The sequence below is a fragment of the Pseudomonas sp. FeS53a genome, assembly GCF_000931385.1.
In the GTDB taxonomy this organism is placed as follows: Bacteria; Pseudomonadota; Gammaproteobacteria; order Pseudomonadales; family Pseudomonadaceae; genus Metapseudomonas; species Metapseudomonas otitidis.
In genome coordinates this window covers 56,109-111,558 of record NZ_JYFT01000078.1, presented here as the reverse complement: position 1 = coordinate 111,558, position 55,450 = coordinate 56,109, and the positions used below count along the sequence as shown (strand labels likewise).

Below are 55,450 nucleotides of genomic sequence, written 5' to 3'. Positions count from 1 at the left end.
GGCGCGCATCCTCCCACCTGCGCCTGTACAATCGCGGCCCCCACTCGGGGACGTGCCCATGCACGGCCACTAAAGGTCAACCGCCTTGCCCACGCCGCCGCGCCACAAGCGCAGCGGGTTCGATTTCCGTCACGACAACAAGAAAAGGTGACGCCATGCACGACGCGCAACACACCGGTTCGCTCAAGCGCGGCCTGAAGAACCGCCACATCCAGCTCATCGCCCTCGGTGGCGCCATCGGCACCGGCCTGTTCCTCGGCTCCGCCGGGGTGCTCAAGTCCGCCGGGCCGTCGATGATCCTCGGCTACGCCATCTGCGGTTTCATCGCCTTCCTGATCATGCGCCAGCTCGGCGAGATGATCGTCGACGAGCCGGTCGCCGGCTCCTTCAGCCACTTCGCGCACAAGTACTGGGGCGGCTTCGCCGGCTTCCTCTCGGGCTGGAACTGCTGGGTGCTGTACATCCTGGTGGGCATGTCCGAACTCACGGCGGTGGGCAAGTACATCCACTTCTGGTGGCCCGACGTGCCCACCTGGGCCACGGCCGCAGCCTTCTTCGTGCTGGTCAACGCCATCAACCTGGCCAACGTGAAGCTGTTCGGCGAGGCCGAGTTCTGGTTCGCCATGATCAAGGTGGTGGCCATCGTCGGCATGATCGTCCTCGGCTGCTGGCTGCTGTTCAGCGGCAACGGCGGCGAGCAGGCCAGCGTCACCAACCTCTGGGCCCACGGCGGCTTCTTCCCCAACGGCATCAGCGGGCTGGTGATGGCCATGGCCTTCATCATGTTCTCGTTCGGCGGGCTGGAGATGCTCGGCTTCACCGCCGCCGAGGCGGAGAAACCCAGCCAGGTGATCCCCAAGGCGATCAACCAGGTGATCTGGCGCATCCTGATCTTCTACGTCGGCGCCCTGGTGGTGCTGCTCGCCCTCAGTCCCTGGGATGCCCTGCTGGCCAGCATCAGCAGCGCCGGCGACCCGTACAGCGGCAGCCCCTTCGTGAAGATCTTCGCGCTGATCGGCAGCGACACCGCCGCCCACCTGCTGAACTTCGTGGTGCTGACCGCCGCCCTGTCGGTCTACAACAGCGGCACCTACTGCAACGGCCGCATGCTGGTGGGCCTGGCCGAACAGGGCGACGCCCCCCGCGCCCTGGCCCGTGTGGACAAGCGCGGCGTGCCGGTGCCGGCACTGGTGGTGTCGGCCCTGGTGACCGGGCTGGCGGTGCTGGTGAACTACGTGCTGCCGCACAACGCCCTGGAACTGCTGATGTCCCTGGTGGTGGCCACCCTGGTGATCAACTGGGCGATGATCAGCTACGCCCACCTCAAGTTCCGCCAGCACAAGGACCGCGAGGGCGTGCGCACCGCCTTCCGCGCCTTCTGGTCACCCTTCGGCAACTGGCTGTGCCTGGCCTTCGTGGCGTTCATCCTCGGGGTGATGCTGCTGACCCCCGGCATCAACGTCTCGGTCTATGCCATCCCCGTGTGGCTGCTGGTGATGGGCGGCTGCTACCGCCTCAAGCTCAGCCGCGCCGCCCAGGCCCGCAACGCGCTGGCCGCCGGCTGACGCCACGCCCCCTGCCCGGCCGGGCAGGGGGCACCTCCCTCAGGACAGGACGCTGCGGTCGAAGGTGAACAGCCCACCCGCGCCGGGTCGGTGCTCCAGCACCTTCTGCGGGCGGCCCATCTTCGGGTGATTCTGCTCGCCGGTGTCGACGATCCAGCCCTGCCCCTTCATTTTCTCCAGCCGCCCGCGCAGGGTGGTGTGCTGCACCGGCTGGCCGAGGCAGGCCTGGAAGGCGCCGAGGGCTTCGGTGACGGTGAAGCGCGGCGCCAGCAGGTGCAGCGGCAGCGAGGTGTAGACCGACTTGCTCGACAGCCGCTCGCGGGCCTGGACCACCAGTTGGTCGTGGTCGAAGGGCAGGCCCGCCAGCCCCTCCAGGGGGGCGAAGCGCAGGTCGTCGGCGGTCACTTCGGTGTCCGGCGCCAGGAGCGCCAGGTAGAAGGTGGACAGCGACCAGCCCCGGGGGTCGCGCCGGGCGTTGCCCACCGTGGCCACCTGTTCCAGGTGCTGCGGCTCGACCCGCGCCTTGCCGCCCAGGGCGCGCTTGGCGGCGGCGTCGAGGTCGTCGTCGGCACAACGGCCGTTGACCAGCACACCGGGCAGCGCCCATTCCCCTTCGAAGGGCCCCTGGGCCCGGCGGATCAGCAGCACGTCAAGGCCTTGGGCCGGATCGAGGCGCAGCGCGACGATGTCGACGCTGGCCAGTACCTGTGCGGAACTCATTGCATCTCCCTGTAGGACACCCCTAGAAACTACCTGCGTTGTCATCGCGGCGTTAAAAACACGCTCAAAATGCTCATTTACAGCACGTAAACTGCGCTTTTTCGCCTGTTTTTGCCTTGCGCTGACGGCCTCGCCTACGTTTCCAGGGGTGTCCTGTAGACAACCAGATCACCGGCCACTTCCGGCAGGCACCAGGTGGCCGGCAGTGGTCGTCCTTCCCGCAGGTGCAGGCGAATGGCGGAACTGTGCAGCACCCGCGTCTCCTTCGCCACCAGCAGGCCGAAATCCCGGCGCAACTCGGCGCCCCGGTGGAAGCCCGGCAGGTGTTCGAGGTTGTCCTCGCCGATCACCAGCGCCATGGCCTCCGGGGCCACGCCATGGGCCTCGGCCAGGGCGTGCATGAGGTCGTAGCTGTACACCGCCCCCTGCCCCGGCGACAGGCGCGCCTCGATGGGCTCGCACAGCACCCGCTGCGGGTCGATGCGCTGGGCCAGGCGCTCCAGCCAGGCGCAGCGCAGGGCGAAGTCCACCATGCGCTTGCCGTGGGCGTGGCGGTGGCTGGGCACCAGCAGCACCCGGTCGGCCACCGCCAAGGCACGGCGGACCACCGTCTCGTGCCCCGGGTGCGGCGGGTCGAAGGCGCCGCCGTAGACCGCCAGGCGAAAACGCAGGGTGCCGGCCCGTTGGCTGCCGGCGGCGTAGGCGGCCAGGCTTGCCGAGGGATTCGAATGCGGATGGCTGCTCACTTTTCCACTCCTTCCTGAAAAACGCTTGACGACATATTACACGAGATGGAATATGTAGCCAGCCGTCACCGAAAAAGGAACGCAGCCATGAAGATCGCCAGCTTCGATGTCGACGCCCAGAAGGGCTTCACCCCGCTCTGCCCGGACGAACTGCCGGTGCCCGGCGGCGACGAGATCGCGGCGCACCTGAACCTGCTGGCCCGCCGCGCCACCCTGCGCATCGGCAGCAAGGACGCCCACAGCCCCAGCGCCCCCTGGGTGGTGGGCAGCCACGCGGAGATGCTCGCACCGCTGCCCCTGGCCAATGCCGACATCACCTGGGTCAGCCACTGCGTGCCCGGCACCGCCGGCTTCGAGCTGCTGGACGAACTGCCTCGCCCGCTGGAGTACGACTACTTCGTGTGGAAGGGCGTGGAGCCCGACCTGCACCCCTACGGCGCCTGCTACCACGACCTGGCGGAACGCCGCAGCACCGGGGTGATCGAATTCCTCCGGCAGAACGCGGTCAGCCATGTGCTGGTCGGCGGCCTGGCGCTGGACTACTGCGTGAAAACCACCGCCCTGCAACTGCGCCGCGCCGGCTTTGAGGTTATCGTCTACCTCCCCGCCTGCCGTGCCATTGCCGAGGCCACCGCCGAGACTGCTCGGCTCGAGATGAACGCAGCGGGCATCGTCCTGTGCGCCGGCGAAGCCGAGCTGGATGCCCTGCTCAACCGCACCACCTGGGAGTGCTGAAGATGGCCGAGAGCGTGTTTTCCGACCGCATCGTGCAGAACCTGCTGGACACCGACTTCTACAAGCTGACGATGATGCAGGCGGTCCTGCACAACTACCCCAACGCCGAGGTGGAATGGGAGTTCCGCTGCCGCAACGCCGAGGACCTGACGCCCTACCTGGCGGAGATCCGCTACCAGATCGAGCGCCTGGCCGAGATCAGCGTCACCGCTGACCAACTGGCCTTCCTCGAACGCATCCCCTTCATCAAGCCGGACTTCATCCGCTTCCTCAGCCTGTTCCGCTTCAACATGCGCTACGTCCAGGCCGGGGTCGAAGACGGCCAGCTGTGCATCCGCCTGCGCGGCCCCTGGCTGCACGTGATCCTCTTCGAGATCCCGCTGCTGGCCATCGTCAGCGAGGTGCGCAACCGCTACCGCTACCGCGAGGTGGTGATCGAGCAGGCCAGCGAGCGCCTCTACGAGAAGCTCGACTGGCTCAAGCGCGAGGCCAGCCCGAGCGAACTGGAGGGCTTCCAGGTGGCCGACTTCGGCACCCGCCGGCGCTTCTCCTACCGGGTGCAGGAGGAGATGGTGCACATCCTCAAGCGCGACTTCCCCGGGCGCTTCGTCGGCACCAGCAACGTGCACCTGGCCCGCGAGTTCGGCATCAAGCCCATCGGCACCATGGCCCACGAATGGCTGATGGCCCACCAGCAACTGGGCCCGCGCCTGATCGACAGCCAGATCGCCGCGCTGGACTGCTGGGTCCGCGAGTACCGGGGCCTGCTCGGCATCGCGCTGACCGACTGCATCACCACCGATGCCTTCCTGCGGGACTTCGACCTGTACTTCGCCAAGCTCTTCGACGGCCTGCGGCACGACTCCGGGGACCCGATGGAGTGGGCCGAAAAATGCATCCGCCACTACGAGAAGCTCGGTATAGACCCGCTCTCCAAGACCCTCGTATTCTCCGACGGTCTCGACCTGCCCAAGGCGCTGGAGCTGTACCGCGCCCTGCATGAGCGCATCCATGTCAGCTTCGGCATCGGCACGCGGCTGACCTGCGACATCCCCGGGGTCGAACCGATGAACATCGTCATCAAGATGACCGCCTGCAACGGCCAGCCGGTGGCGAAGCTCTCCGACACGCCGGGCAAGACCCAGTGCCGCGACGAGAACTTCGTGACCTACCTGAAACATGTATTCCGCGTGGACGCACGCTGAGGAGACACCCCATGAGCAACCGCCAGCAAGAAATCGCCCAAGCCCTCGCCGTGGTCCCGCCCTTCGCCGACCAGGCCGCCCTGGTGGCGGAAGTCGAGCGGCGCAAGGCCTTCATCAAGGACTGCCTGCGCACCTCCGGTCTCAAGGTACTGGTGCTGGGCATCAGCGGCGGCGTCGACTCCACCACCGCGGGCCGCCTGGCGCAGCTCTCGGTGGAGGAGCTGCGCACCGAGACCGGCGATGACGGTTACCGCTTCATCGCGGTGCGCCTGCCCTACAACGTGCAGCACGACGAAGCCGACGCCCAGGTGGCGATGAACTTCATCCGTGCCGACGAGGAAGAGACGGTCAACATCGCCGACAGCGTGGTCGGCCTGGCCGAGCAGGTCACCCACCTCAACCACCTGACCGATGCCCGCCGCGACTTCGTCACCGGCAACATCAAGGCGCGCATCCGCATGGTGGCGCAGTTCGCCATCGCCAACGCCAACAACGGCCTGGTGATCGGCACCGACCACGCCGCCGAAGCGGTGATGGGCTTCTTCACCAAGTTCGGCGACGGCGCCTGCGACCTGGCCCCGCTCTCCGGCCTGGTGAAAGGCCAGGTGCGTGCCATCGCCGCCTACCTGGGAGCACCGAACAGCGCCGTGAACAAGGTGCCGACCGCCGACCTGGAAGAGCTGCGCCCCGGCAAGCCGGACGAGGAAGCCCACGGCGTGAGCTACACCGAGATCGACGCCTTCCTGCACGGCCAGCCGGTCAGCCAGGCGGCCTATGACGCCATCGTCCGCACCTACGACAACACCCGTCACAAGCGCGAGCTGCCGCTGGCGCCCTGAAGCCCTGAAGCACCAGCGCTTGATGCAAAACGCCCGGCAATGCCGGGCGTTCTGCTGTCTGGGTTTCAGGCGACTGAGTTCAGGCGACTGGGTCGGGCGGCGGTTCGTCCGGCAGGGTCGGCTCGCCCGGCTCGCGGGACGGGGTGGGTTCACCCGGCTCGCCGGGGTCGCCAGGCACGTGCTGGGCGAAGAAGGGCCAGGGCCGGGTGGCCGGGAGTTCGTGTACGGCGATGGGCATGGCGAGGTTCTCCACGGAGGGGCTGTCCTTGTGGGACGCCACGCAGCCCGTGGGATTCCGGGTCATTCGTCGCCGGGGGCGTCGTAGGTCACGGTGAGGGACGTGACCACCTGGCGATCCGGCCCTTCCAGGCCGTAGTTCCCGGACTGCCCATAGCCCAGCCAGAGGGTGCTGCTGCCACGCTGGCGCACGTCCGAATACTCGTCGCCATCGCCCTCCAGCCCCTGCATCAGGGTGAGGGCCCGCTCCCGGTCCATGCCGAGGGCCAGTTGCTTGTCCACCACGAAGTCCCAGGTCGCCGCGCCGGGCGCCACCCGCTGCAGCCAGCCCAGGCCGAGCTCGTCGGTGAAGCGGTCGAGGCGCCAGCAGCGCACCTCGGCCAGGCGCCCGTCCTGGAACACCAGCAGCAGGCTGTTGCCGTAGAGCAGACCCTGGCTGTTGCCGCTCATGGGCAGCCGGACAGTGGGCTCGCCCAGGGCCTGGACGAAGCGCTCCGGCGAGGCATCCGCGGGCAGGCCGAACACCTCACGATCACCGATTACCGAGAGGGTCCGGGCGTGGGCCAGGGGCAGGGACAGGCACAAGGCGAGGCCAAGGGCGAAGAGGCGTTTCATCGGTGAAGCTCCCGGGTCCGTGGGTTCAGGGGGTGGCCAGGCTGGCCTCGTCCTCGGCGGCCAGGCGGTAGCCCTTGCCGTAGACGGTCTGGATCAGTTGTGGGCGGTTGGCGTTGACCTCCAGCTTGCGGCGCAGGCGCACGATCAGGGCGTCCACGGTACGGGCGTCGACTTCCTCGTCGTCGTCCTGGCCCCGGCGCAGGCACTGCATGAGGTCGTGGCGGTTGACCGCGCTGCCCCGGCGCTCGATGAGGCCGATCAGCAGGGCGAACTCGCCTGGGGTGAGCACCACGTCCTGACCGGCGGTATCGCTGATGCGGCGGCGCAGCAGGTCGACGCGGAAGCGCCCGAGGCGTACGGAGAAGTCGGCCTCGCGCTCACCCTGGCCACAGCGGCGCAGCAGGCTGCGCACCTGGGCGAGGAGGATGCGCAGGTTCAGCGGCTTGGTCAGGTAGCCGTCGGCACCGGCCTCCAGGCCCACCACGCGGTCGTAGTCCTCGTCCCGCACGGTGACCAGGATGATGCCGAGCTGCGGCTGGCTGCGGCGCAGCTGGGCGGTGATGGTCAGGCCGTCCAGGTCGGGCAGGCCGATGTCCAGCAGCACCAGGGCCGGGCGCAGTTGCTGGACCAGCTCCAGGCAGGCCCGCCCGGAGTCGGTGGCATGCACCTCGAACCCGGCTTCGCGCAGGTACAGCACCAGCATCTCGCGGATTTCCGGCGCGTCTTCGACCACCAGCAGCTTGTCGACCATCCACAGCCCCTCTTCGTCAGGCGGCGGATTCTGGCGCAAACCGCAGGCGCGTTGCCACCACCTGGGTCAAGGGATTGCGCGACCCGCTTCACGCTGCAGGCGTTCCCTGAGCAGCAGCAGGTGGCGCTCCAGGATCGCCAGCAGCTCGGGCACCTGCTCCGGCCGTTCGGTGCGCTCGGCGGCCTGGGCCAGGCTGTCGAGCCCGAAGTTCAGGGTGCTGCCGCGCAGGCGGTGGCACAGGGCGCTCAGCTCCAGGCGGGCTGCCTCGGGGGCCTCGGGCAGGTGCGCCAGGGCGTCACGCACCTCCTCCAGGGACGCCACCAGGGTGGGCAGCAGGCGGTCGAACAGGGCGTGACCGAGCCAACCGCGCAGCGCCTCCAGGCGCGCCTCGGAGAACTCCTCGGGCTGGGTGGGCGAGGCTTCGCCGGGGATGTCCCAGTCCTCCAGCACGGCCAGCAGGGCCTCGCGCCGCAGGGGCTTGCCGAGCACCGCGCGCAAGCCGGCCTCGCGCCACTGGCGCGGGTCCAGGTCCCGCGCGTTGGCAGTCAGGGCCACCAGCAGGGGCGGTGTCGAGCGGGCCTGCTGGAGGATCAGCCGGCTGGCGGTGAGGCCGTCGATGTCCGGCAGGCGCAGGTCCATCAGCACCAAGTCGAAGGTGGCCGTGGCGCAGGCCTCGACGCCCTCGCGGCCATCCCGGGCGGTGCTCACCTGGCAGCCCCAGCGCTCCAGCAGTTCGGCGGTCACCAGGCGGTTCACCTCCACGTCTTCCACCAGCAGCACCCGCAGGCCCTGCAACAGCGCGGCGGCTTCGTCTTCCTCCTCCGCTGCCGGGGCTTCGGCCGGCTGCCAGGGCAGCCAGAGGTCGATGCGCGTGCCCTGGCCGGGGGCGCTGTCCAGCGCCAGGCGGGCGCCCATCAGCGCGGCCAGGCGGGCGCTGATGTAGAGCCCCAGGCCGATGCCGGGCTGGCCTGCTTCGGGGTCGCGGACGAAGGCCTCGAACAGGGTCGGTTGCAGCTCGTGGCGGATGCCGGGGCCGGTATCGGCCACCCGCAGGGCCAGGCCCTGGCTGCTGCGTTCGAGGATCACCAGCACCTGGCCCTGGTCGGTGAACTTGAGGGCGTTGCCCAGCAGGTTGTAGAGCACCTGGCGCAACGGCTGGGGGTGCCCCAGCACGTAGGCGGGCAGGTCGTCGGCACAGCGGGTGAGCAGGCGCAGGCCGCGAGCCTCGGCCTGGGGCCGGAAGATGGCAGCGCACTCCTCCACCAGGCGCTCCGGGGAGAACACCTGGGCCGGCGGCAGTTCGAGCTTCTCGGCGCGGGACAGCAGCATCAGCCCGTCGAGCACGTCGGTGAGGCTCTGGGCGGCGACGCGCACGGTGTCCAGGCGATGGCGCTGCTGCTCGTCCAGGCCGTCGCCCTGCAGCAGGTGCAGGTGCCCCTGGATGGCCACCAGCGGGGTACGCAGCTCGTGGCTGAGCATGGCCTGGCGCTCCAGGGACTGCTGGGCCTCGTGCAGGGCCTGGTCGCGGGCCACCGCCAAGGCCTGGGTGCGTTCCTCCACGCGGGCTTCCAGGGAGGCGTTGAGGCGCTGCAGGTCCCGGCTCAGCTGCTTGCTGCGCTGCAGGGCGTCGATCACCCGGCTGCCCACCACCACGCCGTGGGAGAGCATGAAGAAGAGGATGCCCAGCGGGATCAGGTTCAGGGTCGGCACGCTGAGGGAATAGAGCAGCAGGTCGTTGACGATGGTGACGTCCATCACCAGCATCCCGCCCAGCGCCACCAGGGCCCCGGGGCGCCGACGCCGCACGGCCAGCACCAGGGCGCCGAGGAAGTACAGCTCGCAGAGCAGCAGCCAGATGGCGCAGGGGTCCCGCGTCAGGGTGAAGAAGGCCGGCGGTGTCCCCAGGGTGACCAGCGCACCCAGCACGCCCACCGCGACCAGCACGCGCTGCACCCGCCGCGACAGCTCGTCGGGGAACAGGCGCAGCAGCAACACGCCGTAGACCGGGGAGAACAGGTGCCCGGTGAGGTATTCGATGCGGTAGATCCACACCGACGGCCATTGCAGGTAGTGGTCCAGCAGTTCGCCGCTGGACGCCGCGCGCAACCCGGCCAGCACCAGCAGCACGGCAAACGGCAGGCCACCGAGCGCCCGCGCCGCGCTGCGGTCCATCAGGGCCATGAACAGCGCCATCATCAGCGCACCGCCCAGGGTCAGCAGGTACAGGGCGCGCTGGCGGCTGGCATCCAGCGCCAGGCCGGCCAGGGTGCCGGCACGCACCTCCATGTCGATGCCGCCTTCATGGTGGAAGTGGTTGGACAGCTCGATCCGCACCGTCACTCGTTTGGCACCGACGGGCAGCGGCACGATGGCCGACTGCAGCCGCTGCACTTCGTGCTCGGCATCCCCCGGCTGGCCGCGCTCGAAGGCCAGGCTGCCGTCGATCCAGACCCGCGCTGCGGACTTGAAGTCGTCGAAGTACAGCGCCAGGGGTTCCGGGTACTCGGGCAGCAGCAGCTCGCTGGTCAGCTCGATGCGCCCAAAGCCCACCTCGCCCCAGGGCTTCCGGGTGCCGTCCTTCCAGGTGAAGGGCAGCGGCACCTCCTGCTCTGCCCGTGCCGGCTCCAGCCAGGTCAGCCGCCAGGTGCCGTCGAGCACGTGCAGGGCGCCCTGGGCCGGGTCCCAGGCCCGCAGGTCGTTCAGCGGCTCGGCCTGGGCGGCCCAGGCCGGCAGCCACAGCGACAGGCAGAGGAACAGGTACAGGCGCAATCGGGACACGGGAAACCCTCGGCGGGCGGCTGGCTTCAAGGAAAGGCGCTGGCGGAGCGCCACTCACGAAAAAGCCGGGCAATGCCCGGCTTTTCCGACAGAAGGTGTGGGTCAGGCTTTCGGCAATGTCACGCCGACCTGGCCCTGGTACTTGCCGCCCCGGTCCTTGTAGGATACCTCGCAGGCCTCGTCCGATTGCAGGAAGAGCATCTGCGCCACACCTTCGTTGGCGTAGATCTTCGCCGGCAGGTTGGTGGTGTTGGAGAACTCCAGGGTCACGTGGCCCTCCCACTCCGGCTCCAGCGGGGTGACGTTGACGATGATGCCGCAGCGGGCATAGGTGCTCTTGCCCAGGCAGATGGTCAGCACGTCGCGGGGGATGCGGAAGTACTCGACGGTACGAGCCAGGGCGAAGGAGTTCGGCGGGATGATGCAGACGTCGCTGTTGATGTCGACGAAGCTCTTCTCGTCGAAGTTCTTCGGGTCCACCACGGCCGAGTGGATGTTGGTGAAGACCTTGAACTCGGCAGCGCAACGCACGTCGTAGCCGTAGCTGGACACCCCGTAGGAGATCACCCGGCTGTCGTCCGCGCCGCGCACCTGGCGCTCGACGAAGGGCTCGATCATGCCGTGTTCCAGTGCCATGCGGCGAATCCACTTGTCCGATTTGATGCTCATGGCGGGTGTTCCTGTGAGGCGAAATTTGACCGCGAATCTTACCGGTCGCGCACGTTCCGGGCAAAGGGCAGCGCCGGGTTCCGTGGCCTGCCGCCCAGCGGCAGCGCGAGGGGCTTGAAGCGTCCGGGCCGCCTGGGACACTGTGGGCCGCCCTCGTGGAGAAAGGACCCACCATGACCTTCTGGATCGTCATCCCCGGCCTGTGCGCGGCCGCCTTCGGCTTCACCCTGTGGAAGCGTCGCCGTATCGCCGCCCGGGAACGCCTGATCCGAGCGTTCCGCCCGCCGCCGCGTCTGCTCGACGAGCTGCGCAAACGCCACCCGCAGCTGAGCCTGGAGGACTGCATGCTGGTCTGCGCCGGGCTGCGGCAGTTCTTCCTCTGCTACCTGAAGAGCGGCTTCGGCTACGTGTCCATGCCCTCCCAGGTGGTGGACGACCTGTGGCATGCGCTGATCCTCGACACCCGCGAATACCGGCGCTTCTGCCAGCGCGCCTTCGGCCGCTTCCTCCACCACCGCCCGGCCTGGGCGCTGTCCGGCAAGGCCCGGCAAGCCGACGCCGGCCTGCGGCGCTGCTGGTGGTACGCCTGCGAGCAGGAGCGCATCGACCCGCACACGCCGGGCCGTGTGCCGCTGCTGTTCGACCTGGACCGGCGCCTGGGCATCGCCGGCGGCTTCCTCTATGTGGCTGATTGCCGGGGCGTGCGCCGCGACGACCGGGGCGACTCGGGCAGCACCGTCATCTACTGCGGTGGCGACTTCGTCGGCAGCGACAGCAGCTACGACTCCAGCGACTTCGGCGATGGCCGTGGCGTAAGCGACAGCTCTTCGAGCATCAGCTACAGCTGGGACGGGGACTCCGGCGGTGGGGACTCCGGCGGCGACAGTGGCGGATGTGGCGGTGGCGGGGACTGAGCGCCCTGTGAGGCGGTCGACCGACGGCGGGTCGCACACCCGCTAGGCTGGCGCCCTCCCCGCCTGGAACGCCGCCATGATCGACGCCTTCTCCCCACTGCTCTACATCACGCTCCGTGCGCAGCAGCTCCGCGGCCTGAATGCGAAATCGGGCCAGGTGCTCGACGAGCCACCTGTGCTGGCGATCCAGACCCGCAACGGCAAACGCACGGTGTTGGCGGCCGGGCACGCAGCCCGGCAACTGCTCGGCCAGCCCGAGGTGGAGCTGGTGAACGGCTTCGAGCACCCACGCGCCCTGCTGGCGGATTTCACCCTCGCGGAGAACACCCTGCGCCTGTTCATCCGACAACTGGCGCCCCGGACCTTCACCAGCGCGGCGCCGGTGCTGGTCCTGCACCCACTGGAGCACCTGGAGGGCGGGCTGACCCAGGTGGAAATCCGTGGGCTGTACGAACTGGGCCGCAGCGCCGGTGCCCGCAAGGTGCACCTGTGGGTCGGCCGGGAACTGACCCGCGAGGAACTGCTGGCCCGGCAGTTCCCCACGGAGGGCGGCACGCTGCTGGCGATCTAGCGGGCCCGGAGGCCCTCAAGCGCGCAGCGGGGCCCTTGATCAATCGTCGCTGATGGTGATGCTCGGCATCGCCGTGGCACCCAGGCCGGCCTGGGCGATGCGCGCGCCGACGGTGCGGGCCATCTGCTGGTAGATCATGGCGATCTGGCTTTCGGGGTCGGCCACGGTGGTGGGCTTGCCACCGTCGGACTGCATGCGGATGGCCATGGACAGCGGCAGCGAGGCCAGCAGGTCGACGCCGTACTGGGCCGCCAGCTTCTCGCCACCGCCTTCGCCGAACAGGTGCTCGGCGTGGCCGCAGTTGGAGCAGATGTGCACGGCCATGTTCTCCACCACGCCCAGCACCGGGATGTTGACCTTGCGGAACATCTCCACGCCTTTCTTGGCGTCCAGCAGGGCCAGGTCCTGCGGGGTGGTGACGATCACGCTGCCGGCCACCGGCACCTTCTGCGCCAGGGTCAGCTGGATGTCGCCGGTGCCCGGGGGCATGTCCACCACCAGGTAGTCGAGGTCGTCCCAGGCGGTCTGGGTGATCAGCTGGATCAGCGCGCCGGAGACCATCGGCCCGCGCCACACCACCGGGGTGTTGTCGTCGGTGAGGAAGGCCATGGACATGACCTGCACGCCGTGGGCTTCCAGCGGCACGAAGAACTTCTGGTCGCGTACCTGCGGGCGGGTGCCCTCGGGGATGCCGAACATGATGCCCTGGCTGGGGCCGTAGATGTCCGCATCGAGGATGCCGACGCGGGCGCCTTCGCGGGCCAGGGCCAGGGCCAGGTTGGCGGCGGTGGTGGACTTGCCGACGCCGCCCTTGCCGGAGGCGACGGCGATGATGTTCTTCACGTTGGCCAGGGCCGGCACCTGCTCCTGGGCCTTGTGCGGCTGGATCACGCAGTCCACGCGGACCTCGGCGCGGTCGACGCCGTCGAGGTTCTCCAGGGCCATCTGCAGGGTCTGCGCCCAGCCACTCCTGAACAGCCCGGCCGCGTAGCCCAGCTCCAGGCGCACGCTGACCTTGCCGCCCTGGATGTCGACATCACGCAGGCAACCCGCGCTGACCGGGTCCTGGTTGAGGTGGGGATCGGTGAACTGGCGCAGGGTCGCTTCGACCTGGGCGCGGGAAACGGTGCTCATGGCGGGACTCCAGATAAAGACCGAGCAAAACTGGCGGGTATCCTACCCGAGCCCTCCCGCCACCGGGCCCTCCGGGCGTGAAAAAAAGCCGGCGACTCTTTATAGTTGCCGACTTCCCTTCGTTCCGTATCCGGTAGCCCAGCACCATGACCGAGCCCCGCAAGATCCTTGTGACAAGCGCCCTCCCCTATGCCAACGGTTCCATCCACCTGGGGCATATGGTCGAGTACATCCAGACCGACATCTGGGTGCGCTTCCAGAAGATGCGCGGCAACCAGGCCATCTACGTCTGCGCCGACGACGCCCACGGTTCGGCCATCATGCTGCGCGCCGAGAAGGAGGGCATCACCTCCGAGCAGCTGATCGACAACGTGCGCGCCGAGCACACCACCGACTTCGCCGACTTCCTGGTGGACTTCGACAACTATCACTCCACCCACTCGCCGGAGAACCAGGCGCTGTCGAGCCTGATCTACACCCGCCTGCGCGACGCCGGCCACATCGCCACCCGCCCGGTGACCCAGTACTTCGACCCGGACAAGCAGATGTTCCTGGCCGACCGCTTCATCAAGGGCACCTGCCCGAAATGCGCGGCCGAGGACCAGTACGGCGACAACTGCGAAGTGTGCGGCGCCACCTACGCCCCCACCGAGCTGAAGAACCCCAAGTCGGCCATCTCCGGCGCCACCCCGGTGCTCAAGGAGTCGCTGCACTACTTCTTCAAGCTGCCGGACTTCGACGCCATGCTGAAGCAGTGGACCCGCAGCGGCGCCCTGCAGGAGTCGGTGGCCAACAAGATCGCCGAATGGCTGGACGCCGGCCTGCAGCAGTGGGACATCAGCCGTGATGCGCCCTACTTCGGCTTCGAGATCCCCGACGCGCCGGGCAAGTACTTCTACGTCTGGCTGGATGCCCCCATCGGCTACATGGCCAGCTTCCAGAACCTCTGTGCGCGCCGCCCGGAGCTGGACTTCGACGCCTACTGGGCCAAGGACTCCAGCGCCGAGCTGTACCACTTCATCGGCAAGGACATCGTCAACTTCCACGCCCTGTTCTGGCCCGCCATGCTCGAAGGCGCCGGCTTCCGCAAGCCCACCGCGCTGAACGTGCACGGCTACCTGACCGTCAACGGCCAGAAGATGTCCAAGTCCCGCGGCACCTTCATCAAGGCCCGCACCTACCTGGACCACCTGGACCCGGAATACCTGCGCTACTACTACGCCTCCAAGCTCAGCCGCAGCGTCGACGACCTCGACCTGAACCTGGAGGACTTCGTGCAGAAGGTGAACTCCGACCTGGTGGGCAAGGTGGTCAACATCGCCAGCCGCTGCGCCGGTTTCATCCACAAGGGCAACAGCGGCCGCCTGGTGGCCGAGAATGCCGCGCCGGAGCTGTTCGCCGAGTTCGCCAGCGCCGCGCCGAGCATCGCCGAGGCCTATGAGAACCGCGACTTCGCCCGGGCCATGCGCGAGATCATGGCGCTGGCCGACCGCGCCAACGCCTGGATCGCCGACAAGGCGCCCTGGGCCCTGAACAAGCAGGACGGCAAGCAGGCCGAGGTGCAGGCCATCTGCGCCGCCGGCGTGAACCTGTTCCGCCAGCTGGTGATCTTCCTCAAGCCGGTGCTGCCGAACCTGGCCGCCGCCGCCGAGCAGTTCCTCAACGTCGCCCCGCTGAGCTGGAACGACCACCAGGTGCTGCTGGCCGACCACGACCTGAACCCCTTCAACCCGCTGATGACCCGGATCGACCCCGTGAAGATCGACGCCATGATCGCTGCCTCCAAGGAAGACCTCGCTGCCCAGAACGCCGCCCCGGCCCCCGCCGGCAACGGCGAGCTGACCAAGGAGCCGCTGGCTCCGGAAATCGCCTTCGACGCCTTCGCCGCCGTGGACCTGCGCATCGCCCTGATCGAGAAGGCCGAGTTCGTCGAGGGTGCCGACAAGCTGCTGCGCCTGACCCTGGACATCGGCGACGCCAAGCGCAACGTGTTCTCCGGCATCAAGAGCGCCTACCCGGACCCGAGCAAGCTGGAAGGCCGCCTGACCCTGTACGTGGCCAACCTGGCTGCGCGCAAGATGAAGTTCGGCGTCTCCGAAGGCATGGTCCTGGCGGCCGGCCCCGGCGGCGAGGAGATCTACCTGCTCAGCCCCGACAGCGGCGCCAAGCCGGGCCAGCGCGTCAAGTAAGCCGCGCCGCCCTCGCGAAGCGCCTGCCCGGTCACCGGCCAGGCGCTTCGTCGTTTCAGCCCCACGAACACCCTGCAAGGAACGCCCATGATCAAGCACTGGACCCTCCCCTTCCTGCTGGCCCTCACCGCCCTGGCCGGCTGCTCCCCGTCGGACCGCGAGGCGAGCGGCGGTGCCGCCCTCCAGGGCGAAACTTCCAAGCCCGGCGCCTTCCTCGCCTACGAGCACCAAGTCTCCATCCACCTCGCCGCCGAGGCCGTTGCCCCGCGTCTGGCCGCCACCCGCGAAGCCTGCAACGACGGCCGCTTCGGCAGCTGCGAGCTGCTGGCCATCGAGCAGAACCAGGGCGGCTACCGCGCCGGCCAGCTGGTGCTGCGCATCGTGCCCGAAGGCGTGGAGAAGATCGTGGCCCTGGCCGCCGAGGGTGGCGAGCTGCAAAGCCGCACCACCCGCGCCGAAGACCTGGCCCAGGCGGTGGGCGACAACGCCCGCACCCACGAGCGCCTGGAGCGCCAGTACAAGACCCTGCAAGCCTTCCAGGAGCGCAAGGACCTGGCCGTCGCCGACCTGCTGGCCCTGGCCCGGGAAATGGCCGAGCTGGAGGTGCAGCTGGCCGCCAATGCCCAGGAGTCCGCCCAGCAGCAACGGCGCATCGCCACCAACCTGCTGACTCTGGACTTCACCACCGACCAGCAGCGCCCGAGCCGCCTGTCGCGCATCGGCGAGGCTGCCGCCGGCCTGCTGGACAACGCCACCGAAGGCACCGCCCAGGCCCTGGAGATGCTCGGCTACGGCATTCCCTTCGTGGTCATCCTCTTCCCCCTGGCGCTGCTGGTGCGCGGGCTGTGGCGCCGCGCCACGGGCCGCAACAAGGCCGCTGCCCAAGGCTGAACAGGGCTGGGACCAGGGTCGCCCCGGGGCGGCCCTGTACCCGCCCGGCGCCATCCCGGATAATACGCGGCCCTTTGTGAACGATCCGGCCCGTCCCGAATCCATGACCGATCTCCTCATCGCGCTGTTGGGCGCAGCCCTGGTCAACAACCTGCTGCTGGCACAGGCAGCGGGTGGCGACGCCCAGCCCCGTCTGCAGGCCCTGGCCCGTGCCGGCGGCCTGATGCTGGCCCTGGGGCTTCCCCTGGCCTGGCTGCTCGACCGCCTTCTGCTGGCCCCCCTGGCCCTGGACCACCTGCGCCCGCTGGTGCTGCTGCCCCTGCTGGCGCCCCTGGCCTGGGCCGCGCTGGCGCTGCTCAAGCGCCTGCCCGGCACCGCCGACGTACCGAACGGCCTGTTCCCGCTGCTGCTGGGCAATGGCGCGGTACTCGGTGGCCTGTACCTGGCCGCCAGCAGTGGTTTCGTCCACGCGCTGGGCCTCGGCCTGGCAGGTGGCCTCGGCTTCTGGCTGGCACTGGGGCTGTTCGCCGACCTGATGCAACGGGTCGACGCCGCCGATGTACCCGCGCCCCTGCGCGGCACGCCGATCACCCTGCTCTGCGCCGGCCTCATGGGCGTCGCGCTGATGGGCTTCAACGGCCTGGTGGCGCCATGAGCCAGCCCCTTGTCCAGCGCATCGACGCCCTGCTGCCGCAGACCCAGTGCGGCAAGTGCGGCCACCCCGGCTGCCGCCCCTATGCCGAAGGCATCGCCCGGGGCGAAGCCATCAACAAGTGCCCGCCCGGCGGCCAGGTGACCATCATCGCCCTGGCCGACCTGCTGCAGGTGCCGGTCCTGCCACTGGACGCGCCCAATGGCCCGGTCCCGCCGCAGGTCGCCTTCATCCGCGAGGCCGAGTGCATCGGCTGCACCAAGTGCATCCAGGCCTGCCCGACCGACGCCATCGTCGGGGCCGCGCGGCAGATGCACACGGTCATCCGCGACGAGTGCACCGGCTGCGAACTCTGCGTCGCGCCCTGCCCGGTGGACTGCATCGACATCCTGCCCCTGGCCGAGCCGGACGCCAGCGCCCAGCGCGAGCGGGCCGACCAGTTCCGCCAGCGCTTCGAGCAGCGCAACGCCCGCCTGGCCCGTGACGAAGCCCGCCGCCAGGCCGAGCGCGAAGCTCGCGCACAGCGCCAGGCCCACGCCCAGGAAAAGGCCCGCAACGAAGCCGCCGCCAGCATCGACCCGGTGCAGGCCGCCATCGAACGGGTCAAGGCCCAGAAGGCCGCCGCCGGCACCCTCAGCGACGAACAGAAGCGCCTCAAGGTGGAAGCGGCCATGGCCCGCGTGGCGCTGTCCCGTGCGGAGAAGCAGTACGCCACCTACGGCACCTCCGACCTCGCCGCCCAGGTGGCCGAACTCAAGGCCGCCAGCGAGCGGGCGGACGCCGCCCTGGCCCATGCCAGCGCCGCCCCCGCGCCGGTCACGGACGAAGCAGCGCTGAAGAAGGCAAAGATCGAAGCCGCCATGAGCCGCGCCCAGTTGGCCAAGGCGCAGAAGGCCTATGGCGCCGAACCGGATGCCGGGCAGCAGACCCAGCTGGCCGCCCTGCAACAGGCGGTGGATGCCGCCGAGGCCGCCCTGGCGCGCCTGCAGGCAGCACAGCCGGCCACGCCGCCCAGCGCGGGCGAGGCCGCGCTCAAGCAGGCCAAGGTCGCCCTGGTGACCCGTCGGGGCGCGTTGCGCAGCGCCGAGGCCCGTGGCGCGGACGAAGCCGAGCTGGCGCCGCTGCGCCAGGCCCTGACCGACGCCGAGGCCGCCCTGCATGCCGCCGAGGATGCCTGCGGCAAGGCGCCGCCCGAGCTGCAGCGCATCGACAAGCGCCCGGTGGACCCGGCCCTGCGCGCGCTGAAGACCGAGCTGGCCATGGCCCGTGCCGAGGTCAGCCGCCTGGAGCGCCGCCAACCCCGCGACGAGGCTGCCATCGGCCGCGCCCAGGCCCGCCTGGCCGAAGCCGAACGCCGCCTCGGCGAACACCCCGAGGCCTGAGCCGGCCATGGCCAGCGCTCCCGGTTTCGACCCGCGCCCGGCCATGAGCCTGGTGCTGCTGGCGTGCCTGCCGGGCCTGCTGGTCCAGCTCTGGCACTACGGGTTCGGCACCTTGCTGCAACTGGCCCTGGCGATCCCCTGCGCCCTGGCTTGCGAGGCGCTGGTGCGGCGCCTGCGCGGGCAGCGCGTCGCCCCGGACGAGGCCCTGTTCGGCCGCCCCTGGCTGGCCGAGGGCAGCGCCCTGGTGACGGCCACCCTGCTGGCCCTGGCCCTGCCGCCCTATAGCCCCGCCTGGCTGACCCTGCTGGCCTGCGCGGCGGCCATCCTGCTGGGCAAGTCGGTCTTCGGCGGTTTCGGCCGCAACCCCTTCAACCCCGCCATGCTCGGCTTCGCCCTGGCCCTGCTGGCCTTCCCGGCGCAGATGGCCCAATGGCCCGTTGCCGGCCAACCCCACGGCCTGCTGGCTGCGCTGCAGCAGGTGCTGGGCCTGGGCAGCGGCCTGGTGGACGGCTGGAGCCAGGCCACGGTGCTGGACAGCCTGCGCCACAACGACCGCCTGACCATCGACGAACTGTTCGCCCGCAACGCCGCCTTCGGCCACCTCGGCGGGCGCGGTGCGGAATGGGTCAACCTCGCCTTCCTCGTAGGCGGCCTGTGGCTGCTGCAACGCCGGGTGATCCGCTGGCACGCCCCGGTGGGGCTGATCGCCGGGCTGTTCGTCGCCAGCCTGCTGGGCTGGAACGGCAGCGGCTCGGACTCCAACGGCTCGCCGCTGCTGCACCTGCTCTCCGGCGCCACCATGCTCGGCGCCTTCTTCATCGTCACCGAGCCGGTCTCCGGCCCCAGTGCCGACCGGGCGCGGCTGGCATTCGGCCTGGGCGTTGGCGTGCTGGTCTACGTGATCCGCACCTGGGGCGGCTATGCCGACGGCATGGCCTTCGCCGTGCTGCTGATGAACCTGGCGGTGCCGGCGCTGGAGCGCTGGGCCCAGCGCGCGAGGCCCTCTCCGTGAACGGGCGCAGCCTCGCGTGCCTGCTGGTGGCCGCCGCCCTGGCGATGGGCCTGCTCACGGCGCTGCACGGCGTACTCGCCCCTCGCCAGCAGGCGGCCGCCGAGGCCTCTGCCGAGCGTGCCCTGCTCGACCTGCTGCCCGCCGGCAGCTATGACAACCACCCCCTGCAGGACGCCCTGCCCCTGACCGGGGCTGACGACCTGGGCAGCCCCTCACCGGCCACCGCCTGGCGCGCGCGCCAGGGCGAGCGCCTGGTGGCCGTGCTGCTGCCGGTACGGGCGCGGGGCTATGAAGGGCCCATCGACCTGTTGCTGGCCATCGCGCCGGATGGCCGGCTGCTGCACAGCAAGGTCCTGGCGCACCGGGAAACACCGGGAATCGGCGATCGCATCGAAGCCTCCCGCAGCCCCTGGCTGGGCAACCTGGCAGGCCGGAACCTGGCGGAGCAGCCGGGGGAATGGCGGGTCCGCGCGGATGGTGGCGATGTCGACCAGATCGCCGGCGCCACCATCACCTCCCGCGCCGTGGTGGCGGGCGTCCAGGCGGGTCTGCGCTACTTCGATGCCCACCGCGACGCCTTGCTGGGAGCCACGCCATGAGCACGCCTGCACGCACCGCTGCATTGCTCGGCCTGGCACCGCTGCTGGGGGCCAGCGACCTGCTGGTGAAAGCCCTGGGCCTGGCCCTGGTTGCCCTGCCCTTGCTGGCCGGAGTCGGGGCCCTGCTGCCTTGGCTGCATCGCCATCTGGCGGGCCGGGCCTTCTGGATCGGGACGCTGATGCTGGCTGGCTGCGGCGTGGCGCTGGCCGACCAGCTCCTGCGGGCCTTCGCCTACGACCTGCACCAGGCCCTAGACCCCTGGCTGTGGCTGCTGGCCCTGCCGTGCCTGCACCTGGCGCTGGAGGCACCGGGCCGGGCCAGCGATGGCCTCAGGGCAGGCCTGGCGTTCAGCCTGCTGGCCCTGCTGCTCGGCACGCTGCGCGAGGGCATCGGCCATGCCAGCCTGCTGGCCCACGGCGACTGGCTGGGCCTGGGCACACTGGGCCTCACGTTCGCCGGCCATGGTGTCCCGCTCTTCGCCTCGGCGCCGGGAGGGCTTATCCTGCTCGCCCTGCTGTGGGTGCCGCTGCGTCGCGCCTTGCCCTGAGCGCGGTTCGCGCCCCACCCTGAATCCACCGTGAAAAGCCGAATGCCATGAACGCTGCCAAACGCCTGGAAATCTTCCGTCGCCTGCACGAAGACAACCCCGATCCCAAGACCGAGCTGGCCTACACCACGCCCTTCGAACTGCTGATCGCGGTGATCCTCTCCGCCCAGGCCACCGACGTCAGCGTCAACAAGGCCACTGCCCGGCTGTACCCCGTGGCCAATACCCCCGAAGCCATCCACGCGCTGGGGGTGGAGGGCCTGTCGGAGTACATCAAGACCATCGGCCTGTACAACAGCAAGGCGAAGAACGTCATCGAGACCTGCCGCATCCTCATGGAGAAGCACGGCAGCCAGGTGCCGGACAACCGCGAGGACCTGGAGGCCCTGCCCGGCGTGGGCCGCAAGACGGCGAACGTGGTGCTCAACACCGCCTTCCGCCAGCCGGTGATGGCGGTGGACACCCACATCTTCCGCGTCAGCAACCGCACCGGCATCGCCCCGGGCAAGACCGTGCTGGAGGTGGAGAAGAAGCTGGTGAAGTTCGTGCCGAAGGACTACCTGCTCGACGCCCACCATTGGCTGATCCTCCATGGGCGCTATGTGTGCGTCGCCCGGAAGCCGCGCTGCGGAGCCTGCCGGATCGAGGACTTGTGCGAGTACAAGGCGAAGACTTCGGACGATTGAGCGGACCCTGCAAAGTCCTGGTTTTCAATTGAAAAAATCTTTTTTACCGGCCGATTCTTTGTCGCTATAAGGTGCGCCATCACCGCCCCGCATCGTGGAGTGACCTGAATGAGCACTGTCAAAGAAGAGATCGAGATCGAGGAAGACTTCATCGCCGAGGAAGCGGAAGAAGCCGAGGCGCCTGCCGAAGTGGCCAAGACCAACCTGACCAAGCGGCGCATCATCGACAACTACCTCGAAGAGCGTCGCCTGCAGAAGCAGCTGAACGACTACGACTTCGACCTGTGATCGACAGCGCCTGAAAGAGCCCCGCACCTGCGGGGCTTTTTGTTGGCCGTGCACCGCCAGCCGCGCGTTGCAGAGCAGGACGGTTGCAAGGCGCTGAAGAGCAGCAAAAAAGTGCGCAGAGCATTCATGCGGTGCAGTCGGGCGCTGGAGCGGCAGCCCGCAAACGCCTTCGCCAGCGGTCAGCGAGCGGGCGAGAACGGCAGGTCACGAAGGGGCGCCGCTGGACAGCGGCAAGAAGGGGACAAACAAAAGGCCCGTCGCTTGGACGGGCCTTTCGCTTGGAGACTCAGACGCGGGCGACGTCTTCCGCCTGCAGGCCTTTCTGGCCCTGGATCACCGAGAACTCGACCTTCTGGCCTTCGACCAGGGAACGGTGACCTTCGCCGCGGATAGCGCGGTAGTGAACGAATACATCCGGACCGCTTTCACGCTGGATGAATCCATAGCCTTTAGCGTCATTGAACCACTTGACGGTTCCGACCTCACGATCAGCCATTACTACTCTCTCCAAACTCGCAATTTTGTTGTTGGCCCCAATCCTGGGACTTAGACGGGTTGGTAAAGACGTATTTTTCTCGATATCCGACCGCGGTCTGACGAGGCGTGGGCGGGTACTCCGAAAGGCGTTCTTTTAACCACCGCGCCCGGAGTATACGACAGGAAATGCTACAGAAAAGCACTTTTTTCCGGCATGCGGAAAACGCCGTGAGACTAGGTGTTCACGCCCTTTTCCGGGGCTTTCGCGTCACAAAATGGGGCATTTCGGCGAAGGCGCTCCGGGCCCCTGGGCAGGGCCCGGAAACGCCCTGAGGCTCACTTCGCCGAGAGCAGGTCCTCCAGCTTTCGGGCCAGTGCCTGGTACTGGAAAGGCTCGATCAGGTAGGCCCAATCGGTACGCCCCGGTACCTGGTCGTCGAGCTTCTCCTGGCCGGTCAGGCGCAGCCAGTACTGCTCACCCTGCCCCAGCAGTTCGCCGGTGAGGCGGCCGCCGGCGAAGGTCTGCAGTTCGAAGCTGAGCAGCGGCTTGTCCTTGAACTGGACCTGGTCCAGCGGCGCGGCGTCGGCGAACTGCAGGCCGGCGAACACCGCCGCCATGCCGTTGGCCGCTGCCTCGTAGGCCAGCTTGCGACCGGCCGGCAGCTGGCGGACCTTCATGTTCGGCTCGTTCTCGGCGTCGCGGTACACCGTCAGTTCCTTGCCCTGGGGGTAGCGGACTTCGACCTGGCGCACGCTGGAGAAGGGAATGGCGGCGATGCGCCGGTCGAGCCAGGCCAGCTCGGTCTCGGGCAGCTCGATGCGCCGGTCGATCAGCCAGCTCTGGTCGTCGCCGGGCAGGCGCACCAGTTGCCCCTTGCCCTGCTGGCCGGGCTTGCCGATCAGCAGGTCCTGCTGCGGCAGGCCGTTCTGCCCGCGCACCACCAGGCGCAGGGCCTGGCCTTCCCCGGGTTTCTCGGCCAGGCCCAGCTGGGCGTGCAGCTCAGGCTTGGCAGTACGCGCCTCGACCCGGCGCGCCTCGCCCAGGGCCCGCAGCAGGTCGGCCACGGCGCGGGCATCGGCCGGGTAGCCGGCCTTGTCCGCCACCACCCAGGTGGAGTCGCGACGCGCCAGGTGCACCGGCGGTTGACCGGGCCGCTGCACCTCGATGGCATCGATGTCGGCCAGCCGGCCCTGCAGGGCCGGCAGCCAGGCCTGGGCCTGCGCCCCCGGCGTCGGCCCCGCCTGGCGCTGCAGCGCCAGGTAGGTGCCGCCCAGTGCGGCGGCCAGGATGAACAGGAAGATGAAAGCCTTGCGTCCCATGTCCTCTCCTCAGGCGCGGCGACGGCGCCAGGCCCACAGCAGCAGCACGCCCAGGGTCAGCACCAGCGGCACCAGGGCGATGTTGATGAACTTGAGCGTGCGGCCGAGCTTCTCGATGTCGGCGTTGAGCTGGTAGTTGACCTCGCGCAGTTCCTTGCGGATGCGCAGCTTCTCCTGCATGAACTGCTGCAGGGTGGCCTGCTGCTCGGGGGTCAGTTCCAGGGCTTTGGCCGGGTCCTGGTTCTGCAGGCTGGCCAGCTTCTCCTCGGTCTCGGACAGGCGCTGCTTGAGGGCCTGCTCCTGCTCGCGGAAACGCGCTTCGGCCTGGCGCTGGAGGTCTTCCACCACGGTGAAGGGGCGGGTGAAGCGACCGCGGGAGCGCACGCTGATCAGTGCCTCGGAGCCGGAGAGGTTGTCCAGGGCGTTGATGGCGAAGGCGGAGTTGTCCGCCCAGGGCTGCGGCACGCGCTGGCCGAAGAAGTCCTGAACCTGCACCCACATGCGGTCGCTGAGCATGTCGGTGTCGGCGACCACGATGACGTTGATGTTGTCGGCCGACTTCAGCCCGTCCTTGCGCCCTTCGATGCCGTCGGGGAAGGCGCTCTGTGCCGGCCCGCTGATACGGGCCGCGACGGTGTAGCGGTCACCGCTGGGGTTCAGCTCGCCCATCAGCTCCTGCGGGTTGCGCAGCATGGCGAAGCGCTGGGCGTCGAACGGCATGGCGTACTCGGAGCTGTGGATCAGCGGCACGAAGTGGGTCTTGGCACCCTCCAGCGGGCGCAGGATGCCGGCGGTGGCGACCGTCAGGGTCTCCAGGTTGGCGGTGGCCACGTCGCTCGGGTCCAGCGCCTGGCGCGGCAGGGTCAGCCAGGCCGGATGACGGGCCGGGCGCTCGCCCTGGCCCATGCTCACCGACATGGCGTAGGCACCGTCGCCCAGTACCTTGCCGGGCAGCATCTCGAAGCCCCAGGCCTTGAACAGCGCCGGCAGGTCGGAGCTCTTGCCCTCGCCGCCCATCTCGCCGGGCATCGGCATGGCGTGGTCGGCTTCGCTCCAGGGGTCGACGAAGGCCAGCAGCTTTCCGCCCCGCAGGACGAACTGGTCGATGGCGTACTGGGTCTGCTCGGACAGGTTCTTCGGGTGCACCAGCAGCAGCACCGAGACCTTGTCGGGGATCTGGTCGACGTCGGGCTTGAGGCTCTCGATCTGGAACAGCTGGCGGATTTCCTCCATCACCATCCACGGCGAGCTGGGCTGCTGGGTCTGCATGTCGAAGCCGCCGTTGAGCGGCAGCCCGGAGAGCACGCCGACCACCGGGCGCTGGGGATGCGCCAGGCTCTGCACCAGGCGGCTGACCTCGTATTCGAGGAACTCTTCCTGGTCCAGCGGGAAGAACGGGATCACCTGGTGGTCGTCGACGCTGTTGGTGCCGGCCAGGCCGAAGTAGATGGCGTCGCCACCCTGCTGGGCGGGCACCGCCTGGAGGCCGAACTCGGCGGCCTTGTCCTCGTCCTCGGAGAAGGGCTCGGGGTCGACGATGTGCAGCTTGATCTTGCCGTCCGCCGCCTGGGCGTAGGCCTTGAGCATCTCCTCCACGCGGCGGGCGTAGTTGCGCAGCACCACCAGGTCCTTGGCGGACTTGTCGGAGTAGAAGAAGTACAGGTTGATGGGCTCGTCCAGCTCCCCGAGGATCTGCCGGGTGCCGTCGGAAATGGTGTAGAGCTTCTGCTCGGTGAGGTCGAGGCGGGCGTTGGTCAGCGCCAGGCCCGAGACCATGTTGAACGCCAGGAAGGCCAGGGCGATGAGCAGCAGGCCGGCGCTGGAATACATCAGTTTCTTCATGTCAGTCGGCCTTCTTCAGATCGACCACCACGGCGGTGGCGGCGAGCCACGCGGCGATCAGGGAGAGGAAGTAGAGCAGGTCGCGGAGGTCGATCACGCCCTTGCTGATGGCATCGAAGCGGGTCAGGAAGCTCAGCGAGGCGACGGCGTCCAGCAGCCATTGCGGGGCCCAGGCGCTGAAGGCGTCGAGCACCAGCGGGAAGCCGCTGACGATGAACAGGAAGCACACCACCACGGCGAGGATGAAGGCGATCACCTGGTTCTTGGCCAGCGCCGACATGCACGAGCCCACCGCCAGGTAGGAGCCGGCCAGCAGCCAGCTGCCGATGTAGCCGGTGACGATGGCGCCGTTGTCCGGCTCGCCCAGGTAGTTGACGGTGATGACCATGGGGAAGGTCAGCAGCAGTGCCAGGCCGGCGAAGGCCCAGGCGGCGAGGAACTTGCCGGTGACCGCCTCGAAACGGGTGACCGGCAGGGTCATCAGCAGTTCAATGGAGCCGGACTTGCGCTCCTCCGCCCACAGGCGCATGGCGATGGCCGGCACCAGGAACAGGTAGAGCCAGGGGTGGAAGTTGAAGAAGGGCGCCAGGCTGGCCTGGCCGCTTTCGAAGAAACCGCCCAGGTAAAAGGTGAAGACCCCGGACAGCACCAGGAAGATCACGATGAACACATAGGCCAGCGGGGTGGCGAAATAGCTCGCCAGCTCGCGCTTGAAGATGACCGGCAACTGCTTCATGCCGCTTCCCCCCGGGTCAGGCTGCGGAAGACTTCGTCGAGGCGGCCGCGCTCCACGTCCAGCTCCTTGACCCGCCAGCCGCGCTGGTGGATGAGCTGGTTGACCTGCGGGAAGATCACCTCGCCCGGCTTGGCCAGCACCGTCAGGCCACTGCCAGCAGCGTTTTCCTCGACACCGGCAACGCCCGGCAACACGGCCAGCGCCAGCGGATCGAGGGGCTCGTCGGCCACCAGGGTCACCGCCTGGTGGTAGCGGGAGCGGCGCTCCAGCTCGTAGGGGGTGTCGTCGGCCACCAGCTTGCCGGCGGCGATCACCACCGCGCGGGTGCACACCGCCGTCACCTCTTCGAGGATGTGGGTGGAGATGATCACGATCTTGTCCCGGGCCAGGCTCTGGATGAGCTGGCGTACCTGGTGCTTCTGGTTCGGGTCGAGGCCATCGGTGGGCTCGTCGAGGATCAGCACGCGGGGGTCATGGAGGATGGCCTGGGCCAGCCCGACGCGGCGCTTGAAGCCCTTGGACAGGGTCTCGATGCTCTGCCCGAGCACCTTGTCCAGCTCCACCTGGCCGGCGGCCTGGGCGACGCGGGCCTTCTTCTCGGCGCCACGGAAGCCACGGATCTCGGCAATGAATTCGAGGAAGCCGCGCACCGTCATGTCGCCATAGCAGGGCGCGCCCTCGGGCAGGTAGCCGAGGCTGCGCTGGGCCTGCAGGGTCTGGGTCTGGATGTCGTGGCCGAAGATGCTGGCGGTGCCGGAGGTCGGCGCCAGGAAGCCGGTGAGCATCTTCATGGTGGTGGACTTGCCGGCGCCATTCGGGCCGAGAAAGCCGAGCACTTCCCCCGGCTCGACCGCGAAGGACAGGTCGTCCACGGCGGTGTGCTGCGCGAATCGTCTGGTCAGTTTTCTTATGTCGATCATGGCCTCTACCCCAACGGGAAAAGCCCCCGGCCATGCTGGCCTCAGGGGCCCTGCAAAACGCCGGCGGACTATAAGGAGTCTCCCGGCGGCATAGCAAGACAGCGAAGCGTGCCGAAAGTTTCCTGCTGTAACGTGGGATTCAGCCCTGCAAAAGCCGGCTTCGGCTTTTTGCGGCGGGTCAGCGAATACGGCACACTAGCCGCCCCGAGCACACGCTCGTTCCACACCACGACGCCCGTATGACCCGTTCCCCGTTCCGCCGCCTGGCCTTCGGCACCCTGCGCCGCCTCCTCTACCTGTGGGTGCGCTCGGAAACCATCAACCAGTCCGCCTTCACCCTCAAGCTCGACCGCAGCAAGCCCGTGCTCTACGTGCTGCAGCAACCCTCGGCCAGCGACCTGGCGGTGGTGGACCGGGAATGCACCAAGGCCGGGCTGCCGCGCCCGGTGCTGCCGGTGGCAGTGGGCGACAGCCTGGAGCCGGCCGCCTTCTTCTACCTGACCCCGGAGCCGGGCTGGTTCGGCGGGCAGGACAAGCGCGGCACCTCGCCGACCCTGGTGCGGGTGCTGGACGCCATCCAGCAGCACGCGGTGGATGACGCGCAGATCATTCCGGTGACGGTGTTCTGGGGCCAGTCCCCGGACCGCGAGACCAGCCCCTGGAAGCTGCTGTTCGCCGACAGCTGGGCCGTGACCGGGCGCCTGCGCAAGCTGGTCAGCATCCTCATCCTCGGGCGCAAGACCCGGGTGCAGTTCTCCGCCCCCATCCACCTGCGCGAGCTGATCGCCCAGGGCAAGGGCCCGGAGCGCACCCAGCGCATGGTCCAGCGCATCCTGCGGGTGCACTTCCGCAACCAGAAGACCGCCGTGATCGGCCCCGACCTCTCCCACCGCCGCAACCTGGTGAAAGGGCTAGTGCATGCGCCGCTGGTGCGCCAGGCCATCGCCGAGGAAGCCGAGCGCGAGAAGATCAGCCCGGCCAAGGCCGAGGCCCAGGCGCTGAAGTACGGCAACGAGATCGCCTCCGACTTCGCCTACACGGCGATCCGCTTCCTCGAAGTGGTGCTGAGCTGGTTCTGGAACAAGCTCTACGAGGGCATCAAGGTCAACCACATCGAGGGCGTGCAGGACATCGCCCAGGGTCACGAGGTGATCTACGTGCCCTGCCACCGCAGCCACATCGACTACCTGCTGCTGTCCTACCTGCTGTTCCGCAACGGCCTGACGCCGCCGCACATCGCCGCCGGCATCAACCTCAACATGCCGGTGATCGGCGGCCTGCTGCGCCGTGGCGGCGCCTTCTTCATGCGCCGTACCTTCAAGGGCAACCCGCTGTACACCTCGGTGTTCAACGAGTACCTGCACACCCTGTTCAGCCGTGGCTTCCCGGTGGAGTACTTCGTCGAGGGCGGGCGCTCGCGCACCGGGCGCATGCTGCACCCGAAGACCGGCATGCTCGCCATCACCCTGCGCAGCTTCCTGCGCTCCTCGCGCCTGCCCATCGTCTTCGTCCCGGTGTACATCGGCTACGAGCGCGTGCTGGAAGGCCGCACCTACCTGGGCGAGCTGCGCGGCGCGAGCAAGAAGAAGGAGTCGATCTTCGACATCTTCAAGGTCATCGGCGCCCTGAAGCTGCGTTTCGGCAGCGTCGCGGTGAACTTCGGCGAGCCGATCAAGCTGGCGGAGTTCCTCGACCAGCAGCAACCGGACTGGCGCGCCCAGGAGCTGGGACCGCAGTTCCGCCCGGCCTGGCTCAACGACACCACCAACCGCCTGGCCGTGCGCATCGCCCGCCACCTCAACGACGCGGCGGCGATCAACCCGGTCAACCTGGTGGCCCTGGCGCTGCTGTCCACCAGCCGCCTGGCACTGGACGAACGCGCGCTGACCCGCGTCCTGGACCTGTACCTGGCCCTGCTGCGCGCGGTGCCCTACTCGCCCCACGCCACCCTGCCGGAAGGCGACGGCCAGGCGCTGATCCAGTACGTGCAGAGCATGGACCTGCTGGCCGAGCAGAAGGACGCCCTGGGCAAGATCCTCTACCTGGACGAGCAGAACGCCGTCCTGATGACCTACTACCGCAACAACGTGCTGCATATCTTCGCCCTGCCGGGGCTGCTGGCCAGCTTCTTCCAGAGCAGCGGACGCAGCAGCCGCGAGCAGATCCTGCGCTACACCCGCGCCCTGTACCCGTACCTGCAGGCCGAGCTGTTCATCCGCTGGAACCTGGACGAGCTGGACGCGGTGGTGGACCAGTGGCTGGCCGCCTTCGTCGAGCAGGGGCTGCTGAAGGTGGAGAACGACGTGTACGTGCGCCCGGCGCCCAGCTCGCGGCAGTTCGTGCTGCTGACGCTGATGTCCCGCGCCATCGCCCAGACGCTGCAGCGCTTCTACATGGCCATCGCCCTGCTGCTCAACGCCGGGCAGAACCAGCTCACCGCCGAGGAGCTGGAGAACCTGTGCACCGTCATGGCCCAGCGCCTGTCGATCCTCCATGGCCTCAACGCCCCGGAGTTCTTCGACAAGACGCTGTTCCGCCACTTCATCCAGACCCTGCTGGACCAGCGCGTGCTGCGCCAGGACGAAGCCGGCAAGCTCAGCTACCACCCCGAGCTGGGCGACCTGGCCGAGGGCGCGGCCAAGCGCGTGCTCACCGCCGAGATCCGTCTCTCCATCCGCCAGGTGGCACTGGAGCGCCAGACGGACGAAGCGCCCCAGGACGAGCCGCAGGCCGACGCTTCCTGATGCAAGCGGGCGGCTTCAGCCGCCCGCTTTCTGCTTCGCCCACTAGAAGAAATGCCCTACAAGCCGGACAGAATCCCCCGAGGGGCTGCCCGTCCGGCCCTCAGTACCATGGCGGCTGCGCATTCGCGCGTCCTTCTGCCCTCTTCACCCAGGGAACCCCCATGCTGCTGAGAACCATCACCGTCGAGAACGGCCAGCGGGAGGCGTTCAACGCCGCCGTGCTGTGCAGCCTCGCCATCCCCGAGATCGAAGCCAACGTCCTCGTCTACACCCTCAATGAAGCCGGGCCCCAGGGCACGTCCTGGGTCTACCTCGCAGCCCTGGCGCCCCTGGCCGAGGGGGGATACCAGTTGAGCAGCCTGGACGAGCGCGCCTGCCAGGTCGCCCGCCGGGCGTTGCGCCAGATCATCGAGGGCGCGCGCGGGAATCGCGATGCGGCCACCGCCTTCCACTTCATCCGCATCGAACGCCTGGGCCCACCCCTCACCCCGCACCCCACCTGCATGGAACAGCACCACCCGCTGACCCTCGGTCCCGGCGCCATCCAGACACTGCTGGCCTGCCGCAGCAGCGACAACATCGGCGCGCCCTTCTACTCGACCCATCCGCTGCCCTACCAGCCCTACGAATCCCCCCTGCACGACTCGCCAGTGGCGACGGTGGACCCCCGGCAGGCAGCAGACGCGCCCGAGCCCCCAGCCCCGGTGCCCCACAACGCCAGCCGCAGCGAACAGATGCTCAGGGAGGTGCAGGCCACCCTCAACACCCTGGTGGAGATGGCCGGCGTGTTCACCCGCCGCCAGCCGGACAGCAGCCCCCTGCAGCCAGACCCGGGACTGGCCGAGCGCGAGCGCGAGCTGCAGGCGCAGGAAGCCCGCCTGCAGGCATTGGAGGCCCAGCTCCAGGCGCGCCAGGACGAACAGGAGCAGCGCCGCACGCGTCTGGCCGAGCACGAAGCCGCCCTTGATCGTCGCGCTGCGGAGCTGGATGTGCAGATCGAGAAGCTGGTGGCCGCCAAGGAGCGCCTCCGCCGGCTGATGCGCACCGTCAACGAGAACGTCCACGTGAACAACACGCTGGGCGCCATCGGCAAGGCCCTGCCGGTGGTCGATGATTGAACCGGCGATGCCCGCCAGCCCGGTCTGCCCCGACGCTCTATAGTGTGTGGGGTCCAATCACGGAATGTACTCATGAAAAGAACCCTGCCCCTGCTCTTCGCCAGCCTGCTGCTCGGCGCCTGCACCACCCCGCAAACGGCCTCGATGGCCCAGCTCGAAGGCGAGGTGTACTACCTGCAGCGCATGGCCCTGCCGCCGGATGCAACCCTGCGGGTCACCCTGGTGGACGTCTCGCTGGCGGATGCCCCCGCCCGCGAACTGGCTCACCAGCAGGGCCGCATCGAGGGCCAGGTGCCCCTGGCCTTCCAGCTCAGCTACGACCCGGCCAACCTGCAGAGCGGCCACCAGTACGCCGTGGCGGCGCGCATCGAGCTCGACGGCAAGCTGATGTTCATCAGCAGCGAACGCCACTCGGTTAAACTCGACGGCACCGATCCACAGCCCCTGCGCATCCGGGTCGACCCGGTTCGCTGATCCGAACTCCACCAGCCCAAGGAAGCCCTCATGTTCCGACTCACTGCCCTGGTCGCCGGCCTGGCCCTCTCCGTCAACGCCTTCGCCCTCTCCCTCAGCGACCTCAGCCAGCAGGACGCCGCCGGTGGCCTGAAGGATGCCCTCACCCAAGGCGCCAAGGTCGCCGTGCAGCAGCTCGGCAAGCCGGGCGGCTTCAGCAACAACCCCGAGGTGCGCATCGAACTGCCCGGCAAGCTGGGCAAGGCCGCCAAGACCATGAAGATGATGGGCATGGGCGACCAGGTGGAGCAGCTGGAAACCAGCATGAACAAGGCCGCCGAGGCCGCCGTGCCGCAGGCCCAGGCCCTGCTGGTGGACGCGGTGAAGAAGATGACCGTGCAGGACGCCAAGGGCATCCTCACCGGCCCGCAGGACTCCGCCACCCAGTACCTGAACAAGACCAGCCGCGAGCAGCTGCGTGCCAAGTTCCTGCCCATCGTGAAGAAGGCCACCGACCAGGTCGGCCTGGCGCAGCAGTACAACAGCTTCGCCGGCCAGGCCGCGAGCTTCGGCGTGGTGGACGCCAAGAGCGCCAACATCGAGAGCTACGTGACCGAAGAAGCGCTGGATGGCCTGTTCAAGATGATCGCCGAGCAGGAAGCGAGCATCCGCCAGAACCCGGCCGGTGCCGCCACCAGCCTGGCGAAGAAAGTGTTCGGCGTGCTCTGAGCCCGCCCGCGCCAAGAAGAAGCCCGGCATCTGCCGGGCTTTTTTGTCAGTCGTTGCGCGAAGGCGACAGCAACTCGATCTTGTAGCCGTCCGGGTCCTCGACGAAGGCCAGGATGCTGGTGCCGTGCTTCATCGGCCCCGGCTCGCGGGTGACCTTGCCGCCACGGGCGCGGATGTCCTCGCAGGCCTTGTAGACGTCCGCCACTTCCAGGGCGATGTGGCCGTAGCCGGTGCCCAGCTCGTACTTGTCCACGCCCCAGTTGTGGGTCAGCTCGATCACGCTGTTGTGGGCCTCGTCGCCGTAGCCGACGAACGCCAGGGTGAACTGGCCGTCCGGGTAGTCCTTGCGACGCAGCAGGGTCATGCCCAGGACTTCGGTGTAGAAGGCGATGGATTTGTCCAGATCGCCGACGCGCAGCATGGTATGCAGCAGTCTCATCAGGGATTCCTCTTGGTTGCCCGATCAGGGCTCATAAAAGCAGAACCCCGGCTCGTGGCCGGGGTTCCTTTTGGCACGGGGCGCTCAGCTTATCAGAACAGCTTGCGGCCCTTGCCGGCGGCGATGCGCATGCGCAGGGCGTTGAGCTTGATGAAGCCCGCCGCGTCCGCCTGGTTGTACGCGCCGCCATCTTCTTCGAAGGTGGCGATATTGGCGTCGAACAGCGAGTCGTCGGACTTGCGGCCCACGACGATGACGTTGCCCTTGTACAGCTTCAAGCGTACCACGCCGTTCACGTTGGCCTGGGAGGCGTCGATCATCTGCTGCAGCATCAGGCGCTCGGGGCTCCACCAGTAGCCGGTGTAGATGAGGCTGGCGTACTTGGGCATCAGCTCGTCTTTCAGGTGGGCCACTTCGCGGTCCAGCGTGATGGACTCGATGGCGCGGTGAGCCTTGAGCATGATGGTGCCGCCGGGGGTCTCGTAGCAGCCGCGGGACTTCATGCCGACGTAGCGGTTCTCGACGATGTCGAGGCGGCCGATGCCGTTCTCGCCACCGATGCGGTTCAGCTCGGTCAGCACCTGGGCCGGGGTCATGTCCTTGCCGTCGATGGCGACGATGTCACCGGCGCGGTAGGTCAGCTCGATGTAGGTCGGGGTGTTCGGCGCGGCTTCCGGGGACTTGGTCCAGCGCCACATGTCCTCTTCGTGCTCGGTCCAGGTGTCTTCCAGCACGCCGCCCTCATAGGAGATGTGCAGCAGGTTGGCGTCCATGGAGTACGGGGACTTCTTCTTGCCGTGGCGCTCGATCGGGATGCCGTGCTTCTCGGCGTAATCCATCAGCTTCTCGCGGGACAGCAGGTCCCACTCGCGCCAGGGGGCGATGACCTTGACGCCCGGCTTCAGCGCGTAGGCGCCCAGCTCGAAGCGGACCTGGTCGTTGCCCTTGCCGGTGGCACCGTGGGAGATGGCGTCGGCGCCGGTCTCGTTGGCGATCTCGATCAGGCGCTTGGCGATCAGCGGGCGGGCGATGGACGTGCCCAGCAGGTACTCGCCTTCGTAGATGGTGTTGGCGCGGAACATCGGGAACACGAAGTCGCGGACGAACTCTTCGCGCAGGTCATCGATGTAGATTTCCTTGACGCCCATGGCCTGGGCCTTGGCACGGGCCGGCTCGACCTCCTCGCCCTGGCCGAGGTCGGCGGTGAAGGTCACCACTTCGCAGTTATAGGTATCTTGCAGCCACTTCAGGATCACCGAGGTGTCCAGGCCACCGGAATAAGCCAGGACAACCTTCTTCACGTCCGCCATGCCATCAACTCCACGGGGTTGTACGAAAACCGGGGATTCTACTGACCCTGGCGGCCAAATTACAGTGGCGCGACAGGCAATGACGACCAGGCGACAGATTCTTTCGATCCGGCGCCGCTCAGGAGGCGGACGCCGGCTTGGCAGGCGCCGGGCTGGCGGTCGGGGGCACGGCAGGCGCCGTGGCAGGTGCGGCAGGGGCAGTCGCCGGTGCCGGCTCGGTGGCCGGTGCGGCGGCAGGGGTTTCCGCCGGGGGTGCCTCCGGCTCCTTGGACAGGGCCACGGCGACCCGGCGGTTCTTCGCCCGGTTGGCCTCGTTGGTGTTGGGCACCAGCGGATAGCGCTCGCCGTGGAAGCGCATCACCATCTGCGACTCCGGCACGCCGTTGGCCTTGAAGTAGTCGAACACCGCCAGCGCCCGGCGCCGCGACAGGTCGCGGTTGGTCAGGCGGTTGCCGGCGTTATCGGAGTGGCCGTCGATCTCGATGTGGTTCACCGCCGGGTCGGCCTTCATGTAGTCGAGGACGATCTCCAGCTTGGCGCGGGCCATCGGGTCCAGCGCCACGCCGCCGCCGGGAAAGCCCAGCTCCAGCTTCTTCACCTGGTCGAAGTTCACCGGCAGCAGCTTGGCGGTGCAGGCCAGGTAGTCGTTGTAGGCCTTGTTGAAATGCACCGGCAGCAGGCGCACCTCCAGGGCGTCCCCGCCCTGCTGGGTGCGATGGCGCACCAGCGGGCTGCGCCCCTCCAGCAGGCCGGTGAGCAGGCGCCCGCCCTGCAGCTGGTTGCTGTTGAACGGCACTTCGCCGTTGCCCACCGCCACGGCGCCGAGGTTGATGTCGCCGCGCCCGGGCTGCCAGGGCGCCGCGGCCGCCAGCAAAGTCGCCTGGCCGCCGCCCATCCAGCGCTCGTTGGGCTTGAGGCGGAAGGTGACCTGCTCGCCGGCACGGCGGACGAACTCGCCGCTGCCGAAGTCGGTGATCGGCTGCGACAGGCGGCACTCGAACTTGTCCCCTTCCACCTTCCACTCCACCTTCTCCAGGCGGGTCTGGAAGGTGATGGCCATGGCCGGCAGGGCAATGAGGCTGAGCAGGGCGATGGGAAAAGCGCGCACGGCTGGCTCCGGGGAAAGACGTCAGGTTCACAAGGGCTATCGGTGCGAAGGCGGAAAACTTAAGCGCCGTTCGGCGCCCTCGGGCCTGATGCGCCGCCCGTGCCCCGGCCGGGCTTTTCCGGTAGCATGCACGCCGAGTTTCACCCGCCTGGAATCCCCCCATGTCCGACCGCCTGACCCTGCTGCGTCCCGACGACTGGCACATCCACCTGCGTGATGGCGCCGTGCTGGCCCACACCGTGGCCGATGCCGCGCGCACCTTCGGCCGCGCCATCATCATGCCCAACCTGGTGCCCCCGGTGCGCAACGCCGAGGAAGCCGACGCCTACCGCCAGCGCATCCTCGCCGCCCGTCCGGCCGGCAGCGGGTTCGAACCGCTGATGGTGCTGTACCTCACCGACCGCACCCGCCCCGAGGACATCCGCGCCGCCAAGGCCAGCGGCTTCGTCCACGCCGCCAAGCTCTACCCGGCAGGCGCCACCACCAACTCCGATTCCGGGGTGACGCGCATCGACGCCATCTTCCCGGTGCTGGAAGCCATGGCCGAAGTCGGCATGCTGCTGCTGGTGCACGGCGAAGTGACCCGCAGCGAGATCGACGTGTTCGACCGCGAGAAGGCCTTCATCGACGAGCACCTGGTGCGCGTCGTCGAGCGCTTCCCCACCCTGAAGGTGGTGTTCGAGCACATCACCACCGGTGACGCCGTGCAGTTCGTGCGCTCGGCCTCCAGCAACGTGGGCGCCACCATCACCGCCCACCACCTGCTGTACAACCGCAACCACATGCTGGTGGGCGGCATCCGCCCGCACTTCTATTGCCTGCCGATCCTCAAGCGCAACGTGCACCAGGAAGCCCTGCTGGACGCCGCCACCAGCGGCAGCCCCCAGTTCTTCCTCGGCACCGACTCCGCGCCCCACGCCCAGCACGCCAAGGAAGCCGCCTGCGGCTGCGCCGGCTGCTACACCGCGTATGCGGCCATCGAGCTGTACGCCGAGGCCTTCGAGCAGCGCAACGCCCTGGACAAGCTGGAAGCCTTCGCCAGCCACCACGGCCCCGACTTCTACGGCCTGCCGCGCAACACCGACACCATCACCCTGGTACGCGAGGACTGGACCGCTCCGGCCACCCTGCCCCTGGGCGAGAACAGCGTGGTGCCCCTGCGCGCGGGCGAAACCCTGCGTTGGCGACTGCTGGAGGGCCAGGCGTGAGCGAGGAATTCTTCGACGACGAACTCGACGGCAGCCTGCCGTCCGGCCCGCGCCACCCGATGGCGGCACGCTTCCGTGGCTACCTGCCGGTGGTGGTGGACGTGGAGACCGGTGGTTTCAACTGCGCCACCGACGCCCTGCTGGAGATCGCTGCCACCACCATCTCGATGGATGAAGGCGGCTTCCTCTACCCGGACCACACGCAATTCTTCCGGGTCGAGCCCTTCGAGGGCGCCAACATCGAACAGGCCGCCCTGGAGTTCACCGGGATCAAGCTGGACCACCCGCTGCGCATGGCCGTGACCGAGGAACATGCCCTGGGCGAGATCTTCCGGGGCCTGCGCAAGTCCATCAAGGCACACGGCTGCAAGCGCGCCATCCTCGTGGGGCACAACAGCAGCTTCGACCTGGGCTTCCTGAATGCCGCGGTGAACCGCACCGGCATCAAGCGCAACCCCTTCCACCCCTTCTCCAGCTTCGACACCGCCACCCTGGCGGGCCTGGCCTACGGCCAGACGGTGCTGGCCAAGGCCTGCCAGGCCGCCGGCATCGAATTCGATGGCCGCGAGGCACACTCGGCACGCTACGACACCGAGAAGACCGCCGAGCTGTTCTGCGGCATCGTCAACCGCTGGAAGGAAATGGGTGGCTGGATCGACGACTGATCCCACCGCCACGAAAGAGGCCGCCCGTACCTGGTACGCGCGGCCTTTTTTGTCTTCCTGCACTGCAGCAAAACGGGGGCCGAAGCCCTCGTTCACGCTTCCTGGTAAGGCCCACTCGGTCAGCTTGCCCCTGAACCAGGCCGCGTAGAGCGCCGGCAGGAACAGCAGCGCCAGCGCCGGGGCGACGATCAGGCCGCCCATGATAGCCACCGCCATGGGGCCGGTGCCTGACCTAGGAGAACCAGCAATACGATGATCAGGGCCTCGGTGAGCCCCCAGGCGAACCCTCCCCGCCCAGCACCTCGACGCGGGAATCCCCCAGCACCTCGTCCAGGCCCTGGTGGAACCAGCGCAATGCCTGTTCATAGCGCCCATGCCAGAGGCGGTCGCTGGCGCCGGCGCGGATGCCTTCCTGTACCCGCGCGGCCAGGGCGAAGTCTTCCTCCAGGGCGGAATAGAGGATCTCGTTGTTCTTCTCGAAATAGCGCCGGGCCTTGTCCGTCGCCGGCTCCTCCAGCAGCAGGTTGTAGCCCAGCACACGGGTGGCCAGCGGGCCATCGGGGAATACGCTGGAGAAGTCGATGTGGTCCGGCTCAACCAGCACCAGGGTGTTGGGCCAGAGGAAGTACAGCAGGTTGCCGTGGCGGCGCAGGTCCCACTCGGACTCGGGCTGCGCCAGCACCTCGCGCAGGTTGCGCTTCACGTAGTAGTTGCGGATATGCCGGCCGAAGCGCTCGAACAGCCCGAGGTTGGGCCAGAACAGGTGGTCGATGGTGGCCTGGTGTGCCTTGGCGACGTGGTAGTTCTCCAGGAAGGTGTCGATGGTCAGCTTCCAGTTCACCGGCCGGCGGATGTCGCGCGGGTCGAAGATCACGTGGTCATCCAGGGCGAAACTGTCGAAATCAGCGAGTATCTCCGGGCCGAAGAAGGCATCCATGTCCAGCGCAGGGCCCGGCGAGTGCCGCGCCCAAATGGCGCCGAAGCGTTCGGCCACCGGCACCTCGGTGAGGTTCAGGCAGCCCCGGTCGATCCCCTCGAAACCATAGCCGTGGGGAATGCCACGCAGTTGCCCATCGGGGTTGTAGGCCCAGGCGTGATAGGGGCAGACGAACACCCGGTTGGCCCCTTCCGGCTCGGCCACCAGTTGCGTGCCACGGTGCTTGCAGACGTTGAGGAAGCCGCGCAACGCCCCCGCTTCGTCACGCACCAGCAGCAATGGCGCCAGCAGGTCGCGGGTGATGAAGCGCCCCGCCGTCACCTCGCTGGAGCGCGCCACCAGCAGTGGCTCGCGGCGCAAGACCTCGTCCCGCTCACGCCGATGGCGCGCCTCGTCGAGGTAGCTGTCCACCGTCAGGGACGAGGGCATCTCCAGGCAATCGGAAACGCCCTGTTCGGCCAGCGCCAATGCCTTCCTCAGCAATTCAACCTGGGTCGCGTGCTGCATGCCTGCCTCTTCTTGTTGTCATGTCGGCTGGAGTGGCGCCAGGGCACCACGGATGAAATGCCAGAGCTGCCGCGACAGCTGGTCGGCCGGCGGACGCGGCGAGCGGCCAAGCGCCTCCAGCAGGGCCTGGTGCATGCCGCCGAGGATCATCGCCGAGACCAGCTCCGGGTCGAGGCTGGCGTTCAACTGCCCGGCGGCCTGGCCACGACGGATGTTGTCGGCGCCCTGGCGTACGTTCTCGGTGATGCGCCGGGCCTCCAGCGCCGCCACTTCGGGCTCACGCGCCAGGCTCACCAGCAGCAGCGGTGCCAGGGGCTCGGCGTAGACGAACTCCACCGCACGGCGCACCCGCTGTTCCTCACGGCTGCACCAGTCCTCGGCGCCGGGCAGCGGGTCGGCGGCCATCACCTCGGCCTGGTAGCGGTCATGGAAGTCCTCGGCGACCGCCGCCAGCAGCCCGGCGCGGGAGGCGAAATAGCGGTAGATCAGCCCCACCGAGACGCCGGCCCGCTCCGCCACGCGTCCCACTTCCAGGCCGCCGCCGAGTTCCAGCAATTCGTCGCGGGCGGCGTCCAGCAGGCTGGCACGGGTTCTCTGGGCCTTGGGGGAAAGATCGGTCATGGGGCTCTCGATAAAGCAGTGGACATAAAAAGTGAATTCAGTTTACTTATTTGTCCCGACACGCCAAGCCCCGATCCAACAAAAAACAACGGAGCGCTTCCATGACCGATTCCACCGTCCACTACGCGGTCGACGGCCGCATCGCCACCCTCACCCTGAACCGCCCCGAACGGCTCAACGCCATCGACGACCGCCTGCCCGCCGACCTGGAAGCCGCCGTGCTGCGCGCCAATGCCGACGACGCGGTGCACGTCATCGTCCTCACCGGAGCCGGGCGCGGCTTCTGCAGCGGCTACGACCTGAAGTTCTTCGCCGAGAACCCGCGCGGCATCTACGGCAGCCAGGAAATGCCCTGGGACCCGATGGTCGACTACGCGCTGATGAAGAAGAACACCGAGCACTTCATGAGCCTGTTCCGCAGCTACAAGCCAGTGATCGCCAAGGTGCACGGCCCGGCGGTGGCCGGCGGCAGCGACATCGCCCTGTGCTGCGACCTGATCCTGATGGCCGACGAAGCGGTGATCGGCTACCCGCCGGCGCGGGTCTGGGGCTGCCCGACCACCGCCATGTGGGTCTACCGCCTGGGCCCGGAGAAGGCCAAGCGCATGCTGCTGACAGGCGATCTCATCGACGGCCGCGAGGCCCAGCGCCTGGGCCTGGTCTACCAGAGCGTGCCCCTGGCCGAGCTGGACGCGGCGGTGGAAGCGCTGACCGCACGCATGCAGGGCATCCCCAGGAACCAGTTGATGATGCAGAAGCTGATGATCAACCAGGCCTTTCACAACATGGGCCTGGAGACCACGCAGATGTTCGCCACACTCTTCGACGGCATCACCCGCCACAGCCCCGAAGGTGTGCGTTTCAAGGCGCGCTGCGAGGAGGTGGGCTTCGCCCAGGCGGTGAAGGAGCGCGACTCGGGCCAACCGATTCCCTGAGCCGTTCCCGCCCGTCCAGCCCGAGTACAGGAGGTGTTCGATGACGACGCAGCAACCGCCGACCGATCTCCCCAGCATCCCCGCCCTGCTCGATTGGCGGGCCAGCCACACGCCCGACAGGCCCGCCGCCCAGGTGCGTGCAGGCGGCACCTGGCGCAGCCTCGACTGGGGCGAAGTGGCCCGCCGCAGCGAGACCCTGGCCAGAGCCCTGGTCGCCGCCGGTGTCGAACCCGGCGACCGCGTGGCGATCTGGTGCCGCACCCGCCTGGAATGGAGCCTGCTGGACTTCGCCGTACTGATGGCCGGCGCCGTCAGCGTCGGCCTCTACCCGAGCCTCACCCCGGCGCAGGCGGCCCAGCAGCTGCAGCGTGCTGATTGCCGGCTGCTGTTCGTCGAGCGCCTGGAGCAGGCCCATGGCGTCTCGCTGCCAGGCTTGCGCGTGGTGGCCATCGACACCGAGGAGGACGGCACCGCGACAGGCCTGGACGCCTTCGCCGCCGAGGGTGACGGGGTGAGCGCCGAGCAGGTCAGCCCGCGCTGGCAGGCACTCGACCGCCAGGCCCTGGCCAATCTGGTGTTCACCTCCGGCACCACCGGCGAGCCCAAGGCGGCCATGCTCAGCCACGGCAACCTGCTGGCCGCCATCGCCGCCTACCAGCTGCCGCCCCCTTGCTACACCGGTCTCGCCTTCCTGCCCATGGCCCATGTCGGCGAGCGGGTGATCGGTCACTACCAGCGCCTCTGGTGTGGCGCCCAGGCCGCCTACGTGCCGGACATCAACGATGTGCCCCGGGCCATCGCCGAGGTGCAACCGGACTTCTTCGGCAGCGTGCCGAGACTCTTCGAGAAGCTGCATGCCGCCGTCATGGCCCAACGTGAAGCCCTGCCAGCCAACAAGCGCCGCCTGCTCGACTGGGCCCTGCGCACCGGCATACGCCAGCGCGGCGGGCTGCGCCTGCACCTGGCCCGGCGCCTGGTGCTCGACGGCCTGCGTCAGCGCCTGTTCGGCTCGCGCGTCCGCGCGCTGGTCAGCGGTGGCGCGCCGCTGGACGCCGAGCTGGTGAACTTCTTCGCCGCCCTCGGCCTGCCTCTGTACGAGGGCTGGGGGATGTCCGAATCCACCGCCTTTCTCACCAGCAACGAAGGCGGCCCGAGCAAAGCCGGCTCGGTGGGCCGGCCACTGCCCGGCGTGGAGGTGCGCATCGCCAACGACGGCGAGGTGCTGGTGCGCGGCCCCCAGGTGTTCCAGGGCTACTTCCAGCAACCGGAGAAGACCGCCGAAACCTTCACCCTCGATGGCTGGCTGCGCAGCGGCGACCTGGGGCGGATGGACACCACCGGCTACCTCTGGCTGACCGGTCGCAAGAAGGAACTGATCATCACCGCCGGCGGCAAGAACATCGCGCCGACGCCCATCGAGACGCGCCTCAAGCAACACCCGCTGGTGGAGCAGGCGCTGGTGCATGGCGACCGCCGCAAGCACCTCAGCGCCCTGCTCGCCCTGGAGCCGCAAAGCCTGGCCAACTGGGCGAAACGCCAGGGGCTGGCGGGCGATGCCGAGGCCTGGCGGCAAGCACCGGCGCTGCTGGCGGAACTGCAAGGCCATATCGACACGATCAACGCCGAGCTGTCGCAAGTAGAGCGGATCAAGGCCTGGGCACTGCTGCCGCGCCTGCTCAGCCAGGAGCAGGGCGAACTGACGCCGACGCAGAAGCTCAAGCGCCCAGTGGTGGAGCGCAATTTCGCGTCGCTGCTGGATGGGATGTATCAGTAAGCAGGCTGGCGCCGAGCGCCACGAGGCCCAACGCGCAGTGCCGGGGCGGGCATTGCAACGTTGGGCTTCGTACCTCAGCCCATGCGGATGGCGTTGCCGTCAGGCCCGGGGCACTTCCTTGACCCTGAACCAGGCAGCGTAGAGCGCCGGCAGGAACAGCAGGGTCAGCGCGGTGGCGACGATCAGGCCGCCCATGATGGCCACCGCCATGGGGCCGAAGAACACGCTGCGCGACAGCGGGATCATCGCCAGCACCGCTGCCAGGGCAGTGAGCACGATGGGCCGGAAGCGCCGCACCGTGGCCTCGATGATGGCGTGCCACTTGTCCAGGCCGGCGCTGATGTCCTGCTCGATCTGGTCCACCAGGATCACCGAGTTGCGCATGATCATCCCCGACAGGGCGATGGTGCCGAGCATCGCCACGAAGCCGAACGGCTGGCGGAACACCAGGAGGAACAGGGTCACGCCGATCAGCCCCAGGGGCGCGGTGAGGAACACCATGGCCGAGCGCGAGAAGCTCTTGAGCTGCAGCATCAGCAGCGTCAGCACCACCACGATGAACAGCGGCACACCGGCGTTGACCGACTTCTGCCCGCGCGCGGAGTCTTCCACCGTACCGCCCACCTCCAGCAGGTAGCCGCTGGGCAGCTCGGCGCGGATCGGGTCGAGGGTCGGCTGGATCTGCGTCACCAGGCTGGCCGGCAGCGACTTGTCGTAGATGTCGGCGCGCACGGTGACCGTCGGCAGGCGGTTGCGGTGCCAGATGATGCCTTCCTCGAAGCCGTATTCCAGGGTCGCCACCTGGGACAGCGGCACGCTGCGGCCGCTATCGGTGGGCACTGCCAGGCTCGGCAGCAGGGCCAGCTCCTCGCGCTCGCGCGGGGTGCCGCGCAGGAGGATGTCGATCAGCTCGTTGTCCTCGCGGTACTGGCTGACGGTGCTGCCGCTGAGTGAACTCTGCAGGAAGCGCGACAGGTCGGCGGTGCTCACGCCCAGGGCGCGGGCGCGGTCCTGGTCGATGTTCAGCCGCACCACCTTGCTCGGCTCCTCCCAGTCCAGGTGCACGTTCACCACGTGGGGGTTCTCGCGCACCTTGTCGGCCACCTTGCGGGCCAGGGCGCGGACTTCGTCGATGTGCTCGCCGGACACGCGGAACTGCACCGGGTAACCCACCGGCGGGCCGTTCTCCAGGCGGGACACGCGGGTGCGCACCGCCGGGAACTCGTCGTTGAGCACCTGGATCAGCCAGCCGCGCACCGCCTCGCGGTCCTCGATGGTCTTGGCCAGCACCACGAACTGGGCAAAGCTCGCCGCCGGCAACTGCTGGTCGAGGGGCAGGTAGAAACGCGGCGACCCGGTGCCGACGTAGGCCACGTAGTTGTCGATGCCGGGATGGTCCTTGAGCAGCGCCTCCAGGCGCGCGGCCTCGGCTTCGGTGTTGAGCAGGGACGCGCCCTCACCCAGCTTGAGGTCCACCATCAGCTCCAGGCGCCCGGAGGCGGGGAAGAACTGCTGGGGCACGAAACGGAACAAGGCGATGGAGGCGACGAACGCCACCAGGGTCAGCACGATGACCGTCTTGCGCCGGCGTACGCACCACTCCACCACCCGCCGCACGCGCTGGTAGAAGGGCGTCGCGTAGGGGTCGTGGGCGCCGTCGCCACCGTGCTTCTCGGCGTGGCGCTTGGCAAGATCGGGCAGCAGCCGATCCCCCAGGTAGGGCACGAACATCACAGCGGCGATCCAGGACACCAGCAGGGCGATGGCCACCACCTGGAAGATCGAGCGGGTGTACTCGCCGGTGCCGGACTGGGCGGTGGCGATGGGCAGGAAGCCGGCGGCGGTGATCAGGGTGCCGGTGAGCATGGGGAAGGCGGTGCTGGTCCAGGCGAAGCTGGCCGCCTTGAGGCGGTCGTAGCCCTGCTCCATCTTGATGGCCATCATCTCCACCGCGATGATCGCGTCGTCCACCAGCAGGCCCAGGGCCAGCACCAGCGCGCCGAGGGAAATCTTGTGCAGGCCGATGCCGAAGTAGTGCATCGCGGCGAAGGTCATCGCCAGCACCAGGGGGATGGACAGCGCCACCACCAGGCCGGTGCGCAGGCCGAGGGAGAAGAAGCTCACCAGCAGCACGATGATCAGCGCCTCGGTGAGCACCCGGACGAACTCGCCCACGCCGGTCTTCACCGCAGCCGGCTGGTCGGACACCTTGCGCAGCTGCATGCCGGCCGGGAGGGTTTCCTGCAGGCGGGCGAACTCGCCCTCCAGGGCCTGGCCGAGGACCAGGATGTCGCCCCCCGCCTTCATCGAGACCGCGAGGCCAATGGCGTTCTCGCCCATGAAGCGCATGCGCGGCGCCGGCGGGTCGTTGAAGCCCCGGCGCACTTCGGCCACGTCGCCAATGCGGAAGGTGCGATCCCCCACGCGGATGGGGAAGTCGCGGATCTCCTTCACCGAATCGAAGCGCCCGCTCACCCGCAGTTGCACGCGGTCGGTGGGCGTCTCGAAGAAGCCGGCGGCCGCCACGGCGTTCTGCTCTTCCAGCGCCTGCTGCACGGCGGCCAGTGGCAGGCCCAGGGTGGCGGCCTTGGTGTTGGAGAGTTCGATCCAGATCTTCTCGTCCTGCAGGCCGATCAGCTCGACCTTGCCCACGTCCTTCACCCGCTGCAGTTGCAGCTGGATGCGGTCGGCGTAGTCCTTGAGCACGGCGTAGTCGAAACCCTCACCGGTGAGGGCATAGATGTTGCCGAAGGTGGTGCCGAACTCGTCGTTGAAGAACGGCCCCTGGATGCCCTGGGGCAGGGTGTAGCGGATGTCGCTGATCTTCTTGCGAACCTGGTACCAGAGCTCGGGAATCTCGTTGGAGTGCATCGAGTCCCGCGCCAGGAAGGTGACCTGGGATTCACCCGGCCGGGAGAACGACACGATGCGGTCGTACTCGCCGGTTTCCATGAGCTTCTTCTCGATGCGCTCGGTGACCTGGCGGGAGACCTCTTCGGCGCTGGCGCCGGGCCAGTTGGTGCGGATCACCATGGCCTTGAAGGTGAAGGGCGGGTCTTCGCTCTGCCCCAGCTTGGCGTACGACAGGGCACCGACGATACCCAGGAGCAACATGACGTAGAGGACGATCTGACGGTTCTTCAGCGCCCAGGCGGAAAGGTTGAAGTTCACCGTGCCTTACTCCTTGGCCACCAGCTTCACCGCGCGGTTGGCGCGGTCCACGGGGCGGACTTCCTGCCCCTCGCGCAGCACCTGGACGCCGGCTGCGACGACCCAGTCCTGGGCCTTCAGCCCGTCCAGCACCGGCACCCGATCCTCGCCATAGGGACCGACGTGCACGGTACGCCGCACCAGGGTGGAGGTGGCAGGGTCGACCACCCAGACGAACGGGGTGCCGGCCTCGGCCGTCAGTGCCGACAGCGGCACCGAGAGGGTCTCCGCTCCCACGCCCTTCACGTAGACGCGCGCGCTCTGGCCCAGCTCCGCCGGCACCTGGCCGGCGGTGAAGGCAACCCGCGCGGCGAAGGTCCGCGACTGCTGGTCCGCCGCCGGTGCCAGCTCCCGGATGCGTGCCGGCAGTTGCCGACCCGGCTGGGACCACAGCTCCACGGCCACCGGCTGGTCCACCTTGAAGCGGTCGATGGCGTGCTCGGGCAGGCTGATCAGCACTTCGCGCTCGCCGTCGGCGGCCAGGCTGAAGACCGTCTGCCCGGCGGCCACCACCTGGCCCACCTCGGCACGGCGGGAGGCGATCACGCCATCCTGGGAGGCACGCAGCACGGCGTAGTCCGCCTGGTTGCTGGCGACGTTGTACTCGGCCTTGATCTGCTTGAGGCGCGCCTCGCCGGCGCGGTACTGGTTCTCGACGTTGTCGAACTGCGACTGGCTGATGAGCTTGCGCTCCAGCAGCGTGCGGTAGCGGTCACGCTCGGCACGCACCAGTTGCAGATTGGCTTCGGCGGCCGCGACCTGGGCACGGGTCGCCTCCAGTTGCAGGCGTACGTCCTGGGGGTCCAGCTCGGCCAGGGGCTGGTCCTTCTTCACCCGGTCCCCCACTTCCACCAGACGGCGGGTGATCTTGCCGCCGATGCGGAAGGCCAGGTCCGGCTCGTAGCGGGCGCGCACCTCGCCGGCGTAGGTGTCCACGGCGTCCGCCGCGGGTTGAGGTTGCACCACCATGGCCGGGCGGATGGTAGGCTGCGCGCTTTCACCATTGCCACAGGCACCAAGGAGAAGGGACAGCGACACGGGCAGAGCGAGGGACAGAGCATGGCGGTGCATGGTGAATGACCTTTCGCGACGTACGGTTTTTTGAATATTTATACTGCCCGGTATAGTAAAAATAGCGAACTCACCAGTCCAGTATTAACGAGAAAATGTCAGACAATTCTTTGCAGAGCAGCGGCCCGGGGCGCCCGAAGGATCCGGCGAAACGCGCAGCGATCCTTGAGGCGGCGAAATCACTGTTCCTCAGCAAGGGCTACGACGGCAGCAGTATGGACGCTATCGCCGCGGAAGCCGGGGTCTCCAAGCTCACGGTCTACAGCCACTTCACCGACAAGGAGACGCTGTTCTCCGCCGCCGTGAAGGCCAAGTGCGAGGAGCAATTGCCGGAGCTGCTGTTCCAGCTGCCCCACGACGGCACCATCGAGAGCGTGCTGCTGAACATCGGCCGGGGCTTCCATGCGCTGATCAACAGCCGCGAATCCATCGAGCTGCACCGCCTGATGGTGGCGCTGGGCGCGCAGGACCCGAAGCTCTCGCGGCTGTTCTTCGACGCCGGCCCACAGCGCATCCTCAACGAGATGGAGCGCCTGCTGGCCCGCGCCAACGACGCCGGCAAGCTGCGCATCGACAAGCCATTGAACGCCGCCGAGCACTTCTTCTGCCTGATCAAGGGCGGGCACAACTTCCGCCTGCTGATCGGCTGCTGCACCGCGCTGGAAGGGCCGGGTGCCGAGCAGCACGTGCAGGAAGTGGTGGAGCTGTTCCTCAAGGCCTACCGGGCCGAAGCCTGAGGAGCGCGCCCGGCGCTCAGCGCCGGTGCAGGCGCACCCGTGCGCGACGGGGCCTCAGGGAGAACCAGCCCTGGGGCTCGATCGCCCCGAGCGGCTCCACGTCCCAGTAGGTGACCCACCAGGCCAGGGACACCGCCACATCGAGCATCGCCATGGCCGTGCCGGGGCAGGCCCGATCGCCCAGGCCGAAGGGGAAGTACGCGCCTTTCGGCCAGGTGGCCGGTTCCAGGAAACGTTGCGGCCGGAAGGCCAGCGGCTCGTCGAACCAGCGCGGATCGCGGTGAGTGATCCAGCTGGACAGCATGAGGATGTCGCCCTTCCGCAGCGCCTGCCCGAACACCTCGGTGTCGGCCGTCAATTGCCGCGGCACCAGGCCGTATGCCGGCGGGTACAGGCGCAGGCTTTCCTGGATCACCGCCCGCAGCAGCGGGCAACCCCGCAGGTCCGCCACGCCCTCGATGCGTGACCAATCGACGCCGGCCAGCTCCTGCCGCAATGCCGCCAGCACCTCGGGGTGCCGGGCCAGCATCAGCAGCGTCCAGGTCAGGGTCACCCCGGTGGACTGGTGACCGGCCATGAGCAGGGTCGCCAGTTCGTCGCGCTGTGCCGCCAGCGGGCGCGGCGACTGCTCGGCGATACCGGCGACCACCGCCTGCAGCCGCCCCAGGGCCCAGCGCTTGCGCGGGCAGAGCTTGCTGGGGAACCAGTGCCCGAGGGGAATGCCCGTGCTGGTCTCCAGCAACGCCACCCGCGAGAGCAGGCGCACGGCCCGGGCGATGTCGAAGGCCTGGTCGCGCAGGTCCATGCCGAACAGTGCGTGGCCGGTGAGCGTGGCGCTGTAGGCCGCCATCTGCAGGTCGAGATCGACTTCGCCACCGTCTTCCAGCCCCTGCCCCCAGCGCTCGGCCAGTTGCAGGATCTCCAGCGGCTGCGGCGCGGCAATGTGCGGGCGGACGGCCTTGCGCTGGGCCTGGGCGGGTGGCCCCTCGCGCATCATGAAGCTGCGCCCGTTCCACTGCCGCATCATGCACAGGCTCGGCTCCCAGCGCCGTAACAGGGCGCGGTGCTCCACCAGCGCCTGGTGCACGGCCTCGGGATGGAACAGGCACCACACCCGGTTCAGGCCCATGCGCGAGACGGCCATGTCGGGCTGCTCGGCGTGCACCTGCGCCAGCCAGGCCAGCGGGTCGCGCTGCAGCGCCAGCCAGTGCCGCGCACCGGCACGCTGGTCATCGACCCAGGGCAGGCGTGCCAGAGTGCGGCGGATGGGGCAACGCAGCGTGTCGTCCATGAGCACCTCGCACTCAGCCCTTGGCGAGGGCTTTCTTCGGGTAGATGTCGTAGCGGCTGGACTTGCCTTCCAGGGCGTAGCTCGGCTTCGGCCCCTCGATGATCGGCGCCTTGCGGGGGCGCTTCACCACCACCCGGTGGCTGGCCAGTTCCAGGGCGGCAGCCAGCAGGGCCGGGGCGTCCAGGTCATCCCCCACCAGGGGGCGGAACAGGCGCATCTCCTTCTTCACCAGGGCGCTCTTGTCCCGGTGCGGGAACATCGGGTCCAGGTAGATCACCTGGGGCGGCTCGTCCGTCCACTCAGCCATGCGGGTGATCGCATTGCCGGTCAGCAGGTGCAGGCGGGCGGCGATGGGGGCCACGTCAAGATCGCGCGCAGCACGGGCCAGGCCATCTTCCAGCAGGGCCGCCACCAGCGGCTGGCGCTCGATCAGGTGCACGTCGCAGCCCAGGCTGGCGAGCACGAAGCCATCGCGTCCGAGCCCTGCCGTGGCGTCCAGTACCCGAGGCCGAATACCGGGCTGGATGCCCACCGCCTTGGCGATCATCTGCCCTGCCCCGCCGCCGAACTGGCGCCGATGTGCCGCAGCCCCTTCGACGAAATCCACCCGTACCGGGCCGGGCGCGCCCGGCCCCAGCTCCACCAGTTGCAGGCCGTCGTCGCCCAGCTGCAGGGCGAAGCCCGCTTCGCCGTCCAGGGGCAGGCCCAGGCGCTCGGCCCAGGCCCGAGCCTCGGCCTCCAGGTGAGGCACCAGGGCCTCGACCCTTACCCGGGCCGTTTGCTGCTCGTCGTTCATCAGGGGTTCCACCGAATCGAATGGGCGGCATTTTGCCAGAGCCGGCCGCCCGGGGTCAGCGGCACTGGCGGAACAGCCCCATGTCGAGGTGGAAGTGATCGCGGTGGGCCGCGTTGTAGTCCGGCCCCAGGGTGACGTGGAAGGTGTCGCAGGCGGCCTGGTGCGCCCGGTGCAGGAAGCGTGCGGCATCGCCCTGGCCGCTCCAGTCGCGGGCCACGCTGATGCGACGGCCATCGGCCAGCTGGAAGCCGGCGATGTCCAGGGCATTGGCGTAGGCGTGCTGGCTGCGGCGCTGGCTGGTGCCGATGTTGCGGCAGGCGAAGCTGCCCAGGTGCTCCACCCGCGCCACCGGCTGGCCGAACACCTCGCGGGCGGCCGGCTGCAGGCCATACCGCTCGAACAGCGCCCAGCCCACCGCTACTTCGCAGGTGGCCAGGAAGCTGCTACTGAAGCGCACGCCGGATGCGCTCACACGCACCGCGTTGTCCACCGGGCAGCCCGGCGCCGGCACGCTGTCGGGCACCGCCTGGTAGCGCATCCCCGCGCTGTCCAGGGCCTGCTTGCAGAGCTGGGGGTCGGCCTGCAGGCGCATCAGCTTGAAGGAGGTCAGCAGGTTCGGTGGCTCACGCACGTCCAGCGGGGCCCAGGGGTTCCAGCGCGGGGGCAGCTCGATCCAGCCCTGCCTCACCGCCAGCGGCAGCAGCACCAGGACGAGGAGCCCGCCCAGCACCCGCCCGCGTCGACTCATCGGGGAGGAAACAGCGCGTTGATCCGGTCGAACGGCATCGCCTGCTGGGCAGCGGACAGGTCATGCCCGTGGAGCTGGCGCGCCGCCTCGAAGAACGCACCGTAGGCCACCCGCGCCAGGTTGGATCCCAGGCTGACCCGACGCACGCCCAGTGCGGCCAGTTCGTCGAGGGTCAACGCCAGCGCCGGCGAGCCCACCAGGATATTGACCGGTTTGGGAGCGACAGCGGCCACCACCTCGGCGATCTGCTCGCGGGTGGTCAGGCCGGGGGCGTAGAGCACATCGGCGCCGGCCTCGGCATAGGCCACCAGGCGGCGCAGGGTGTCGTCCAGGTCCGGCCGGCCATGCAGGAAGTTCTCCGCCCGTGCCGCGAGGGTGAAGGGGAACGGCAGCGCCCGCGCGGCCTCGACGGCCGCCTGGATGCGCTCCAGGGCCAGCCCGGCATCGTAGATGGGCGCCTCCGGCCGGCCGCTGGCGTCTTCGATGGAGCCACCGACCAGGCCGGCTTCCGCCGCCAGCCGCAGGGTCTCGGCGCAGGCTTCGGGGCTGTCGCCGTAGCCGTTCTCCAGGTCGGCCGCCACCGGCAGCGGCGTGGCCTCGACGATGGCGCGGGCATWGGCCAGGGCCTCTTCGCGGCTCACCGCGCCTTCCGCATCCCGCCGCCCGAGGGAAAAGGCCAGGCCGGCGCTGGTGGTGGCCAGGGCCTTGAAGCCCAGGTGCGCCAGCATGCGGGCGGAACCGGCATCCCAGGGATTGGGCAGGACCAGCAGGTCCGGTCCCTGGTGCAGGGCGGCGAAGTCTCGGGCGCGTTGGCTCTGGTCAGTCATGGGGGCGCTCCATCGAAGGCGGGGAGGCCCGACCTTACCCCAGGGGAACGGGAGCGGACAGATACAGTGCCCGGGGATCAGAGCAGCTCGAACTGCTCCGCTGCCGGGGCCACCTCGGGCTCGGCCAGGGCGGGCAGGCCCGGCAGGCGTCCCATCAGGCCGTCGTGGAAGCGCCTGGCCTGGGCGGCGGCCAGGTGGTTGTCGGGGGTGTGCAGGAACACGTAGGGCGTGAGGCCCTCCTCGATCCAGCCGGCCACCTTGTCCAGCCAGGGCTCCAGCCACACCTGGTTGGCGTCCAGGTCAGGGCCGCCGATGAAGCGCACCTGCGGGGCTCGGCTGAACGCCGCCGGGCGCACCGGTACACGCGGCTTCTTCGATTGCGCGTGGCGAACGGCGGGGTCGTCGGACTCACAGGCGAACAGCGCCCGGGAATCCAGGCAGATACGCTCCACACCACGCTCATGGAGCAGGCGGTTCAAGGCCTTCTCCTCCTCGCCCCGGGCGAAGAAGGCGTTGTTGCGCACCTCCACCGCCATGGCGCGGTGGGAGAAGGTATCGAGCCAGTCCGCCAGCTCGCCGAGCCGCTGCGGCCCGAAGCTGGCCGGCAGTTGCAGCCAGAGCGGCGCGACCCGCCCACCGAGCGGTTCGAGCAACTGCAGGAAGGCCTGGGTGGCCTCGACCTTGTCCCGCAGGTCGCCTTCGTGGCTGATGTCCCGGGGCAGCTTGGCGCAGAAGCGGAAGCCCTCCGGCATCCGCTCGGCCCATTGCTGCAGGGTGGCGGGTGCGGGACGGGCATAGAAGGTGGTGTTGCCCTCGACGGCGTTGAATACCCGGGCGTAATGCTCCAGGGTTTCCGCCGGGCGGACATCGTCAGGGTAGAGGGAACCGCGCCAGGCTGGCTCGTTCCAGGACGGGCAGCCGATGAAGTACGGCAGCATCAGGCGTAGAGGTCGAGTCCGAGGACTTCCGGCGCGTCGGCTTCGGAGGCGAAGCTGGCCGTGGAGCTGTAGCTGGCGATGGCCTGGTAGGCCCGGTTGCTGAGGTTGCGCGCGGCGGGTTGCTGCAGGTCCTGGGGACGGGCCGGCAGGGCATTGCTGCTGGCGTTGCCCGCCTCCACCTTGCGGGGCTGGGCGACCTGTTCGAAACCCTGGGTATTGCCGGGGCTGGACGGCGTATCACGGCGCGCTTCGACCTCGCGCTGCACCTCGCGGAAAGCATTGGTCGCGCTGCCCTGGCGAGGGCTGCGGTCCAGCGAGATGGAGGAGGTGAAACCGTCGATGCGCATTGCGAGCTTCTGCTGTCGCTAAAGGTGGGCCTGAACGGAGTGGAATCTAGCCGGGCGCCGGGTGATTTTCAATCGGCACGGACGTCCGGCCATACCGGCCGTCGCCTATGGCGACCGCCGATGTTTCCCCTCAGACCGGCGCCTTGGGGGTGGCCACGTTGTCGCGCAGGTACACCGGCTGCGCCGCGTCGGCCGCAACGGCCTCACCACGGGCCCAGGCAAAACCGGCCAGGGCGAGCAGGTCCTGGGCGTGGGGCAGCAGGGCCGCGTCGCGCCCCTGGGTCGGCACCGCCAGGCGCTCGCCGTAGGTGCCCCAGCCGGTGCCGGCACCGAACCAGTCGCCCGCTGCATCGCGGGGCAGCGCCACCTGCTCCGGCGGCAGGACCGCCTCGACACCGGCCAGGCGCATCTCGCCGGCTTCCAGGCGGTAGCAGCCCCAGTAGACCTCGTCCATGCGCGCGTCGATGGCGGCGGCCACCTGGGTCACGCCCTGCTCTCGGTGGGCACGCTGGGCCAGCACCGCGAGGTTGGAAACCGGCAGTACCGGGCGCTCGAGGGCGAATGCCAGCCCCTGGACCACGCCGATGGCGATGCGCACTCCGGTGAAGGCACCCGGGCCACGGCCGAAGGCGATGGCGTCCACGGCGGACAGGGCGACCCCCGCCTCGCCCAGCAGGTCCTGGATCATGGGCAGCAGGCGCTGGGCGTGCTGCCGGGGAATCACCTCGTAATGGCTGAGCACGCGCCCTTCATGCAGGAGGGCGACGGAACAGGCTTCGGTGGCGGTATCCAGGGCCAGCAGGGTGGTCATCGGGGCATCCAGGTGAGCGAAAAAAGGCGCGCATTATAAACGCCAACGGCCCGCAAGCGGGCCGTTGGTCGGGATGATCGCGAGGGATCAGGACAGGGCGGCGAACACCTTGGCGGTGATCTCGTCGACGCTGCCCACGCCGGCGACGGCGCTGTACTTCGGCGTGCCTTCGGCGGCCGACAGCTTCTGGTAGAAGTCCACCAGCGGCTTGGTCTGGGAGTGGTACACGGAGAGGCGATGACGCACGGTCTCCTCGGTGTCGTCCTTGCGCTGCACCAGTTCTTCACCGGTGACGTCGTCCTTGCCCTCGACCTTCGGCGGGTTGTAGACGACGTGGTAGACGCGGCCGCTGGCCTCGTGCACACGGCGACCGGCGATGCGCTGGACGATCTCCTCGTCATCGACGGCGATCTCGACCACGTGGTCGATGCTCACGCCTGCTTCCTTCATGGCCTCGGCCTGGGGAATGGTGCGCGGGAAGCCATCGAACAGGAAGCCGTTGGCGCAATCGGGCTGGGCAATGCGTTCCTTGACCAGGTTGATGATCAGGTCGTCGGACACCAGGCCACCTGCATCCATCACGCTCTTGGCCTTCAGGCCCAGCTCGGTACCGGCCTTCACGGCGGCACGCAGCATGTCGCCGGTGGAGATTTGCGGGATGGAGAATTTCTTGGTGATGAAACCAGCCTGGGTACCTTTGCCGGCACCGGGCGCCCCCAGCAGAATCACGCGCATCGATGTGCTCCTCAAGAATTGTTTTGAAGTCTTCGGATTCGCCTCGTGGGGCCAATCTCAGTATCGGTTTCGGCGTCTTCGAGCGGCCAAAAGGTTGCTCAAGATACACAGCACCCCTATAGCGCACAAGCCGTCGAAAGTCGGAGCAAAAGGCCCTCTAGCCGGTGTTCCGCAGGCCCGCCGCGATGCCCGCCACGCTCACCAGCAAGGCCAGCTGCAGGGGGTCTTCCACGCGGCTTCCAGCCGCTCTGGAACGGGCCAGGAGCTCGGTCTGCAGCAGGTGAAGCGGGTCCAGGTAGATATTCCGCACGCCGATGGCCTCGCGGGTCTCCGGACTGAGGGCGAGCAGCTCGGAATGGCCGGTCACGCGCAGTACCGATGTACAGGCCTGCGACAATAGGTCGCGTAAATGCGCGCCCAGCGGACGCAGGCCATTTTCCACCAGACGTTCGTCGTAGAGCGCTGCGATCGGCGCGTCGGCCTTGGCCAGGACCATCTCCAGCATGTCGATGCGGGTGGCGAAGAACGGCCAGCTCTCGCGCATGCGCTGCAGCAACGGCCCCTCGCCCCGCGCCTCGGCGCCCTGCAATGCACGCTCCCAGCCCAGCCAGGCCGGCAGCATCAGCCGCGTCTGGGTCCAGGCGAAGATCCAGGGGATCGCCCGCAGGCTCTCGATGCCGCCGGCCCGGCGCTTGGCCGGCCGACTGCCCAGGGGCAGCCGCCCCAGCTCCTGCTCGGGCGTGGCCTGGCGGAAGTACTCGACGAACAGCGGGTGCCCGCGCACCACGTCGCGGTAGCCGGCCAGGCCATCAGCGGCCAGCCGGTCCATGGCCTCGCGCCAGGCCGGCTCGGGCTCCGGCGGCGGCAGCAGGGTCGCCTCCAGCACGGCGGCCAGGTAGAGGTTGAGGTTCTGCTCGGCGATGTCGGGCAGGCCGAACTTGAAGCGGATCATCTCGCCCTGCTCGGTGGTGCGGAAGCGCCCCGCCACCGAACCCGGCGGCTGCGACAGGATGGCCGCGTGGGCCGGTCCGCCGCCGCGCCCCACCGTGCCGCCCCGGCCATGGAACAGCAGCAGTTCGACGCCATGCCGGGCGCACACCTGCACCAGTGCTTCCTGAGCACGGTACTGGGCCCAGGCGGCGGCGGTGGTGCCGGCGTCCTTGGCCGAGTCGGAGTAGCCGATCATCACTTCCTGCGGGCCGCACAGGCGCGCGCGGTAGTCCGCCAGGCCCAGCAGCCGGTCGATGGTCGGCGCGGCGTTGTCCAGGTCCGCCAGGGTCTCGAACAGCGGGACCACGCGGATCGGCCGTTGCAGCCCGGCCTCCTTCAGCAGCAGTTGCACGGCGAGCACGTCCGAGGCCGCCCCCGCCATGGAGATCACGTAGGAGCCGAGTGACGCCGCCGGCGCCTGGGCCACCACGCGGCAGGTGGCGAGCACCTCGGCGGTGTCCTCGCCGGGCTGGTGATGGGGCGGCAGCAGCGGGCGCGGGTTGGCCAGCTCGCGCTGGAGGAAGGCCAGGCGCGTGTCCTCGTCCCACTGGCTGTAGTCGCCCAGTCCGAGGTAGTCGGTGATCTCCGCCAGGGCGGCGCGGTGGCGGGCCGAGTCCTGGCGCACGTCCAGGCGCACCAGGAACAGGCCGAAGGTGGCCGCGCGGCGCAGGCAATCCAGCAGCGCGCCATCGGCGATCACGCCCATGCCGCAGGCATGCAGCGAGCGGTGGCAGAGTTCCAGCGGTTGCAGCAGGTCTTCGTTGTCCTGCAGCACATCGGTGCCGGGCAGCCGTTCGCCGTCCAGCGCGGCCTGGGCCCAGGCACGGGTGGCACGCAGGCGCTCGCGCAGTTGCTTGAGCAAGGCGCGGTAGGGCTCGGCCTGTTCGCCGCCGACGCACGCCAGCAGTTCATCGCTGGCGCGTTGCATGGACAGCTCGGCCGCCAGGTGATCGACGTCCCGCAGGTACAGGTCGGCCGCCATCCAGCGGGCCAGCAGCAACACCTGGCGGGTGACCGCTGCGGTGACGTTGGGGTTGCCGTCGCGGTCGCCGCCCATCCACGAGGCGAAGCGCACGGGCGCGGCGCGCAGGGGCAGGTGCTCGCCAGTGGCGGCGAACAGCGCCTGGTCGGCCTTGCGCAGCACGTTGGGCAGCGCTTGCCAGAGGGAATGCTCGATCACCGCGAAGCCCCACTTGGCCTCGTCCACGGGGGTCGGCCGCTGGCGGCGGATCTCGTCGGTGTGCCAGGCCTCGGCGATCAGCCGGCGCAACGCCAGGTGCACGGACTCGCGTTCCGCGTCGGTGAGGTCGTCATGGTCCAGGCGGGCCAGTTGCGCCGCCATGGCGTCGTACTTCTGGATCAGCGTCCGCCGGGCCACCT

Annotated in this window: 53 protein-coding genes and 1 pseudogene (1 of these 54 running past the window's edge); 24 read left to right on the top strand and 30 right to left on the bottom strand. The window is 68.7% G+C overall.

Going from position 1 to position 55,450, the window contains the following annotated elements; all coding sequences use genetic code 11:
• The first annotated feature begins 155 nt into the window (after positions 1–155).
• Positions 156–1,565 (top strand): amino acid permease, encoded by a 1,410-nt coding sequence (locus tag SZ55_RS24905; RefSeq protein WP_044413296.1) that lies wholly within the window; start codon positions 156–158, stop codon positions 1,563–1,565.
• A 39-nt stretch (positions 1,566–1,604) separates the two neighbouring features.
• On the opposite strand, the gene SZ55_RS24900 is transcribed toward SZ55_RS24905, so the two are convergent.
• Together SZ55_RS24900 and SZ55_RS24895 are read right to left on the bottom strand one after the other, a co-directional pair.
• A complete protein-coding gene (locus tag SZ55_RS24900) occupies positions 1,605–2,285 on the bottom strand; it encodes an NUDIX hydrolase (RefSeq protein ID WP_044413293.1) in 681 nt (226 codons plus the stop codon).
• A 134-nt stretch (positions 2,286–2,419) separates the two neighbouring features.
• Positions 2,420–3,031, bottom strand: a complete 612-nt coding sequence (locus tag SZ55_RS24895; RefSeq protein WP_371320996.1) for an adenylyltransferase/cytidyltransferase family protein — start codon at positions 3,029–3,031, stop codon at positions 2,420–2,422.
• A 45-nt stretch (positions 3,032–3,076) separates the two neighbouring features.
• Between SZ55_RS24895 and SZ55_RS24890 the strand changes: the two genes are divergently transcribed.
• The 3 genes from SZ55_RS24890 to nadE are packed head-to-tail and all read left to right on the top strand — an operon-like array spanning position 3,077 to position 5,810.
• Positions 3,077–3,766, top strand: coding sequence for a nicotinamidase (locus tag SZ55_RS24890; protein WP_442963712.1), 690 nt, complete (start codon positions 3,077–3,079; stop codon positions 3,764–3,766).
• Positions 3,767–3,768: 2 nt separating this feature from the next.
• Positions 3,769–4,971, top strand: coding sequence for a nicotinate phosphoribosyltransferase (gene pncB / locus SZ55_RS24885; RefSeq protein WP_044413289.1), 1,203 nt, complete (start codon positions 3,769–3,771; stop codon positions 4,969–4,971).
• Positions 4,972–4,982: 11 nt separating this feature from the next.
• Positions 4,983–5,810: an ammonia-dependent NAD(+) synthetase gene (gene nadE, locus SZ55_RS24880; RefSeq protein WP_044413286.1), complete on the top strand. Its 828-nt coding sequence runs from the start codon at positions 4,983–4,985 to the stop codon at positions 5,808–5,810.
• Between the two features lie 79 nt (positions 5,811–5,889).
• Here nadE and SZ55_RS28220 read toward each other — a convergent pair whose 3' ends face one another.
• The 5 genes from SZ55_RS28220 to dcd form a co-directional block, all read right to left on the bottom strand.
• Positions 5,890–6,114 (bottom strand): hypothetical protein, encoded by a 225-nt coding sequence (locus SZ55_RS28220; protein WP_142011487.1) that lies wholly within the window; start codon positions 6,112–6,114, stop codon positions 5,890–5,892.
• Positions 6,111–6,662, bottom strand: a complete 552-nt coding sequence (locus SZ55_RS24875) for a hypothetical protein (RefSeq protein ID WP_052807666.1) — start codon at positions 6,660–6,662, stop codon at positions 6,111–6,113. Before SZ55_RS24875 ends, SZ55_RS28220 begins: the two co-directional genes overlap by 4 nt.
• Positions 6,663–6,687: 25 nt before the next feature.
• On the bottom strand, positions 6,688–7,413 hold the full coding sequence (locus SZ55_RS24870) for a response regulator transcription factor (protein ID WP_044413284.1): 726 nt from the start codon (positions 7,411–7,413) through the stop codon (positions 6,688–6,690).
• Positions 7,414–7,479: 66 nt separating this feature from the next.
• Positions 7,480–10,191 (bottom strand): ATP-binding protein, encoded by a 2,712-nt coding sequence (locus SZ55_RS24865; RefSeq protein WP_152644544.1) that lies wholly within the window; start codon positions 10,189–10,191, stop codon positions 7,480–7,482.
• A 102-nt stretch (positions 10,192–10,293) separates the two neighbouring features.
• A complete protein-coding gene (gene dcd, locus SZ55_RS24860) occupies positions 10,294–10,860 on the bottom strand; it encodes a dCTP deaminase (protein WP_044413278.1) in 567 nt (188 codons plus the stop codon).
• A 173-nt stretch (positions 10,861–11,033) separates the two neighbouring features.
• On the opposite strand from dcd, the gene SZ55_RS24855 reads away from it, so the two are divergent.
• Entirely contained in the window at positions 11,034–11,774 is a 741-nt protein-coding gene (locus tag SZ55_RS24855) for a glycine-rich domain-containing protein (RefSeq protein ID WP_044413276.1), read from the top strand.
• A gap of 76 nt (positions 11,775–11,850) precedes the next feature.
• The gene (locus SZ55_RS24850) at positions 11,851–12,345 is read left to right on the top strand and encodes a rod shape-determining protein (RefSeq protein ID WP_044413272.1); all 495 of its coding nucleotides are present in this window, start codon (positions 11,851–11,853) and stop codon (positions 12,343–12,345) included.
• Between the two features lie 39 nt (positions 12,346–12,384).
• Here SZ55_RS24850 and apbC read toward each other — a convergent pair whose 3' ends face one another.
• The gene (gene apbC, locus SZ55_RS24845; RefSeq protein WP_044413269.1) at positions 12,385–13,479 is read right to left on the bottom strand and encodes an iron-sulfur cluster carrier protein ApbC; all 1,095 of its coding nucleotides are present in this window, start codon (positions 13,477–13,479) and stop codon (positions 12,385–12,387) included.
• A 146-nt stretch (positions 13,480–13,625) separates the two neighbouring features.
• On the opposite strand from apbC, the gene metG reads away from it, so the two are divergent.
• The 9 genes from metG (at position 13,626) to SZ55_RS24800 (ending at position 21,726) form a co-directional block, all read left to right on the top strand.
• Positions 13,626–15,668 carry a methionine--tRNA ligase gene (metG, locus tag SZ55_RS24840; protein WP_044413266.1) on the top strand — a complete coding sequence of 681 codons (2,043 nt, stop codon included), beginning with the start codon at positions 13,626–13,628 and terminating at the stop codon, positions 15,666–15,668.
• A gap of 90 nt (positions 15,669–15,758) precedes the next feature.
• The gene (locus SZ55_RS24835; RefSeq protein ID WP_442963714.1) at positions 15,759–16,559 is read left to right on the top strand and encodes a DUF4349 domain-containing protein; all 801 of its coding nucleotides are present in this window, start codon (positions 15,759–15,761) and stop codon (positions 16,557–16,559) included.
• Between the two features lie 103 nt (positions 16,560–16,662).
• The gene (locus SZ55_RS24830) at positions 16,663–17,214 is read left to right on the top strand and encodes an Rnf-Nqr domain containing protein (RefSeq protein ID WP_044413260.1); all 552 of its coding nucleotides are present in this window, start codon (positions 16,663–16,665) and stop codon (positions 17,212–17,214) included.
• The gene (gene rsxB, locus SZ55_RS24825; protein ID WP_044413258.1) at positions 17,211–18,593 is read left to right on the top strand and encodes an electron transport complex subunit RsxB; all 1,383 of its coding nucleotides are present in this window, start codon (positions 17,211–17,213) and stop codon (positions 18,591–18,593) included. The genes SZ55_RS24830 and rsxB overlap by 4 nt, the downstream gene beginning before the upstream one ends.
• A 7-nt stretch (positions 18,594–18,600) precedes the next feature.
• A complete protein-coding gene (locus SZ55_RS24820; RefSeq protein WP_044413255.1) occupies positions 18,601–19,605 on the top strand; it encodes an RnfABCDGE type electron transport complex subunit D in 1,005 nt (334 codons plus the stop codon).
• Complete coding sequence (locus SZ55_RS24815; protein ID WP_052807665.1) at positions 19,602–20,204, top strand: RnfABCDGE type electron transport complex subunit G; 603 nt, start codon at positions 19,602–19,604, stop codon at positions 20,202–20,204. Before SZ55_RS24820 ends, SZ55_RS24815 begins: the two co-directional genes overlap by 4 nt.
• The gene (locus SZ55_RS24810) at positions 20,201–20,752 is read left to right on the top strand and encodes an Rnf-Nqr domain containing protein (RefSeq protein WP_044413253.1); all 552 of its coding nucleotides are present in this window, start codon (positions 20,201–20,203) and stop codon (positions 20,750–20,752) included. The genes SZ55_RS24815 and SZ55_RS24810 overlap by 4 nt, the downstream gene beginning before the upstream one ends.
• 47 nt (positions 20,753–20,799) lie before the next feature.
• Positions 20,800–21,438, top strand: a complete 639-nt coding sequence (gene nth / locus SZ55_RS24805) for an endonuclease III (RefSeq protein WP_044413251.1) — start codon at positions 20,800–20,802, stop codon at positions 21,436–21,438.
• 108 nt (positions 21,439–21,546) lie between these two features.
• The gene (locus SZ55_RS24800; protein ID WP_044413248.1) at positions 21,547–21,726 is read left to right on the top strand and encodes a PA3496 family putative envelope integrity protein; all 180 of its coding nucleotides are present in this window, start codon (positions 21,547–21,549) and stop codon (positions 21,724–21,726) included.
• A gap of 286 nt (positions 21,727–22,012) precedes the next feature.
• Here SZ55_RS24800 and SZ55_RS24795 read toward each other — a convergent pair whose 3' ends face one another.
• From SZ55_RS24795 to SZ55_RS24775, 5 genes are all read right to left on the bottom strand, one after another.
• Positions 22,013–22,222 (bottom strand): cold-shock protein, encoded by a 210-nt coding sequence (locus SZ55_RS24795; RefSeq protein ID WP_044413245.1) that lies wholly within the window; start codon positions 22,220–22,222, stop codon positions 22,013–22,015.
• 317 nt (positions 22,223–22,539) lie between these two features.
• Positions 22,540–23,523: a DUF4340 domain-containing protein gene (locus SZ55_RS24790; protein ID WP_044413242.1), complete on the bottom strand. Its 984-nt coding sequence runs from the start codon at positions 23,521–23,523 to the stop codon at positions 22,540–22,542.
• Positions 23,524–23,532: 9 nt separating this feature from the next.
• On the bottom strand, positions 23,533–25,365 hold the full coding sequence (locus SZ55_RS24785) for a GldG family protein (protein ID WP_044413240.1): 1,833 nt from the start codon (positions 25,363–25,365) through the stop codon (positions 23,533–23,535).
• 1 nt (position 25,366) lies between these two features.
• Positions 25,367–26,101: an ABC transporter permease subunit gene (locus SZ55_RS24780; RefSeq protein WP_044413238.1), complete on the bottom strand. Its 735-nt coding sequence runs from the start codon at positions 26,099–26,101 to the stop codon at positions 25,367–25,369.
• On the bottom strand, positions 26,098–27,021 hold the full coding sequence (locus SZ55_RS24775) for an ABC transporter ATP-binding protein (RefSeq protein WP_044413235.1): 924 nt from the start codon (positions 27,019–27,021) through the stop codon (positions 26,098–26,100). Before SZ55_RS24775 ends, SZ55_RS24780 begins: the two co-directional genes overlap by 4 nt.
• 239 nt (positions 27,022–27,260) lie before the next feature.
• Here SZ55_RS24775 and plsB point away from each other — a divergent pair, with 239 nt between their 5' ends.
• The 4 genes from plsB to SZ55_RS24755 all read left to right on the top strand — a co-directional run bounded on the left by plsB (position 27,261) and on the right by SZ55_RS24755 (position 32,065).
• A complete protein-coding gene (gene plsB, locus SZ55_RS24770) occupies positions 27,261–29,765 on the top strand; it encodes a glycerol-3-phosphate 1-O-acyltransferase PlsB (RefSeq protein ID WP_044413232.1) in 2,505 nt (834 codons plus the stop codon).
• Between the two features lie 161 nt (positions 29,766–29,926).
• Complete coding sequence (locus SZ55_RS27780) at positions 29,927–30,883, top strand: hypothetical protein (RefSeq protein ID WP_074969241.1); 957 nt, start codon at positions 29,927–29,929, stop codon at positions 30,881–30,883.
• 72 nt (positions 30,884–30,955) lie between these two features.
• Positions 30,956–31,357 (top strand): YbaY family lipoprotein, encoded by a 402-nt coding sequence (locus tag SZ55_RS24760; protein ID WP_044413229.1) that lies wholly within the window; start codon positions 30,956–30,958, stop codon positions 31,355–31,357.
• 30 nt (positions 31,358–31,387) lie between these two features.
• Positions 31,388–32,065: a DUF4197 domain-containing protein gene (locus tag SZ55_RS24755; protein WP_044413226.1), complete on the top strand. Its 678-nt coding sequence runs from the start codon at positions 31,388–31,390 to the stop codon at positions 32,063–32,065.
• A gap of 46 nt (positions 32,066–32,111) precedes the next feature.
• On the opposite strand, the gene gloA is transcribed toward SZ55_RS24755, so the two are convergent.
• The 3 genes from gloA to SZ55_RS24740 all read right to left on the bottom strand — a co-directional run bounded on the left by gloA (position 32,112) and on the right by SZ55_RS24740 (position 34,922).
• Positions 32,112–32,504 (bottom strand): lactoylglutathione lyase, encoded by a 393-nt coding sequence (gloA, locus tag SZ55_RS24750; protein ID WP_044413224.1) that lies wholly within the window; start codon positions 32,502–32,504, stop codon positions 32,112–32,114.
• Positions 32,505–32,596: 92 nt separating this feature from the next.
• Positions 32,597–33,814, bottom strand: coding sequence for an argininosuccinate synthase (locus tag SZ55_RS24745; protein WP_044413221.1), 1,218 nt, complete (start codon positions 33,812–33,814; stop codon positions 32,597–32,599).
• A gap of 118 nt (positions 33,815–33,932) precedes the next feature.
• The gene (locus tag SZ55_RS24740; RefSeq protein ID WP_044413219.1) at positions 33,933–34,922 is read right to left on the bottom strand and encodes a flagellar protein MotY; all 990 of its coding nucleotides are present in this window, start codon (positions 34,920–34,922) and stop codon (positions 33,933–33,935) included.
• Between the two features lie 161 nt (positions 34,923–35,083).
• Here SZ55_RS24740 and pyrC point away from each other — a divergent pair, with 161 nt between their 5' ends.
• Both pyrC and rnt read left to right on the top strand, forming a co-directional pair.
• Positions 35,084–36,130, top strand: a complete 1,047-nt coding sequence (pyrC, locus tag SZ55_RS24735; RefSeq protein ID WP_044413214.1) for a dihydroorotase — start codon at positions 35,084–35,086, stop codon at positions 36,128–36,130.
• A complete protein-coding gene (gene rnt, locus SZ55_RS24730; RefSeq protein WP_044413211.1) occupies positions 36,127–36,795 on the top strand; it encodes a ribonuclease T in 669 nt (222 codons plus the stop codon). The genes pyrC and rnt overlap by 4 nt, the downstream gene beginning before the upstream one ends.
• A 114-nt stretch (positions 36,796–36,909) precedes the next feature.
• Here the strand turns inward: rnt and SZ55_RS29210 are convergent.
• From SZ55_RS29210 to SZ55_RS24720, 3 genes and pseudogenes are all read right to left on the bottom strand, one after another.
• Positions 36,910–37,017: pseudogene (locus SZ55_RS29210) on the bottom strand (hypothetical protein); the annotation flags it as partial.
• Between the two features lie 34 nt (positions 37,018–37,051).
• Positions 37,052–38,239, bottom strand: coding sequence for an aromatic ring-hydroxylating oxygenase subunit alpha (locus SZ55_RS24725; RefSeq protein WP_082078338.1), 1,188 nt, complete (start codon positions 38,237–38,239; stop codon positions 37,052–37,054).
• Between the two features lie 18 nt (positions 38,240–38,257).
• A complete protein-coding gene (locus SZ55_RS24720; RefSeq protein ID WP_044413205.1) occupies positions 38,258–38,860 on the bottom strand; it encodes a TetR/AcrR family transcriptional regulator in 603 nt (200 codons plus the stop codon).
• A gap of 101 nt (positions 38,861–38,961) precedes the next feature.
• Between SZ55_RS24720 and SZ55_RS24715 the strand changes: the two genes are divergently transcribed.
• A complete protein-coding gene (locus SZ55_RS24715; RefSeq protein ID WP_021219471.1) occupies positions 38,962–39,795 on the top strand; it encodes a crotonase/enoyl-CoA hydratase family protein in 834 nt (277 codons plus the stop codon).
• Positions 39,796–39,835: 40 nt separating this feature from the next.
• Positions 39,836–41,569 carry an AMP-dependent synthetase/ligase gene (locus SZ55_RS24710; RefSeq protein WP_044413201.1) on the top strand — a complete coding sequence of 578 codons (1,734 nt, stop codon included), beginning with the start codon at positions 39,836–39,838 and terminating at the stop codon, positions 41,567–41,569.
• A 99-nt stretch (positions 41,570–41,668) separates the two neighbouring features.
• Here the strand turns inward: SZ55_RS24710 and SZ55_RS24705 are convergent, their stop codons facing one another.
• Both SZ55_RS24705 and SZ55_RS24700 read right to left on the bottom strand, forming a co-directional pair.
• Positions 41,669–44,740 (bottom strand): efflux RND transporter permease subunit, encoded by a 3,072-nt coding sequence (locus SZ55_RS24705; RefSeq protein WP_044413200.1) that lies wholly within the window; start codon positions 44,738–44,740, stop codon positions 41,669–41,671.
• Positions 44,741–44,746: 6 nt separating this feature from the next.
• Complete coding sequence (locus SZ55_RS24700) at positions 44,747–45,850, bottom strand: efflux RND transporter periplasmic adaptor subunit (RefSeq protein WP_044413198.1); 1,104 nt, start codon at positions 45,848–45,850, stop codon at positions 44,747–44,749.
• 95 nt (positions 45,851–45,945) lie between these two features.
• Between SZ55_RS24700 and SZ55_RS24695 the strand changes: the two genes are divergently transcribed.
• Complete coding sequence (locus SZ55_RS24695) at positions 45,946–46,587, top strand: TetR/AcrR family transcriptional regulator (protein ID WP_044413195.1); 642 nt, start codon at positions 45,946–45,948, stop codon at positions 46,585–46,587.
• Positions 46,588–46,603: 16 nt separating this feature from the next.
• Here the strand turns inward: SZ55_RS24695 and SZ55_RS24690 are convergent, their stop codons facing one another.
• From SZ55_RS24690 to ppc, 9 genes are all read right to left on the bottom strand, one after another.
• Positions 46,604–47,878 carry a cytochrome P450 gene (locus SZ55_RS24690; RefSeq protein ID WP_044413192.1) on the bottom strand — a complete coding sequence of 425 codons (1,275 nt, stop codon included), beginning with the start codon at positions 47,876–47,878 and terminating at the stop codon, positions 46,604–46,606.
• A 13-nt stretch (positions 47,879–47,891) separates the two neighbouring features.
• Positions 47,892–48,674 carry a class I SAM-dependent methyltransferase gene (locus tag SZ55_RS24685; RefSeq protein WP_044413190.1) on the bottom strand — a complete coding sequence of 261 codons (783 nt, stop codon included), beginning with the start codon at positions 48,672–48,674 and terminating at the stop codon, positions 47,892–47,894.
• 55 nt (positions 48,675–48,729) lie between these two features.
• A complete protein-coding gene (locus SZ55_RS24680) occupies positions 48,730–49,422 on the bottom strand; it encodes an extensin-like domain-containing protein (protein WP_044413187.1) in 693 nt (230 codons plus the stop codon).
• Entirely contained in the window at positions 49,419–50,249 is an 831-nt protein-coding gene (locus tag SZ55_RS24675) for an isocitrate lyase/PEP mutase family protein (protein ID WP_044413184.1), read from the bottom strand. The genes SZ55_RS24680 and SZ55_RS24675 overlap by 4 nt, the downstream gene beginning before the upstream one ends.
• Before the next feature lie 77 nt (positions 50,250–50,326).
• The gene (locus SZ55_RS24670) at positions 50,327–51,187 is read right to left on the bottom strand and encodes a DUF72 domain-containing protein (protein WP_044413181.1); all 861 of its coding nucleotides are present in this window, start codon (positions 51,185–51,187) and stop codon (positions 50,327–50,329) included.
• Positions 51,187–51,534 carry a hypothetical protein gene (locus SZ55_RS24665; RefSeq protein ID WP_044413178.1) on the bottom strand — a complete coding sequence of 116 codons (348 nt, stop codon included), beginning with the start codon at positions 51,532–51,534 and terminating at the stop codon, positions 51,187–51,189. Before SZ55_RS24665 ends, SZ55_RS24670 begins: the two co-directional genes overlap by 1 nt.
• A gap of 130 nt (positions 51,535–51,664) precedes the next feature.
• Positions 51,665–52,345: a tRNA (adenosine(37)-N6)-threonylcarbamoyltransferase complex dimerization subunit type 1 TsaB gene (tsaB, locus tag SZ55_RS24660; protein ID WP_044413175.1), complete on the bottom strand. Its 681-nt coding sequence runs from the start codon at positions 52,343–52,345 to the stop codon at positions 51,665–51,667.
• A gap of 87 nt (positions 52,346–52,432) precedes the next feature.
• Positions 52,433–53,080, bottom strand: a complete 648-nt coding sequence (adk, locus tag SZ55_RS24655) for an adenylate kinase (protein ID WP_044413172.1) — start codon at positions 53,078–53,080, stop codon at positions 52,433–52,435.
• A gap of 157 nt (positions 53,081–53,237) precedes the next feature.
• On the bottom strand, positions 53,238–55,450 hold the 3' portion of the coding sequence (gene ppc, locus SZ55_RS24650; protein WP_044413169.1) for a phosphoenolpyruvate carboxylase. 427 nt of this gene lie beyond the right edge of the window; the window shows 2,213 of its 2,640 coding nt (coding positions 428–2,640); its start codon lies off the right edge, out of view — the gene reads right to left on this strand; it ends in the stop codon at positions 53,238–53,240.

Bases quoted from the DNA above. Each gene is read 5' to 3' on its own strand.
- SZ55_RS24905 (WP_044413296.1), top strand. From the start codon at position 156: ATGCACGACGCGCAACACACCGGTTCGCTCAAGCGCGGCCTGAAGAAC.
- SZ55_RS24900 (WP_044413293.1), bottom strand. From the start codon at position 2,285: ATGAGTTCCGCACAGGTACTGGCCAGCGTCGACATCGTCGCGCTGCGC.
- SZ55_RS24890 (WP_442963712.1), top strand. From the start codon at position 3,077: ATGGAATATGTAGCCAGCCGTCACCGAAAAAGGAACGCAGCCATGAAG.
- pncB (WP_044413289.1), top strand. From the start codon at position 3,769: ATGGCCGAGAGCGTGTTTTCCGACCGCATCGTGCAGAACCTGCTGGAC.
- nadE (WP_044413286.1), top strand. From the start codon at position 4,983: ATGAGCAACCGCCAGCAAGAAATCGCCCAAGCCCTCGCCGTGGTCCCG.
- SZ55_RS28220 (WP_142011487.1), bottom strand. From the start codon at position 6,114: ATGACCCGGAATCCCACGGGCTGCGTGGCGTCCCACAAGGACAGCCCC.
- SZ55_RS24875 (WP_052807666.1), bottom strand. From the start codon at position 6,662: ATGAAACGCCTCTTCGCCCTTGGCCTCGCCTTGTGCCTGTCCCTGCCC.
- SZ55_RS24870 (WP_044413284.1), bottom strand. From the start codon at position 7,413: ATGGTCGACAAGCTGCTGGTGGTCGAAGACGCGCCGGAAATCCGCGAG.
- dcd (WP_044413278.1), bottom strand. From the start codon at position 10,860: ATGAGCATCAAATCGGACAAGTGGATTCGCCGCATGGCACTGGAACAC.
- SZ55_RS24855 (WP_044413276.1), top strand. From the start codon at position 11,034: ATGACCTTCTGGATCGTCATCCCCGGCCTGTGCGCGGCCGCCTTCGGC.
- SZ55_RS24850 (WP_044413272.1), top strand. From the start codon at position 11,851: ATGATCGACGCCTTCTCCCCACTGCTCTACATCACGCTCCGTGCGCAG.
- apbC (WP_044413269.1), bottom strand. From the start codon at position 13,479: ATGAGCACCGTTTCCCGCGCCCAGGTCGAAGCGACCCTGCGCCAGTTC.
- metG (WP_044413266.1), top strand. From the start codon at position 13,626: ATGACCGAGCCCCGCAAGATCCTTGTGACAAGCGCCCTCCCCTATGCC.
- SZ55_RS24830 (WP_044413260.1), top strand. From the start codon at position 16,663: ATGACCGATCTCCTCATCGCGCTGTTGGGCGCAGCCCTGGTCAACAAC.
- rsxB (WP_044413258.1), top strand. From the start codon at position 17,211: ATGAGCCAGCCCCTTGTCCAGCGCATCGACGCCCTGCTGCCGCAGACC.
- SZ55_RS24820 (WP_044413255.1), top strand. From the start codon at position 18,601: ATGGCCAGCGCTCCCGGTTTCGACCCGCGCCCGGCCATGAGCCTGGTG.
- SZ55_RS24810 (WP_044413253.1), top strand. From the start codon at position 20,201: ATGAGCACGCCTGCACGCACCGCTGCATTGCTCGGCCTGGCACCGCTG.
- nth (WP_044413251.1), top strand. From the start codon at position 20,800: ATGAACGCTGCCAAACGCCTGGAAATCTTCCGTCGCCTGCACGAAGAC.
- SZ55_RS24800 (WP_044413248.1), top strand. From the start codon at position 21,547: ATGAGCACTGTCAAAGAAGAGATCGAGATCGAGGAAGACTTCATCGCC.
- SZ55_RS24795 (WP_044413245.1), bottom strand. From the start codon at position 22,222: ATGGCTGATCGTGAGGTCGGAACCGTCAAGTGGTTCAATGACGCTAAA.
- SZ55_RS24790 (WP_044413242.1), bottom strand. From the start codon at position 23,523: ATGGGACGCAAGGCTTTCATCTTCCTGTTCATCCTGGCCGCCGCACTG.
- SZ55_RS24785 (WP_044413240.1), bottom strand. From the start codon at position 25,365: ATGAAGAAACTGATGTATTCCAGCGCCGGCCTGCTGCTCATCGCCCTG.
- SZ55_RS24780 (WP_044413238.1), bottom strand. From the start codon at position 26,101: ATGAAGCAGTTGCCGGTCATCTTCAAGCGCGAGCTGGCGAGCTATTTC.
- SZ55_RS24775 (WP_044413235.1), bottom strand. From the start codon at position 27,021: ATGATCGACATAAGAAAACTGACCAGACGATTCGCGCAGCACACCGCC.
- plsB (WP_044413232.1), top strand. From the start codon at position 27,261: ATGACCCGTTCCCCGTTCCGCCGCCTGGCCTTCGGCACCCTGCGCCGC.
- SZ55_RS27780 (WP_074969241.1), top strand. From the start codon at position 29,927: ATGCTGCTGAGAACCATCACCGTCGAGAACGGCCAGCGGGAGGCGTTC.
- SZ55_RS24760 (WP_044413229.1), top strand. From the start codon at position 30,956: ATGAAAAGAACCCTGCCCCTGCTCTTCGCCAGCCTGCTGCTCGGCGCC.
- SZ55_RS24755 (WP_044413226.1), top strand. From the start codon at position 31,388: ATGTTCCGACTCACTGCCCTGGTCGCCGGCCTGGCCCTCTCCGTCAAC.
- gloA (WP_044413224.1), bottom strand. From the start codon at position 32,504: ATGAGACTGCTGCATACCATGCTGCGCGTCGGCGATCTGGACAAATCC.
- SZ55_RS24745 (WP_044413221.1), bottom strand. From the start codon at position 33,814: ATGGCGGACGTGAAGAAGGTTGTCCTGGCTTATTCCGGTGGCCTGGAC.
- pyrC (WP_044413214.1), top strand. From the start codon at position 35,084: ATGTCCGACCGCCTGACCCTGCTGCGTCCCGACGACTGGCACATCCAC.
- SZ55_RS24725 (WP_082078338.1), bottom strand. From the start codon at position 38,239: ATGCAGCACGCGACCCAGGTTGAATTGCTGAGGAAGGCATTGGCGCTG.
- SZ55_RS24720 (WP_044413205.1), bottom strand. From the start codon at position 38,860: ATGACCGATCTTTCCCCCAAGGCCCAGAGAACCCGTGCCAGCCTGCTG.
- SZ55_RS24715 (WP_021219471.1), top strand. From the start codon at position 38,962: ATGACCGATTCCACCGTCCACTACGCGGTCGACGGCCGCATCGCCACC.
- SZ55_RS24710 (WP_044413201.1), top strand. From the start codon at position 39,836: ATGACGACGCAGCAACCGCCGACCGATCTCCCCAGCATCCCCGCCCTG.
- SZ55_RS24700 (WP_044413198.1), bottom strand. From the start codon at position 45,850: ATGCACCGCCATGCTCTGTCCCTCGCTCTGCCCGTGTCGCTGTCCCTT.
- SZ55_RS24695 (WP_044413195.1), top strand. From the start codon at position 45,946: ATGTCAGACAATTCTTTGCAGAGCAGCGGCCCGGGGCGCCCGAAGGAT.
- SZ55_RS24690 (WP_044413192.1), bottom strand. From the start codon at position 47,878: ATGGACGACACGCTGCGTTGCCCCATCCGCCGCACTCTGGCACGCCTG.
- SZ55_RS24685 (WP_044413190.1), bottom strand. From the start codon at position 48,674: ATGAACGACGAGCAGCAAACGGCCCGGGTAAGGGTCGAGGCCCTGGTG.
- SZ55_RS24680 (WP_044413187.1), bottom strand. From the start codon at position 49,422: ATGAGTCGACGCGGGCGGGTGCTGGGCGGGCTCCTCGTCCTGGTGCTG.
- SZ55_RS24670 (WP_044413181.1), bottom strand. From the start codon at position 51,187: ATGCTGCCGTACTTCATCGGCTGCCCGTCCTGGAACGAGCCAGCCTGG.
- SZ55_RS24665 (WP_044413178.1), bottom strand. From the start codon at position 51,534: ATGCGCATCGACGGTTTCACCTCCTCCATCTCGCTGGACCGCAGCCCT.
- tsaB (WP_044413175.1), bottom strand. From the start codon at position 52,345: ATGACCACCCTGCTGGCCCTGGATACCGCCACCGAAGCCTGTTCCGTC.
- adk (WP_044413172.1), bottom strand. From the start codon at position 53,080: ATGCGCGTGATTCTGCTGGGGGCGCCCGGTGCCGGCAAAGGTACCCAG.